Source organism: Actinoplanes sp. NPDC049668, assembly GCF_044465445.1.
In the GTDB taxonomy this organism is placed as follows: domain Bacteria; phylum Actinomycetota; class Actinomycetes; order Mycobacteriales; family Micromonosporaceae; genus Actinoplanes.
In genome coordinates, this window is record NZ_JBITLR010000001.1 from 1,391,248 (window position 1) to 1,448,918 (window position 57,671).

The following is a 57,671-nucleotide window of genomic DNA, read 5'->3' on the forward strand; positions in this document are numbered from 1 at the left end:
GGAACGCACCTGTACGGGTCAGCACCTCGTCCAGCCGCAGCTCGATCGCGCGATCGACGATGCGGGGATGCGCGCCGAGCAGCCCGCCGACGGTCGCGGTCAGCGCCGCCGCCGAGTCGTGCCGGGTCAGCGACGAGCCGGTCAGCTCAAGGGCGACGGCCTCGGCGAGGTCCTCAGCCGCACCGGCACCGGGCTGCGCGGCCAGGAACGCGGTCAGCCAGGCCGTCACGAGCTGCCGCCGCGCGGTGAGGTCGCCGGCCAGGGCACGCAGGTCGTCGGCGTAGTCGCGGGCGGCCGCCGCCGGTCCGCTGCCCAGAGCGCGGTGGAACCGCTCGACCAGCGCGCGGGCGCCGGTGCCGGTGACGAACCCGGCCGGCGTGCTCGCCAGCTCCTCCACCAGATACTCGCCGACCAGCGGATCCGCGCCCGCGGCCGCGCTGAGCTCCGCGCACAGCTCGGGCAGCGCGGAGCCGGCCGAGCCGAACATCTCCCGGGCCCGGACCAGCGACGACGCGCGCCGCGCCCAGGCCGTCTTGTCGCCCTCGCCGAAGGCCCAGAACAGCTGCGCCTCGGCGCGTACCGGGCCGGGATAGCGCAGCAGGCCGGCGGCGGCGCTCAGCCGGACCAGGGTCTCCAGGATCAGCGCGGCGTCGGCGTCGTGCACGCCGCGCTCGTACCCCTCGTCGTAGCGGGCCTCGGCGGCCCGGCGCACGACGTCGATCAGCGTGCCGCCGGCCGCGGCCGCCGCGACCCCGGCCGGATCGTCGGCGAGCAGCGCCGCGGCGAGGTGCTCGCCGCGATAGACCGACGGCGTCTCGGAGACGACGGTCTGGCTCCAGAACGGCCGGGTCGCCGCGAACGACTCGTCCCGCACCGGGGCGCGGTAGTCGGTGCCGGTGACGGCGAACGCCAGGTCGGGCCCGTCCGGCACCAGCGTCAGGTCGATGGCCTGGGTGTTCACCGCGAACGTGTGCCGACCCAGGCGGATCGTGGCGCCGCCCTCGCCGTACAGGTCGAGCCGGTCGCGCAGGGACCGGCCGGCCTCCTGCCGGGCCGCCTTGACGCGCCCGTCCAGCTCCTCGGCCCGGACGGTGTCGCCGAGGGTACGCAGCTCGCCCGCGACCGAGCGCAGCTTGCCGACCATCGGATCGGTGGCGAAGTAGGTGTTGACCTCGTCGAGGGTGGCCAGCCCGGCGACCCGGCGCTGCACGCTGGCGAGCGTGCGCTGTGCCGAGTCGACCAGCCGGTCGGCCCGCCGGGCCCGGTCGTCGAGCAGCGCCTGCCGGCGGGCCGCGAACGCCTCGTACACCTCGGAGCGCTTGGCGCTGAGCTGGTCGATGAAGTCGTCGAAGTCGCCGAACCGCGACTCCAGCGCCTCGACTTGGAGCATCAGTTTGGCGACCTGCTCGTCGCTGTGCTCCGGGGTGTCCGCGGCGGCGAGCCCGGCGGTGACGGACTGGCCGAGCAGGGCGAACTCCGCGGCGAACGCGGCCCGGCCCTCGACCGCGGCGAGTTCGCGGCGGCGGGAGTCCAGGGTGGCCCGGGCGCGGTTGACGCCGCCGAGCACCTCGCCGATCCGCTCCAGGATGGCGACCCGCACTGTCGCGTCCGCGATGTCGAGGCCGCCGACCACGTCGGTGACGATCTGCAGCCCGTCGGCCTGCTCGGTGAGCCGCTCCGCGACGGGCGCGGCCTCGGCGACGGTGGCGATACCGGCCGCGTCGGCGACCAGCTGCTCCACCGACTGCTGGTAGCTGGCGAAGGCGTCCTCGCGCTGCAGGAACTCGACGGCCCGCCGGGCGGTCGACTCGACCTCGGCGGCGAGGTCGCGCTCGAGGCCGTCGAGCCGGGCCAGGTCGACGTAGCGCAGCTCGCGCAGCGTCACGATCCGGCCCTGCGCCTGCCGCAGCGTGGCGAGCTGCCCGATCCAGGCGTCGGTCGTGGTCGGCACCTCGCCGCGGGCCCGGCGGATCAGCGACGCGGTCGCCGCGGCGGCCTCGTCGACCGCGGCGGTGGCCTGCCCGGTCAGCGCCTGCACGGACTCGTACTCGTCCAGCACCTGCTCGGCGGTCGCGCGCACCTCGGACAGCGGGGTGCGCAGGTCGCCGAGGTCACGCTCGCCGAGCCAGTGGTAGTGGTCGAAGAGCCGGGTGCAGGCGGCGATGATCGCCTCGAACACCGCGGCGGACGGGGTCATCTCGTCGACCATCCGGGCCACCGAGAGCGCGTCGGCGATGCCCCGGACCAGGTCCGCGTTGCCGACCCGGTCGAGCGGCCCGCTGCCGACGGGCTGCGCCGCCGCGTAGGTGTCCGACACGTACGGCGTCTGCCACACCTGCATCGGGTGCACCCGCGACGGCTCGTCCGTCAGGTGCCGGAAGGCGATCAGCGTGCCGTCGTCGAAGAGCGAGTACCCGTGGCAGGCGATCGGCGTGGCGACCTCCTTGCGGATCACGTTGTACGGCAGCAGCAGATACCGCCCGGCCGCCCGGGCGTGGAAGACGTAGAGCACGTCCTCGCCGTTGACCGAGCGCACGACCCGCTCGAACTCGAGATCGGCCACGTCCGCGTCGAACGTCTTGGCCACCCCGGTCGCCAGGTAGTAGCCGCCCGGGAAGATCACGCCCTGGTCCTCGGGCAGCCGCTGGCAGGCCTGCCCGATCCCGTCGAGACGCCGCACGTCCCTGGTCCGGGTGTTGAAGACCAGGTACCGCTGCCGGGTCTCCTTGTACGGCAGCACCCGCAGCAGGATCAGCGGGCCGACCCGGGCGTACGCGATCTCCGCGTCGGCGAGGCTCTGCAGCGGCTCGTCCACCGGCTCGGAGTAGACGCCCTCGCCGTCCTCGGTGTTGTTCTCCACCTTGACGGTGAGGTTTCCCCCCACCGTCTCCACGAAGACCTCGTCCTCGATGGTGACGTGCGGGTGCCGGCCCAGCACGTGGTGCTCCCGGGTGGTGAGCACCCACTCGAAGTCGTGCGACGGCGGGAAGACGTGGTCGCGTTCGCCGCGGCTGTCCACGTACGACACGCCGTCGGCGCCGACCTTCCAGCGCAGCACCTTCAGGTCATCGACGCGGGCACCGGTCTGGAAGACGGCCAGGACCATGCCCTCCAGCCGGCGCAGCTGCAGCAGGTGCGTCTCGCGGTAGTAGCGGTACAGCTCCGCGAAGTCGCGCTGGAAGGCCGGGTCGTCGAGCAGCCCGGGCAGCGTCGCGCCGGCGTCGAAGCGGAACGCGTCGCCGTCGCGGCCGAAGCCGTGCACGGCGAACACGTCCGAGACCGCCGTCTCGGTCTTCAGCCCGATGAAGACGTTGTAGCCGAACAGCATCGCGCCGCCGACCTGCACGATGTCGCGCGGGACGCAGTTGTTGTCGGTGCGGATGCGCTCGGCGCCGAGCAGCCGCATCTGCTGCCCGCCGAAGGTCTCCACCCGGCGGGCGTTCAGCTCCTCGGCCCGCTCGGCCAGCTCCTTGGCCTGGCTGCCGAGCCGGCCGCGCAGCACCTCATAGGTGCCGGCGTCCAGGGCGCCGGCGTCGAGGACGGCCGTCACCGCTGGGCCACCACCGTGCCGTTGGCCGGCCCGCCGGTCAGGGCCGCGAGCTCGGTGTCCGCGACGCCCAGCTTCTTGGCCGCCGCGAGCAGCTCACGCAGCTTGCCCGCGTCGTTGCCGCCGGCCTTGATCTGCTGGGTGAGGAACGCGGCCAGGGTCAGGTTCGCGACGTCGCCGGTCGACACCGAGCCGAGCAGCCGGCCCAGGTCGTCGGCGATGTTCGCCTCGCCGTTGAGGTAGCGCGCGCCGAGGCCCTGCGCGACGGTCGAGTGGTCGATGAAGCCGTCCAGGCTCTTGCCCATCGTGATCGAGCCGAGCAGCTTGTCGAAGAAGACCGAGTCACCGCCGACGATGTCGATGTTCGCCTTCTCCAGCCCGGCGGCGACGACCATGGCCTGCGACTCGGCGATCTCCTTGTGCACGTTGATGCCGGCCAGCCGGATCTCCTTCTCCATCTCGAGCCGGATCCGGTACTCCTCGTGCTCGCGGGTGACCTCGTCGAGCGCGCCCATCGCGGCGGCCTTCTCGGTGAGGCCCTCGGCCTCGCCCTTCAGTCGCTCGCGGATCGCCTCGGCGGCGACCAGGGCCTTCTCCCGCTCGACAGCGGCCTCGGCGCGCCCGGTCCGCTCGAGCACCTCGGCCTCGACGCGGCCGGTCTTCTCGAGCACGTCGGCGTTGCGCTCGCGGACCTGGACGTCGGCGAGGCCGGCGGCGGCCGCCTCGGCCTGCGTACCCTCGGCCAGCCGGATCTTGGCGCGGGCGTCGAGCTCGGCGGTCTGCTGGCGGGTCTCGGCCAGCAGCAGCTCCTCGCGGGCCTTGAACTTGGCCGCGGCCTCCGCGGCCTCGGCCGCCTTGATGTCCTTGACCAGGTGCTCCTGCGCCTCGGCCTCGGCCGCGATGATGACGGCCTGGCGGGTGCGCTCGGCCTCCTCGACGACCCGGAGGCGCTTGATGTTCTCCTCCTGCTCGGCGACGGTCTTCTCGACCGCGATGCGCTCGCGGATCACCTCGGCGATCGCCCGCTTCTCGCCCTCGACCTCCTTGTTCTTGGAGATCGTGGAGAGCTCGGTCTCCCGCTCGCGGCCGATGACCTCGAGCATCCGGTCCTTCTCGATGCGCTCGGTCTCGATCGCGATGACCCGCTCGCGGTTCTTCTCGGCGACCGCGATCTCCCGGTTCTTGTTCTCCTGCTGCACGCCGAGCTGCTGGGCGGTGCGCAGGTTCGCGCCCTCGGCGCGGAGCCGCTCCTCGGCCTGCGCGAGGACGATCTCCGCCTCCTCCCGGGCCCGGATGGTCTCGATCTCGCGGCGCTGCTTGATCTCCGCGTCCGCCTGCCGGCGCTCCAGCTCGAGGATCGCCTCGCGGGCGTCCACGTTCTGGCGGGTGATCTCCTTCTCCTCGTTGCGCCGGTAGTCGTTGGTGCGGACCGCCTCGATCGCGGTCAGCTCGGTGATCTTCCGGATGCCCTGCGCGTCCAGGATGTTCTTCGGGTCGAGCGAGATCATCGGCGTCTGCTCGAGGAAGTCGATGGCCGCGTCCTCGAGGCTGTAGCCGTTGAGGTCGGTGCCGATCACCTCGATGATCTGGTCCCGGAACTCGTGGCGCTTGGTGTAGAGATCCACGAAGTCGAGCTGCTTGCCGACCGTCTTGAGTGCCTCGGAGAACTTGGCGCTGAACAGCTCCTGCAGCGTCTGCTCGCTGCTGGCGCGGGTGGTGCCGATCGCCTGCGCGACCTTGATGACGTCCTCGGTGGTCTTGTTGACCCGGACGAAGAACGTGATCCGGATGTCGGCGCGGATGTTGTCGCGGCAGATCAGGCCCTCACGCCCGGTACGCGAGATCTCGATCGTCTTCACCGAGATGTCCATGAACTCGGCCTTGTGCAGGACCGGCAGCACGACGGCGCCGGTGAAGGTCACGTCAACGCGGCGGACCTTGGACACGATGAGTGCCCTGCCCTGTTCGACCTTGCGGAACATGCGGGCGAAGAAGAACGCGGCGCCAAGGACGACGAGGAGTACGACGGCGATGAGCACGCCGAAGCCGGTGGAGATCACGTCCATGTGTGAGTCCTTTGTTGTCGTTACTGGTCAGGGCTCGTGGCGATGTCGGCCGGGACAACCCAGAAGAACTCGCCGTCGGCATCGAAGTCGAAGATCAGGGCGACGGATCCCGCGCGCAGCTCGTCGTCGCCGGGCGTGCGGACCTGCACGATCGCGGACGAGCCGTCGGGCGAGTGCACCTCGGCCTGCCCGAACGTCGCGGTGACACGGCCGGTGCGTACCACACAGGTGAGGCCGACGAAGTCGGCGCGGGAGGGTTCGGCTCCGGCGGGCATGAACCGCCGCAGGAGCAGCACGGCCAGGCGAGCGAGCACCCAGGCGAGGACGAGCGAGCCGGCCAGGACGAGCGCGGCCGGCACCGCGCCGAGCAGTACGCCGCCGGCCAGGCTGGCGAACCAGGCGACGGCGATGAGCAGGGAGAGCACGATCGAGGCCGGCACACCGGCGAGGCCGAGGACACTGAGGAAGCCGGCGTCCCCGCCGTCACCCTCCGGGTCGGCGCCGCCGGCGATGACCACGATCCAGTACCCGATGACGACGATCAGAAGTGGGGTGAGGACGACTGCGGGAAAACTGAGCGCAGCATCCAGAAACCCGCCCATCAATCCGCCCCGTTTCCCCATGTCAACGCGACCGCAATCCGTCGCCTGAGCTGGCGACCTTATCCCTTGCGGTGACACCGATGATGACAGCACCTGTCAATGTCCACCGCACCCGCTGAGACGACAATCCGTCACCCTTTCGGCCGAATCCCGACTCGCGGGCACTCATTGTCACTCTGCGCAATGCGCCGTGATCCACTGTCACGAGGCGGTTTGCGCCAATTACGCCGCGCCTGAGATGTCTGACATGGTCCGAAAGGTCAATTCAGGGCAACGCTGCGTCCACCGACCTTGCATCACGCTGAGTAGCGACTAAGGTCCTGTACGTCCCGCCCGGAAGAAGGCCCCCCGATGTCGCCTCCCGAAGTGCACCTGGTCTGCGGCACCCGCCCGCAGGCCGTCCGGCTCGCGCCGGTCGCGGTGGCGATGCGCGAGGCCGGCCTGGTCACGCCCGTCGTGGTCGCCGGCGGCCGGTACCCGGCGATGGTCGGCCAGGCGTTCGCCGCCTTCGGCCTGGCCCCGGATGTCACGCTGCGCGTCGAGCGCGGCGCCGGCAGCCGTGCCGAGCTGCGCACCGAGATGATCCGCCGGCTCGACGCGCTGTGGACCGAACGGCCCCCGGCCGCCGCGCTCGTGCAGGGCGACACCACGACCAGCCTGGCCGGCGCGCTCGCCGCGTGCTGGCGGCGCATACCCGTCGTGCACCTCGAGGCCGGGCTGCGCTCGGACGATCTCGGCTCGTCGTTCCCCGAGGAGGCCGACCGCCGCCTGATCACCCAGGTCGCCGCCCTGCACCTCACGCCGACGCCGCACGCCGCGATGAACCTGCTCGACGAGGACGTGGCCACCGGCGACGTGCTGATCACCGGCAACACCGTCGTCGACGCGGCCCTCGCGATCGCCCGGCGCCGGCCGCCGTTCGAGAACCCCGAGATCGCCGCCGCGCGGGCAGCCGCGACGGGCCGCCGGCTGATCGTCGTGGCCGTGCACCGGCGCGAGTCGTGGGGCGCCCCGCTGGACCGCGTGCTGGCCGCGGTACGCCGGCTCGTCGAGCGGTACGCCGACCTCGACGTGATCCTGCCGGCACACCCCAACCCGGCCGTCCGCGCCCAGGTACACGCCGGGCTCGGCGGCGTGGACCGGGTCACGATCACCGGCCCGCTGCCGTACCCGGACCTGTCCCGGCTGCTCTCCGAGTCCTATCTCGTGCTCACCGACTCCGCCGACATCCAGCAGGAGGCGCCCTCGTTCGGCGTGCCGGCCCTGGTGCCGCGGGAGACCACCGAGCTGCTCGTCGAGCAGGCCTCCGCGCTGCTCGACAGCCGGGTCCGCCGGGACGCGATGACCGCGGGCGGAAACCCGTACGGCGACGGCCTCGCCGCCCGCCGCGCGGCGCAGGCCGTCGCGGCGCTGCTCGGCCTCGCCGACCACCCCGACCCGATGCCCGCCCTCGGGTCGCACGCCGCCGCGTACGGCGCGTTCTAAAGGAGCCCGCCGATGTCAGGTACGGCAGAGCTGGTCGCGTTCTACGCCCGGTCCTGGATCAACCGCGACCGGTCCGCCGCCCGCCGGATGATCGCCCCGGACGCGGAGATCGAGTGGAACCTCGACGCCGCGGTCGACGACGAGGAGCTGGTGCAGACGCTGCACCGGATCGCCGCGTTCGCCGACTCCGTCACGGTCGTCTCGACGACCTGCGCCGGCGACCGCGCCGCCCTGGTCTACGACTGCGCCGCACCCTTCGGGACGGTGCGGATGGCCGAGTTCGTCACGGTCGCCGGCGGCACCGTCAGCGAGATCCGCCAGGTGTACGACGTCGTGGCGCTGCGCCGCTACTTCCCCGGGCTGCTGGACGAGGACTGATCCCGGACGGGCAGCACCTCGTCGAGCAGCTCGAAGAGCTTCTCCCAGTGCCGGCTCTCCGCGGGGGCGTCGTAGGCGGCGGCGTCCGACATCGTGAAGCCGTGCGCGGCCCCGGCGTAGATCTCGGAGCGGAACCGCACGCCCGCGGCGTCCAGGGCGGCCTCGAGCCGGTCGATCTGCTCCTGCGGCATCGCGTGATCGTGGTCGGCGTGCGCGAAGTACACCTGGCCGGTGATCCGGCCGGCCCTCAGGTGCGGGCTGTCCGGCTCCTCGGTGGCCAGCTGCCCGCCGTGGAAGCCGGCCAGCCCCACGATCCGCTCCGGGTACGCCCCGATGGCCCGGAACGCGTTGGTGCCGCCCATGCAGTAGCCGACGACGGCTACCGGCCCGGCCGCGACGCCGTCCTGCTCGGCCAGGAAGTCCAGGTAGGCGCCGGTGTCCCGGGTGATCGCGGCGGTGTCCAGCTCCCGCATCAGCGGCATCATCGCGCCGATGATCTCGCGGCGCTGCCCGGGGTCACCGAGCCCGGCGAGATCGATGAGGGGCGCGCGGCCGCCGCGGTAGAGCAGATTGGGCGCCAGCACGGCGTAGCCCCGCTCGGCGATCCGCCCGGCCATCTCGAACAGCCGCGGGCGCAGGCCGAACGCGTCCATGTAGAACAGCACGCCCGGCCAGGGCCCGGCCCCGCCGGGTCGCACGAGGTACGCGTCGGCGACCCCGTCCTCGGTCCGCACGTCCACCATCGTCCCGCGCATGACTGCCTCCTTCTGCTTCAGGGAAACTTAAGAACTTTCCCCTCTTTCTTTAATGCACCCACCGTAAGGATCAACTCCGTCGGTTACCCCTTCGATCGGAGTCATCCATGAAACGCAGCCGCCTTCGTCTCTCCATATACCTGACCGCGGCGCTGCTCGCGGGGGGCGGGGGCGCCGTTGCCGCGGTCGCGGCGACGGCACCCGCCGCCCCGGCCGGCGGTGGGCTGACGGCCACGTTCAGTAAGGACTCCGAGTGGGACTCGGGCTACCAGGCCCGCTACACGATCAAGAACACCGGCGGCACCGCCGTGTCCGGCTGGCGGCTCACGTTCGCCCTCCCACCGGGCACGAAGCTGGGCAGCTTCTGGGACGCCGACATCACCACCTCGGGCACCGGCTCGGTCGCCGCGAACCGCGGCTACAACGCCACCATCGCGGCCGGGGCCAGCACCGAGTTCGGCTTCGTCGTCGCCGGGCGCGGCGCACCGACCGGCTGCACGATCAACGGCGTGAGCTGCGGCGGCGCCGCGCCGACCACCGCGCCGACCACCGCACCGACGACCAACCCTCCCACCACCGCGCCGACCACGAAACCGCCGGCCACGACGCCGACCACGACGCCGCCGACCGCACCGACGACGAGCGCCCCGCCGGCCTCGGGCGGCAACGTGCTCGTGGCCCCGTACGTGGACATGGGTCTGCTCTCCGGCTCCGGGACCACGCTGGCCCAGCTCGCCGCCGCCGGCAACGTGAAGTCCTACACGCTCGCGTTCGTCACCGGCGCCGGCTGCAAGGCCAGCTGGTTCGGCGCGTTCGACCCGCGCGGCGGGCAGTTCGGCGACCAGATCAAGGCCCTGCGGGCGGCCGGCGGCGACGTGAAGGTGTCGTTCGGCGGCGCGACCGGCGTCGAGCTGGCGACCGCGTGCACCGACGTGAAGGCACTGCAGGCCGAGTACCAGGCCGTCGTCTCCGCGTACGACCTGAAGTACATCGACCTCGATATCGAGGGCGCGGCCGTGGCCGACCCCGCCTCGATCGCCCGCCGCTCGACGGCGCTGGCCGCGCTGCAGAAGGCCAACCCCGGCCTGAAGATCTCGCTGACCCTGCCGGTGTTGCCGGAGGGCCTCACCGGCGACGGCCTCGCCGTGGTCCGGTCGGCCAAGAGCGCCGGCGTCGACCTCGACCTGGTCAACATCATGGCGATGGACTACGGCCGCGCCGGACAGGACTACGGCGACCTCGCGATCAGCGCGGTCAAGTCGACCAAGGACCAGCTCAAGTCGATCTACGGCAACAGCGACGCGGCGGCCTTCAAGATGGTCGGCGTCACGCCGATGCTCGGCAAGAACGACGACAACGGCACCTTCGGCCAGAGCGACGCCCGCGACCTGGTCGCCTTCGCCTCGGCCAACCACGTCGGCTTCGTCTCCTTCTGGGAGACCAACCGCGACCGCAACGCCTGCACCGGCGCGCTGTTCCAGTGCACGAACGTGGCGCAGTCCCCGTTCGAGTTCAGCAAGATCTTCGCCGCCTTCAAGGGCTGAGATCTTCCACCCGGCCGCGCGGCGCTGAGAGCCCCCACTCTCGGCGCCGCGCCCTGGTGAGCGGGGTCAGGCCGCGACCGCGGCCTCGGCGAGCTGGTCGGCGGTCGGCCGCAGTCGCGGCGCACCGAGGGCGATCGCGATGTTGACCGCCGCGAAGAGCGCCGCGATCAGCAGGCCGCGCTCGAAGCCGCCGACGAGCGCGTCCTGCGGAACGGTTCCGGCGGCCAGCAGGCCCTCCACGTGCGAGGTCGCCACCGTCGTGATCACCGCAAGGCCCAGCACGCCGCCGACCTGATACCCCGCGTTGACCACGCCCGACGCCGCGCCGGCCTGCTCGTGGTCGACGTCCGCCACCGCCGCGATCGACGCCGGCGTGCCCACCGCGATGATGCCGATCCCGAACAGGATCAGGCCGGGCATGATCGTCGCGGCGTACGAGCCGGTGGCGTCCGCGCCGGAGAGCAGCAGCAGGCCGACCACGCTGAGCGCCGCGCCGGCGAACTGCACCGGCCGGGTTCCGAAGCGGGTGACCGCCTGCGCCGACACCACCGCGCTCGCGATCGCCGCGATGCCCATCGGCAGGAACTGCAGGCCGGTCTCCAGCGCGGTCAGGCCGCGGACCTGCTGCAGGAAGATCGCGGTGAGGAAGAACATCGCGAGGAACGCCGCGCCGTTGAGCGCGAGCGCCAGCACCGACGTGGTCAGCCCCCGCGAGCGGAACAGGCTGAGCGGCACCAGCGGGGCCGCCGAGCGCGACTCGACGCCGACGAAGGCGGCCAACAGTGCCAGGCCCCCGGCGAGCAGCGCGACCACCTGGAACGACGTCCAGCCCTGCGACTCGGCCCGGATCACGCCGAGCACGATCGACAGCAGGCCGGCAGTGCTCAGCAGCGCGCCCGCCAGGTCGAAGGTGCGCGTACCCGTCGAGGTGGCCCGGGATTCGCGGACGAAGAGCGGGACGACCGCCGCCAGCGCGACCGCGATCGGGACGTTGACCAGGAAGATCCACCGCCAGCCGAGCGAGTCGACCAGCAGGCCGCCGGCGATCACGCCGAGCGTGCCGCCGAGGCCGGCGAGGCCGCCCCAGACGCCCATCGCGATGTTGCGCTCGCGGCCCTTCGCGTAGGTCACGGTGAGGATCGCGAACGCGGCCGGCGACAGCAGCGCGCCGCCGAGGCCCTGCACCGCGCGCAGCACGACCAGCTGCTCGGGGTTCTGCGCCAGGCCGGCGCTCAGCGAGGTCACCCCGAAGATCAGCAGGCCGACGACGAAGAGCCGGCGGCGCCCGAGCAGGTCGGCGGCCCGGCCGCCGAGGAGCAGAAAACCACCGAAGAGCAGCGTGTACGCGCTGACGACCCATGGCAGCCCGGACGCCGAGAAGCCGAGGTCCTGCTGGATGTCGGGCAGCGCCACGTTCACGATCGTCACGTCGAGCACGACCATGAACTGGGCCAGCGCCAGCACGGCCAGGGTCGACCAGGGATTGCGTTGCACCAGTCCCACCTCCCACACGCGCGCCGCCCTATGCGGCGTACATGTACACCGTAGATGTACGGCGTATAGGAGAGTCAAGCGGCCATCGTGCCGAAAGGTGTGACGAAGAACGCTTGGGCTCAGCGGCGAATGCCGCGGACGCCCTGAACCAGGAGATCGAGATTGAGCGCGAAGTACTCGTCGGTGTCGCGGCAGACCACCAGGTCCGGCCCGGCCGCGATGACGTTGGGGTAGCGCTCCGGCGACAGCGACTCCAACCGCGCCCGCTTGTCGCGGATCAGCTGGTCCCGGTCCTCGCCGGCCGGCCACGAGCCGGGCGTCGGGTCGGACGCGACGAGCGCGACGATCCCGCACATCAGGAACGTGCCGACCTCCGCCGCCTTGCCGGCCGCGAAGCCCGCCTGCCGCAACTGCTCCAGCACCCGCTCGGCGACCCGCAGGCCGGCCTCGGACGCGAGGATCCGGCGCAGGGCCAGGCCCGCGAACGCGGGGTGCGGGCGGATCGCCGCCAGGAACGCGCGCAGGACGTCGTGCAGGTGCTCGTCCCAGCCGCCGTCGCCCGGCTCGGGCAGCTCGACCGCCGCGATCAGGTAGTCGGCGAGGCCGTCGAGCAGGCTGTCCTTGTCGTTGAAGTGCCAGTACATGGCCATCGGCGTCACGCCGTGCTCCTGGGCCAGCCGGCGGATGGTCACGGCCTCGAGCCCCTCGGCGTCGGCAAGGGACACCGCGCTGACGACGATCGCGTCCCGGCTCAGGCGCGTCCGGGTCGCATCGCTCCGCTTGGCCATTGGACAACTGTACGACGTACATGAGCCGGGTCCGGCGGCGGCGCGAGGCGGATCACGTCCGCAACTCTGGGATCAGTGGTCACGCATCGCTACGCTTTGGAAACAGAGAGCTATTCAACATTTGGGCTCAAGTATGGGCGCCCTGTGTCGATGATCGCGGTGACAACGAGAGAGGGGTGTGCTGATGGAGCCACGCGTAATCGACGCCGACCAGCTGTCGGCCGCCCTCACCGAGCTCGAGGACCGCTACCTCTGGGACGCCGGCGCCTCGCTCGAGCTCTCGATCGCGTACGAGGAACAGGCACACGAGCTCGGCGACGAGCGGCTCGTGACCCGCGCCCGGCTCTGCCAGGCGAACATGCTGAACCGCAAGGGCGAGGTCGCCGCCGCGGCCCGCCAGATCTGGCAGATCCACAAGTGGGCCACCGAGCACGACGACACCGTCATGCAGGCGCGCACCCACCTGGTCTGGGCCAACATCCACCGGCACCTGGGCGACGCCGCCCAGTCTCTCGAGCACTCCGTGCTCGCCGTCGAGCTGCTCGACGACAACGCGACCCCGCACATGCAGGTGTGGCACCGCGCCAAGCTGGCCGACGCGCTCGGCCGCTCCGGCTCGATGGAGGCGGCCCGCCAGCGCTACGCGCAGGCCGAGGAGCTCACGATCGAGTTCGGCCTGCCCAACCTGCTCATGGGCATGCTCAACAACTACGCGTACACCGAGTACGCGTACGGCGAGAACGCCCGGGCCCAGGCGGTCGCGGAGCGGTTGCAGGAGGTCGCCGAGCGCCACGGCTTCGAGCTCGATCCCGCGACGCTGGACACCATCAGCGCCATCGAGATCGAGAACGGGGACTACCTGTCGGCCGAGCAGACGCTGCGCGAGGCGGTCCGGCGCCACGCCACCGGCGGCTACGAGGACGCCGACGCGCTAGCGGAGTACATGCTCTCGCTCGCGCGTGCGCAGCGCTTCCTGCGGGCGACCGACCGCGCGCAGGTCAGCCTCGACGCCTCGCGCGCCCTCTGCGTCGAGCGCGGTCTCGGCGACGTACTCGTCCGGGTGCATCAGGAGCAGTCCGAGCTGCACGCCGCGCGCGGCGAGTTCGCGGAGGCGTTCGCCGTACACAAGGACTTCTTCGCCGCGCACAACGCGCTGCACTCGTCGCAGCGGGAGGCACAGGCCCGCACCCGTCAGGCGATGTTCGAGACGACCGAGGCCCGGCAGGAGGCCGCGCGGTTCCGCGAGCAGGCCCGCCGCGACCCGCTGACCGGCCTGCGCAACCGGCGCTACCTCGACGAGCAGCTGCCGGACCTGATCGAGGCCGGCATCCCGCTGACCGTGGCGATCGTCGACCTGGACCACTTCAAGCGGATCAACGACCAGCTCTCGCACGACGTCGGCGACCAGGTGCTGGTGCTGGTGGCGAAGCTGCTGGAGACCGAGCTGGCGGCGGTGTGCGCGGACGGCTTCGTGGCCCGGATGGGCGGCGAGGAGTTCCTGGCGGTGCTGCCGGGCCTCGGCGCGGCGGACGCGACCGGGCAGCTCGACGGCGTCCGGCGGGCGGTCTCCGGGTACGACTGGGCCGAGCTGACCCAGGGCCTGCCCGTCACCGTGAGCATCGGCGTCGCGGACATCGGCGACGTGCTCATACCGAGCCAGGCCAACCTGCTGTCCTCAGCGGACCGGAACCTCTACGTGGCCAAGCACGCCGGCCGCGACCAGGTCGTCTCGGGACCGCAGCGCGACGCCTGCGATCGGTCCTATCGCGACAGTGTGTCCGCGGCCTGACACCCTGTGCGCTCAGCGATTTCGGTCGAGCCACAGGATCGATAATGATCATCTTCTGCCGCTAGGCTGGCCACCTGAAGACTCTTCACGGCCAGGGGTGGCCTAGATCAGGAGGCGGTCGTGACGCAGGACAGCGGTGCCAATTCGCCGGCCGAAGTGGCGCCGCCCGGCGTCAACATCAACGTGCCGCACTCGGCACGGATGTACGACTACTGGCTGGGCGGCAAGGACAACTTCGCGGTCGACCGGGCCGTCGCCGAGGCGATCATGCAGGCCATCCCGGGCATGCGCTACATGGCCGGCGAGAACCGCAAGTTCGTGCACCGCGCGGCCCGCGACCTGGTCGCCAAGGAGGGTGTCCGCCAGTTCCTCGACATCGGCACCGGCATCCCGACCCGGCCGAACCTGCACGAGATCGCCCAGGAGCTCGCCCCCGAGGCTCGGGTCGTCTACGTCGACAACGACCCGATCGTCCTGGTGCACGCCCGCGCCCTGATGATCAGCTCGGAGGAGGGCCGCAGCGAGTACATCTCGGCGGACCTGCGTGAGCCGCAGTCGATCCTGCGCGATCAGGTGCTGGCGGAGACGCTGGACCTGACCCAGCCGGTCGGCCTGACCATGATCGCGATCCTGATGCTGTTGTCGGACGCGGACGACCCCTGGGCGCTGGTGGCGCAGCTGCGCGACGCGATGCCGTCGGGCAGCCTGCTGGCGATCACCCACCCGACGGCCGACTTCAACCCGGCGGAGATGGACCAGGCCGTCGCGGCGGCGACCGGCGCGGGCATGACGCTGGTGGCCCGCACCCGCGCGGAGGTCCAGCGCTTCTTCGGCGACTGGGAGATGCTCGACCCGGGCCTGGTTCCGGTGTCGAGCTGGCGCCCCGACGAGCCGGTCGAGAACCCCGAGGCGGCCTACTACTGGGCGGGCGTGGCCCGCAAACCGTGAGCCACCGGCGACGCCGCCTCACCCGTTCGGGTTGGGGCGGCGTTTCTGTTTTCCCCGCCAATCGCCGGAAAGGACGCGCCGGCTGGGCGTCGACCATGGAGGGTCGCTCACCCTAACCGGCCGGGCGATCCGGCACGGGGGAACCGGACCGCCCGGCCGGAGTCGGGCGACGCGCGGTGCTGCGCGCGCGCTTGGAGCGACGCCGTCGACCGGCGTCGCTCCGGGTAAGGCCTCAGGGCCGCAGTCGCGGCCGCTTCCTCGATGGCGGATGGGGCAGCCGGCCGGCCCGGACCAGCACCTGCCGGCGGGCGCGCTCCCGGCCCGCCTGGTCGATCACCATGCCCTCGACCTCGAGCCAGGTGTCGCCCTCGTAAGGGATCGGCTTCGCCCATTCGACCCGGTCGACCCGCAACGTCAACGGCCCGATCCCGTAGCAGTAGTCCGCCTCGGCGAAGACGTGCACCGGCCAGCGGGGAACGGCCGGCTGGAGGCGTCCACTGCGGATGATCGGGGCGGCCGCCGACCAGGCCTTGCGGCCGGGCGCCGCCCCGGCGCGCCGCCGGCGGGCGCAGTGGACGTGCTCAGTGATTCGCGTCGGGATCACCGCCGTCGTTTGGGTCCCCGTCGACCGGGGAAATACTGTCCGATCGGGTCAATGCATAGCGGACCCCGCCGAAACGCTGGGTCACGGTGGTGGCGCGGGTCGAGGCGGCCTCCATGCCCGACGACGGGAGTTCGTCCCGGTAGGCGAGGTTTCCACGTTCGGCCGTCTCGGATTGGTGCGGGCCGGCGTTCGGGACCGTCATGCGTCTTCCTCCCGCTCGGGTACGGGTCGTATAGGCATTTCCGCCACCGACCCGTCACTCAAAGATGTCACCCTCCGTGACCCACTTTCAGTGGGGCTCGTGCGTTATCATGCTCACAATCATGTGAGAACGCAAGGCCGAATGCACGTGCATTTGCACAGCAGGTAGCCGGCGTGACACACATCGCCGGTCCCCGCGACCGGTCAACCGTTAGGGAGCCAAGTAATGACGCGCATTGTTAATGGCATGCCCGCCGGCAAGTTGGTGGGCGTGACCTGGCAGAAGAGCGGCCGGAGCAACCCCAGCGGCAACTGTGTCGAGTGCGCCGCACTCCCGGACGGCAGCATCGCCATGCGGAATTCGCGTGACCCGGAGGGCGCCGCGCTCATCTACACCGCCGCGGAGATCGAGGCCTTCCTCGGCGGCGTCCGCGATGGGGACTTCGACAACCTGCTTCGCTGAGTCACCCGGGCGGGTGACTCACTCAAAGTGATGAAGCAGCGACCGGATGGTCAGGCGAGCCTGCCCACCTCGTGAAGCAGCTTGCCCAGGATCTCCTGGGTGTGGTTCGGCGGCTCCGCGTCGATGCAGACGCGTTCCATGGCGATCGCGTAGTGGTCGACGTCGTCGCGCTTGTCCAGATAGATGGCGCTAGTGAGCTGCTCGACGTAGACCACGTCGGGCAGCTCCGGCTCCGGGAACCGCAGGATCGCGAACGGTCCGCCCGCCGCGGCGTGGCCGCCCGCGTTGAACGGAATGATCTGCAGCCGCACGTTCGGCTTCTTCGCCGCCTCGATGAGCGTCTCGATCTGGGCGCGCATGACGTCGGGGCCGCCGATGGGCCGGCGCAGCACCGCCTCGTCGATGACCGCCCACAGCTGCGGCGGCTCGAGCCGGTTCAGGATCTGCTGACGCTGCCGGCGGAGCTCGACCCGGCGATCGATCTCGTCGGCGTTCGCGCCCGCGTGGCCGAGCAGGATGACGGCCCTGGCGTACTCCGGCGTCTGCAGCAGGCCCGGCACGAACTGGATCTCGTACGTCCGGATCAGTGTCGCGGCGGCCTCGAGGCCCAGATAGGACTGGAACCAGGGCGGCAGGATGTCGCCGTAGTGGTGCCACCAGCCGGGGTTGTTGGCCTGCCGGGCCAGGCCCAGCAGCGCCTCGCGCTCGGCGAGGTCCCGCACGCCGTACATGCTCAGCAGGTCGGCGACGTCGCGCTCCTTGAAGCTGACGCGGCCCAGCTCCATCCGGCTGATCTTCGAACCCGATGCGCGGATCTCGTAACCCGCGTCCTCCCGGCTGATGCCCTTGCCCTCGCGCAGCCGCCTCAGCTGGGCACCGAGCAGGATGCGCAGCACGGTGGGGCCGCTGTTCGGCGACTCCTCCTGCGTACCGGCGCTCACCTTGCTCCTATCGGTCGGCCTCTGGGATGCAAGTTGCAGCCCCTTCGCCCCAGAGCATCCTAAGGGGGAGATCGTTCGCCGGGAAACCGATCGATCGGACACCCCCACCACCCGCACGTGCCGGATGCACGTGCAGACGGCCTTGCGGACGCACTGGATCCCGAGCATGATATCTGACAGGCGGTTGCCAGGGTGCTGACGGAGCGTGCTGAATCTTTGAACCATTCAGCAGCGCGCTCGGTTCGCGCGCCGGCAGTCGCCACGGCCCGTCCGACGACCCGAGTCCCAGGAACCAGGAGGCTCTCGATGTCGACCCCGTCCATCGCCCCGCTGCAACGTGATCCGGCCGACGTGGCGCCGGCCGACAGCTACCAGAAGGCCGACCCCGTCTGGGTCTACCGCGACGGCTGGCGCGCCGGCGTGATCGAGGCGGCCTCACCCCGCGCCGTCACGGTCACCTACCGGCCCGGCTCCCACCGCGGCACCGGGGTGGACACCTTCACGGCCTCCCACGTGACGTCCCGCGCCGACGAGGATCCCGCCCTCGACCGCGGCGACACCAACAAGCTGGCGATGCGCCGGCCGCGCATCGGCCACGACGGCGCGTTCGCCATGGGCGGTCCGACCCCGTGACAGGGGCCGTCGCCCTCGCCGCCCTGATCGGACTGGCCAGCCTGCTCGCGGGCGTGGCACTCGGCTGGTATCTGCGCCGCACCAACGACTGGTGCGCACACTGCGGAGACCAGTTGAGCTGCGAAAGCTGCGGCAGCAAGGCGGCCTGGCCCCGGCCGAGCGAGTCCGAGACGCTGGCAAGCTGACGGCTAGCGCCAGCGGTCTCCGGTGAGCCGCTCGTAGACCTCGACATACCGGTTTCGGGTCGCCTCGACGACCTCGTCCGGGATCTCCGGTCCGGGCGCGGTGCGATCCCATCCGGTCAATGAGGACGACCAGTCCCGCAGGAACTGCTTGTCTAGGTACCGCTGCGTCCCGCCGGGCTGCCACTCGTCGGCCGCCCAGAACCGCGACGAGTCCGGGGTCAGCAGCTCGTCGCCGAGCTTCAGGGCCCCGCCGGACACCCCGAGCTCGATCTTCGTGTCGGCGATGATGATCCCCTTGGCGGCGGCGATCTCGGAGCCCCGCCGGTACACCTCGAGGGTGATCCGCCGCAGCTCGGCCGCGACGTCCGGCCCGACCGACGCCTCGACGTCGCCGTAGGTGATGAACTCGTCGTGCCCCTCACCCGGTGCGACCTTCGTGGTCGGGGTGAACACGGGCTCGGCGAGCCGGGACCCCTCGATCAGTCCGGGCTCGAGCACCACGCCGGAAACGGCGCCGTCCTTCTCGTACTCCTTGAGCCCCGAGCCGGCCAGATAACCGCGGGCGATGCACTCCACCATGACCATCTCGAGGCGCTCGCAGCGGACCGCCCGCCCGGCCCACTCCGCGGGAACATCGGTGGCGGAGATCACGTGGTTCGGCACGACGTCGGAGAGCTGGTCGAACCACCACAGCGAGAGCTGGGTGAGGATCTTCCCCTTGTCGGGGATCGCGGTGGGCAGAACCACGTCGTAGATCGAGACCCGATCAGAGGCGACGAGCAGGATGTCGTCGCCGTCGGCGTAGACCTCCCGGACCTTCCCCGAGTGCAACAGCTCCACGAGTTCCCCTTAGCCGCGTGTGACTCCAACGCCGATCACGCTATCGGACGCCGAGTCCGACTCAGCGCGCGTACCCGAAGACGGCGTTTCCCCTGGTCAGATAGATCCAGCCGGCCGTGACGACGACATTGCCCCGCTCCAGGGTGCCGATCTGCTTGCCGGACGAGGCCACCGCTCCGTTCGCCGCGTTGACGATCCCCAGTGGCTTGCCCCCGCCGACGGCCGTGTAGAGCAGCCCACCGGCCCGGACCGGCTGCCCGGTGCCGGCCCCCAAGCGCGCCGCCCAGGCGTGCCTGCCGGTTCGGGCGTTCAATGCCTCGATCCCGTTGGTGTCCACTCGGTACACCCGCCGGCCGTCGGCCGCGACCTGGGTGCTCGCGCCCTTCGCCGCCGTCCACTGCACCGAGCCGTCGGCCGAGCTGACGCAGACCAGCGCGCCACCAGCGCCGGTGGCGTAGAAGCGGTCACCGGCCGGGTTCGCCGCCTCCGCGTTCCAGGCGGTCGGCCTGCTCCACAGTGTTCCGCCCGTCGTCGCCGACACCGCCCGGGTCTCCGTGCCCGAGGTGCTGCCGACCAGCACCCGTCCGCCCGCCGACACTCCCGACGACCGGAAGTCGTCCAGGCTCCAGCGTCTCGCGCCGTCGCTCGCCCGGACGCCGATCACCTGCGGGGTGTCGGACGCCGACGCGCCGGACACCACCGCGGTCCCCTTGTCGACGACCAGCGATGCCAGCGGAATGGTGGTGATCGTGCGCCAGGCCTGCCGGCCGGTGACCAGGTTCAGTGCCATGATCGCGCCGTTCGGGTCGCTCTGCGACTGGCAGCCGTGGTTCGCCGCGAGCAGCAGCCCGCCGGCCACGGCGAGGCGCGGCGTGCTCTCGTCCTCCGGGTTCGCCCAGGTGTGTCGCCAGGACAGCCTGCCCGTCGCGGCCTGGTACGCGGCGATGCCCTTGCCGTCCGTCACGAATACCCGGCCACCGGAGACCAGCGGTTCCGACGGACCCGAGCACGACCACTGCTCCGAGGTCGCCAACGCCGACGTCCAGCGGAGCCCGACGGAGTTGACGCTGCCGACGTTGATCACCGACTCGCCCGGGTTGTAGTACGTGTTCCCGGCGCCGTAGCCGGGCTGCGCCCAGTCCTGGACGGCGGCGGCCGCGGCGGGGGTGGAAAGCGTCGCGGCGGCTAGCAGCGTGGCGGCACAGAGTCGGACATACACGGATCCTCCACAGGGGCTTTCGCGGCATTTATGGATCTAAAGTAGGCTGCCGCCGCCGAGCGCAGGGCGACAACGTGAAACGGCAAGGCTCATGGGCGACCGCCGCCACTCTTACCGGTTACGCCCTTTCGCAACTTGCATGGAGCGCGTCGCCCGGAGCAGCGCCCGTTCGACGTCGGCGTCGTCGAGTTGGCCGAAGTCGTCGTACCACTGCCCGACGGCGGAGAAGTGTTCCGGCGCGTGCAGGCAGACCACCGCGTCGGCGTCGCCGGCGAGCAGGTCGCGAGCCTCCCGGGAGCACACCGGCACGGCCAGCACCAGCCGGTACGGGTGCCGCCCGCGCAGCCAGCCGATCGCGGCCCGCGCGGTGACGCCGGTGGCCAGGCCGTCGTCGACCACCACGACGCTGCGGCCCGTCACGTCCGGCGCCGCCCGGCCGGCCCGGTAGCGGTCGGTGCGCCGGGCCAGCTCGGCGCGCTCGGCGGCGACGGTGTCGGCCAGGTCGTCCTCGGTCAGGCCGAGGTACCCCAGGATGGACCGGTCGAAGATCGGCGGGCCGTCCTCGGCGATCGCGCCGACGCCGTACTCGCTATGGCCGGGAGCGCCGATCTTGCGGGCGATCACCAGGTCCAGGTCGGCGCCGAGCCGCTCGGCGACCGGCACGGCGACCGGAACACCGCCCCGCGGCAGCGCCAGCACCACCGGCGGGCCGGCGTCGGCCGGCACCTGCCGCGCGACCTCCTCGGCGAGCGCCCGGCCCGCCGCGTCCCGATTCGCGAAGATCATCGCTGCGCCCCCGTCGCCGGCGTCCGGCGGTCGCGGAGCAGGTAGTCGCCGAACCAGCGCCCGGCCTGCTCGGCGACCTGCTCCAACGCGCCCGGCTCCTCGAACAGGTGCGTGGCGGTCGGGATGATCCGCAGTTCGGTCGGCGCCCGCAGGTAGTTGCGGGCCCGCTCGTTGAGATCGCGGACCTCCGCGTCGCGCTCACCGACGATCAGCAGCGTCGGCGCCTCGACCTCGGCCAGGGCCGGGCCGGCGAGGTCGGGACGGCCGCCGCGGGACACCACCGCACGGATCGCGTCGGGCCGCGCGGCGGCGGCGACCAGCGCCGCGGCCGCCCCCGTGCTCGCACCGAACAGGCCGACCGGCAGCGCCGCGGTACCGGGCCGGGTCCGCAGCCAGTCGACGATCCCGACCAGGCGGTCGGCGAGCAGCCCGATATCGAAGCGCAACCGCCGGGTACGCGCGTCGTCCTCCTCCTCCGCGCCGGTGAGCAGGTCGACCAGCAGCGTCGCGAGGCCCCTGTCGTTCAGCGCCTCGGCGACGGCCCGGTTGCGCGGACTGTGCCGCGAACTGCCGCTCCCGTGCGCGAACAGCACCAGCCCGCCGGCACCGTCGGGCAGCCGCAGATCTCCGTCGAGCTCCACGCCCGCCGCCGCGATCCGGCCGGCCGTCGTCCACGTGGTCATCCGCCTCTCCCTTGCCTCGTCGGACTCCGGAGGGATGAGAGCTGACCTAGGTTTTGTGCCCGCTTAGTCCGATTTTAAACCGCCTTAGCTGACCTTGCGACCCAGGTAGGCGGCCAGCCGGTCCAGGGCGGGCGCGTCGTCGTCGACCGGCTGCGGCGGCGCGAACGGGCTGCGGTCCGACCGCACCGCCCGCATCGCGGCCAGGCTGAACGCGAGGGTCTGCTCCACCACGTCCTCGGGGAAGTCGGCGTGCCGGCCGGTGGCGCGGGCGAGGTCCCAGCCGTGCACCATCACGTCGGCGATCCGCAGGTTCAGCGCGACCGCGCCGGGCACCCGGCCGAACGGTATCTCGACGACCCGCTCCAGCGCGCCCGGCGCTCGGAACGCGGCGAGCAGTCGCTCGGCGCTGTCCGCGTAGTCGTCCGGCTGCCCACCCTGCCCCGACAAGGCCGCCGCGAACAGCGCATTGCCGCGGACGAGGTGATCGACCAGGGCGCGGACGTCCCACTCCGCGCAGGGCGTCGGATCGGTCCATTGATCCGGGGTGATGCCGGAGATCAGGCGGCCGGTCCGCTCGACGACATCGGCAAGCTGGTCAACGGTTGCCTCGCTCATGTTTCCCCCCCATGTGGACGCCCTCGGAGCATACGGTCACCGGGTGCGAAATCACTCCAGCCGACGACCCGCCACCGGCCCGGACCGGCACCGCAGCATCGTCGACCTGCACCTCGTCGTCCACCGCGGCGACCCGCGCCGGATCCTGCTGCTGCGGCGGGCCAACACCGGCTACGGCGACGGCCTGCTCCACCTGCCGTCCGGCCACCTCGAGCCCGGCGAATCGATCATCGACGGTGTGATCCGGGAGGCCCGCGAGGAGACCGGCATCGACGTCGCCCCCGGCGACCTGCGGTTCCTGCACGTGATGCACCACGCGGGCGAGGTCGGCACCGATCGGATCGGCTTCTTCTTCGCCGCGTCCGCCTGGACCGGCGAGCCGCACAACGCAGAACCCGGCAAGTGCTCCGAGCTCGTCTGGGCCGACCCGCACGACCTGCCGGCCGACACGATCCCGTACCCCGCCGCCGGGATTCACCGGGGCGGACGCGGGGTCGCCTGCTCGACCTACGGGTTCGGCCCGGACATCGAGATGTGAGAGGGGGCCGGCACACCGCCGGCCCCCTCTTCTCGCTAGCGCACCAGCGCCCGCTCCCCGACCTCGAACCGGATCGTCTCCAGCGGAGACAGCGACCCGTCGATGAACTCACGCTGGACGTAGAGCGTGTTGGCGCCGGCCCGGTCCGGGGTGTACGAGACGGTGGTCTCCCACGCCGCCGAGTCGCGGGCCGACTCCTGCACCGGACCGTCGTTGACGTGCCACAGGTACTTGGTGGTCTCGTCGTTGAGGTCGTACGCGGAGAATCCGAACTGACCGGGCACCCCGACGCCGCCCTGCGGATCGCCGGAGTCCGCCGGCCACGGGTTGGTGACCTCGACGCGCGGGTTCCGCAGGTTGAGCGACACGGACTTGGTGTCGGATTCGGTGCCGTCGGCGGTCAGGCTGGTCGCGATGATCAAGACGTCGGCCCAGTCGCCGCCCCGGCCCTCGGGCACGTCGTAGGAGATGGTCGCCGTGCCGTCCGCACCGACCGGGACGGTCCGCACCGGGTCTTCCTCGCCGTCGTACTGGTTGCCGACCGAGTACCGGAGCGTGGTCGCGCCTTCCTGCGTCGCGGTGAGGGTGATCGTCACCGGCCGCCCCATCACCGCGTCTTCACCGAACGGGCCCCGCGAGGTGATCCGCGGAGCGGAGTTGACGTGGACGACGGACGTGGTCGGCGGGGTGAGCGTCCCGTCGTCCAGCCTCGCCCACACCTTGATCGTGTTGTCCCCGGCGCGGGTCGGCACCACCTCGAAGTCCACCCACGGCGCGTCGAGAGTCTGCTCCGGGCCGCCGTCGAAGCTGTAGACGATGGCCACCGCGTTCGGCAGATCCGACCAGGCGCTCACGCTGACCGGGTCGCCGACCTGCGGGTCGGAGGTGTGCACGTAGACGCGGGGATGCGTGTCTACGACGGAGAACGACACCTGGGTCGGCCGCGACTGGTTGCCCCGCCCGTCCACCGAGTACACGGTGATCGTGTAGTAGCCGCCCGCCTCCGGCGTCCACGGCAGCACGGCGCTTCCGTCCGGACCGGCGTCGATCTCCTTCTGGTCGCCGTCGCCGAAGTCGTAGCGGTAGGACTGCACGTCGGTGGTCCGCGGGGCGAACGTGAACGAGCCGGGGTGGCCGGCGACCGGCGAGTTCGGCCAGGCGAACTCGGCGGAACTGACCTTCGGCGCGTCGCTGACCCCGATCTGCACGGTGTCCGAGCCGATCATCTTCCGGCCCGCGTACGCGCGCGACACCACCGCCTTGCTGCCGACGCTGTCGAACACCAGATCACCCTCGCCCCGGCCGTCGACCGCCGGCACCCGGGTCTCCGGGCCGCCGTCGATCGCGTACCCGAACTCGGTGACCTCGGCCGCCCGCGAGTAGAGCTTGATGTGGCTGGTCAGGCCCACCCCGTTCATCTCGATCTCGGCGGACGGCGCGGTGTTGCGAACCATGTACTGGTATTCGGTCCACTCACCTCGGTTGCCGGCGGCGTCCACCGCGGCGACCTTGAGCGAGCCCGGACCCCAGTAGCGCGGGGTGATGGTGACCTTCGCCCTGCCACCGCGGTGGTTGGCGACCACGCGCTCACCCAGGCGGCCGTCGTTCTGATTCCATTCGAAGCCGGTGATCTCGGTGTCGCCGGCCGCGTCGAACACGAAGGTGCCGGGCACGCCCGGACCGCCGGTACCCGGGTAGTCAACGCTGGGGTACTTCTTGGAGAACACGATCGGCTTGGTCTTGGGCGCCGTGGTGTCGACGGTGAAATAGCAGGTCCTGCCCCACGGCCCGGCGTCGTCGTTGTCGCGGCCCTGCGCCGTCCAGGCGACGACGGTGCCGTCCGCGATCCCACCGCCCAGGCTCGGGCCCTGGGTCTCCGTGCGCTGATCCGGGCGGTCGACCGGCCAGTACGCGTACCAGACTTGGGGGCGGTCCTGCGGGTCGGCGTCCGTGACGGTGGCCTGGGCCTGCATCCGCAGACCGGCCGACGGGTGCTTGTCGATCGTCCCGCAGCCCGCGTCCGGGTACTTCAGCTTCAGCCCGCTGACCTTGGGCGCGTGGTTGGCGGCGTAGCTCATCCGCGCCTGACTCATCGTCCGGCCGATCCTGGCGTCGCCCTCGCTGCCGGCTTTGACGCGTACCTCGACCGTGACGGTCTTCTCGCCGCGGCCGAGCGCCGCCTGCACCGCGGGGATCATGTCGATCTGCACGTACGCGCCCGGGCAGATCACGCCGTTGCCGTGGGACCGCTCACCCAGCAACTCGAGTTCCTTCGGCGGGTGCTGCCACGTGGTGGCGGTGGTGACCGGCCTGGTCCGCCACACCTCGATCGGCGCGACCTGCGAGCAGTCGTTGACCGTACGCTCGTAGGTGAAGAAGGTCACCCGGTGCAGGACCTGGCCCTTCAACGGCGTCAGGTCGAAAGTGAAGTACGCACGACCGGTGTGCGTGAGGCCCGACGGGTCCTCCTTGCTACCGATGAGGTAGTCACCGGACGGGTTCGTGTCCGGTGTGGAGGGCTGCGCCTTGTCGGTGTATGCCCACGCGGTCGGCGAAAGGGTGTCGTAGTTCTCGGCCAGAGCTGGGCTGGCGGTCAAGCCGACGAGAGCCGTGCTGGCGCTCAACGCGGCAGCGGCCGCGGACAGCAGCGTCCGGAGGGTGCGGTGCATGATGTGTACTCCCCGTGTCCCCCGGATCCCCATGCCCCTGGGAAGGGAGGCAGCTATCGGGGGCGAGGGAGCCTAACATCGATGACCATGCCATGCCATCCGTGCTATTCGAGGAAGTTCGACCAGCCGATGTGTGGCGCGTCGAGCTTGAGCAACTCGGCTCGCAGGTCCACGCCGGAGTAGGCCTTGACGTAGGACCACGCGTCGTCGCCGACATACGCCTCGCCGCGGGCGCGAAACTCGGCGATGATGCGCTGCTGAATCCGAAGAGCCTGCGCCCGGACCGGCAGGTAATACATGATCCGAACCGGCACGTATCCCGCACCGACGATCGCCAGGATCTTGTTGTGCTCTTTCCTGATGTGGTCGCCATCGGTCGTGGCGTCACGCCATTTGATCTCGTGCGCCTTGTTGTCGACCTTGGTGTAGCAGTCGATCTCGAACTGTGCCGGGCTGCTGGAGACCGTGTTCGGTAGCAGCAGCCGGGACCCGTCGCCGACCTCCGACAGGCAGATCTGCGTCGCCGCCTCCAGGAGCGCACCCGCGTACTTGTACACGAATCGGCCGACGTTCTGGTACAGGTCGATCTTCGCGCACTCGGCGGCCGGCACCCCGAGAATTCGATACAGCTCCTGATGGCTGGTGTCGTCGCCGTTCAGTTCCAGGCGCCGGGCCTCCACCTGACGAGCCAGCGCATCGCGAGTGCGAACCGCGAGCTCCCGCAACCTCGCCTCGATCGTCACCGCGTAATCAACCACCGGCCGAGCTCGGTCGCCGCGTTCTCCCGCCGATGTCGCGAATGGCGGCCTCGATACGCAGCCCCACCCCGACGAACACGAGCAGACCGGCGACGGCCAGATACCCGACGTGCGGCCTGCTCGCGGCCACGAGACCGACCAGCAGTCCGGCCACGATGAACCACACGCCCGCCACCTGCACGGCGGCGCCCACCTCTTTGCTCCGCTCACCCACGGCAGCGACGATAGGCCATCGACACCCGGCCGGCGCCCCAAGCTGCAGTTGACCCACGCGCCGGGCCGCCCGCGAGTGGATGGCCCGGCGGTGTGCCCTGCGATCAGCGGGTTCCGGTGACGACCAGCATTTCGCAGGGGCCGGTGAATCCGGTTGGTCCCTCGAACTGGCCGAGTGCCTGCTCGATCTCGGCCCAGGCGGCCTCCCGCTCCGCGACCTCCAGGCCGCCGAGCATCTGGTGCAGTGCGCCGAACGAATCGCGTTCGAAGCGTACGCACTCGGCGGCGCTCGCCATCGTCACCGGCGACGGCACCGCCTCGACCGTGACGTCCCGGAACCCGGCCGCGCCGAACGCCTGCTCGGCCGCGCCCGGCGCGCCCAGGCTGAACGGGCCGGGCTGGCCCGGAAGAGGCGGCGGCAGCTGTGCCCGGCGGCGGATGATGCCGACCGGGATGGCGAAGAAGCCGTTGCGGTCGGCGGTGGAGTAGACGACCGAGGAGAACTTGCCGCCGGGCCGCAGCGCCGCGCGGATGCCGGACAGGGCCGCCTGCTGGTCCGGGAAGTAGATGAGCCCGACGCGGGAGACGGCCGCGTCGAAGTCGGCGCCGTCGAGGCCGAGCCGTTCGCCGTCGCGTTCGGCGGTGGTGACGTTGCCGAGGCCGGCGTCGGTCGCGGCCTTGGCGGCGTACTCCAGGATCGCCGGGGCGATGTCGGTGGCCAGCACCTCGCCGTCGGGGCCGGCCCGGTGTGCGGCGGCGAGGGTCTGCCCGCCAGCGCCCGCGGCGATGTCCAGCACCCGGCTGCCCTTGGTCACGCCGGCGGCGTCGAGCATCCGCTCGGTGGCCGGGCCGAGCCAGCGTTCGATGGTCGGCCCCCAGCGGTGCCAGGCCTCGGCCGCGTCCTGCCACTGGGCGCGGGTGGTCTCCTTGTACTGCCGCGGGTCGAACGTGGTGGCCATGGGTACCTCCGGTGTTGTCGGTGGGATGACACCCGTACCGCGCCAGAACGGGCCTGGCGAGCCGCCAGAAACCGGCTGGCAGGGTGACAATCCCCGGGTGGTTCTCTTCGTCGGCCGGACCGAGCCGCTGGCCCGGCTCAGCGCGGTCCACCAGGCGGCTGCGGCATCGGCCGGCCCGGCCGGGCGCCGGCCCGGCCTGGTCCTGGTCACCGGCCAGGCGGGGATCGGGAAGACCGCGCTGCTGACCCGGTACGCCGCGGACGCGACGGCCCGCGGCGCGACGGTGGTGTGGGGCACGTGCTGGGACGGCGATCAGGCACCCGCCTGGTGGCCGTGGACGCAGGCGCTGCGCACGTTGCTGGACCGGCACGACGGCCTGCGCACCGACCTGGATCCGGCGCTGGCCGCGATCCTGCCGGCGCCGGCCGCCGCGTCGCCGGTCGAGGCCGCGGCCGATGCCGGGCAGTTCCAGATCTTCGACGCGGTCGGTCGCCTGCTCGGCCTGGCCGGCGCCGCCGAGCCGGTGGTCGTCCTCCTCGATGACCTGCAGTGGGCCGACCGGTCGACGGTCGACCTGCTGCGGTTCCTGGCGCACCAGCCGCGTACCGGTGGGGTGGTTCTGGTCGGCGCGTACCGGCCGGGTGAGGCGCGCGACGTCGTCGCGGCGGCACTGGCCGAGCTCTCCAACGCCGCCGAGCTGGTGCCGCTCGGCGGGCTGCCGCCCGCGGACGTCACCGACCTGGTCCGCACGATCGCCGGGGACTCGGCGGCGGCGGACTGGGCCGGACCGGTGTACGAGCGCAGCGGCGGGCACCCTTTCTTCGCCGGGGAGTTGTGCCGGCTGCTCGCCGCCGGCGGCGACGACGCCTGGCGCGCCGCGGTGCCGGTCGCGGTCCGCGAGGCGATCGGCAGCCGGCTGGCCCGTCTGCCGGCGGCGTGCGCGGAGCTGCTGGACGCGGCGGCGGTCGGCGGCTCGGTGCTGCTGCCCGACGTGCTCGCCGAGGTGACCGGGTCACCGCCGACCACGGTGTTCGAGCTGATCGACCGCGCGGCCGCCGCCGGCGTGCTGATGTCGGCGGGCCCCAAGTTCGCACACGACCTGTACCGCGAGACGATCCTCGCCGCCCTGCCGCCGGCCCGCCGGTTGGAGCTGCACCACCGGACGGCGGTCGCGCTGGCGCACCGGTACGAGCGGGGCAGCCAGGTGTTCCCGGCGGACCTGGCCCGGCACTTCGCCGCGGCCGTACCGCTGGCCGGCGCCGGACCGGCGCTGAGCTGGGCGCGGGCCGCCGCCGACGCCGACCGGGCCGGGTACGCGTTCACCGACGCCGCCGGGCAGCTGGCCCGGGCGCGGGCGGCCGTCACCGACGCCGGCGACCGCCTCACCGCCGCCGAGCTGGTCCTGCTGCTCACCGAGGAGGCCGACCTGCGGCTGCGCGGCGGTGACGCCGGTACGGCGCGGGCGCTGCTGGACACCGCCTGGGCGCGGGCGACGCCGACCGGTGACGCCGCCCTGCTCGGCGCGGTCGCCCTTGGCCTGGACCGGATCGGCGCACGGTTCGCGATGCCGCGGACCGACCTGATCGCCGTGCTGGAGACCGCCCGGTCCGCGCTGGCCGGCGCGGGCAGCTCGACCGAGGCGCAGGTGACCGCGGCGATCGCCCGGCAGCTGCAGCATTCCGTCTCGATGGATCGTCGGCAGGCGGGTCCGCTGGCCGAGCGGGCGGTGGCGATCGCCCGCGGCCTGGACGACCCGGCCACCCTCGCCAACTGCCTGCTCGCGCAGCACGACACGCTCTGGACCGCCGGGACGGCCGGCCCGCGGCAGGCGATCGCGACGGAGATCGCGGAGCTGGCCCGGCGCACCGGCGACCAGGAGCGGCACGCGCAGGCGCTGCTGCTCACGGCGACCGCGCAGCTGGAGTCGGGTTCGGCGGCGTTCCGGGCGACGCTGAGCCAGTACCGCTACATCACCGAGCAACTGCGCCAGCCGCGCCAGACCTACAACCTGCGGATCCGCGACGCGGCGCTGGCCCTGCTCGACGGCGACATCGACCGCGGCGAGCGGCTCGCGGACGAGGCCGCCGCACTGGGCGAGGCGGTAGGCGACGGCGACACCGGAAACGTGCGGATGTCGCAGCGGCTGGAGATCACCCGGTGCCGGGCCGACCCGGCCGAGCTACGGGCGACCGCCGCGGCCGCCGTCGACTGGTGGATCGGCGCACCGGCGCACGCGCACGCCGTCGCCGCCGGCTTCTTCGCCCGGGCCGGTGACCTCGGCGCCGCCCGCCGCGAGGTGGACACCGTGCTGGCCCTGGAGGACTGGCGGACCGACCGCTCGTACCTCTGGTCGGTGTTCGTCGGCGAGCTGGCGACCGCCGCGATCGCCCTGGCCGACCGGCCGCTCTGCGCGCGGCTGCTGGACGACCTGCTCCCGCACGCGGAGACCTGCGCGGTCAACGCCGCCCTGGTCTGTTTCATGGGCGCACACGCACACCGGGTCGGGCTGCTGTATGCGGCGCTCGGCGACCAGCCGGCGGCCGACCGGTGGCTGCGCCGGGCGCTGGAGGTGCACCGGCAGCTCGGCGCGCAGGCTTGGGAGGCCGAGACCCGGGCGGCGCTGGCCGGGCTGCCGCTCGCGGACGGGCCGGTCACGCTGCGCCGCTCCGGCGATCTCTGGACGGCCGGCTTCCGGGGGCACACCGCCTATCTCCGCGACGCCAAGGGCCTGCACGACCTGGCGACCCTGCTCGACCGGCCCGGTGCGGCCGTGCCCGCGGTGCAGCTGGCCAACCGGGCGTACCCGGCGGAATCGAGCGGCCAGGACCCGGTGCTCGACCGGCGGGCGCTGCAGGAGTACCGGCAGCGGCTGGCCGAGCTCGCCGAGGAGCTGGACACCGCGCAGGCCCTGAGCGACGAGGCCCGCCGCCGGCGCGCCACCGACGAACGGGAACAGCTGCTCGCGGAGCTGCGCCGGGCCACCCGGCCCGGCGGGGCCTCCCGGCCGCTGGGGCCGAGCGCCGCCGAGCGCGCCCGCAAGGCCGTCACGGCCCGACTGCGCGACGCCATCCGCCGCATCGCCGAGGTCCATCCCGACCTCGGCGACCACCTGGACCGCACCGTCCACACCGGCTCCACCTGCCGGTACGACCCGCAGGGCGAAGGTCAACGCCGATAGGTACGGGTGGAGCTGTACTTGACGTTGCCGGCCTTGTCGTACGCCCGCACCCGCACGGTGAACTTCTTGCCGTACTTCTTCGGGTTCACCGTGAACGAGTAACCGGCCTTGGTGTCGGTCGCCACGACCTTGCCGTTGACCAGCAACTGCACCTTGGCGATCCCGTACGTGTCGCTCGCCTTGGCGGTGACCGTGAACTTCTTCTTGACCTTCGCCTTGTTCTTCGGCGCCTTGGCGATCGACACCGTCGGCACCTTGTTGTCCACGATGAGGGGCCGCCGCACGACCCGCTCGTTGCCGGCCGCGTCGATGGCGCGCCAGCCGAGCGTGTACTTCCCGTCCGGCACGTCCCGGCTGTCGATGGTGACCGTGCGGGAGTTCGAGCCGTAGATCCGCTGTTGCAGCGGGCTGTCCAGCAGGGCCTCGAAGGCGACGAACGGGCTGGCGTCCTTGAAGCCGGTCAGGGAGACCTTGAAGCTGCCCCGGACCGCGCCGCCCGCGGTGGTGCTGCCGGTGATCACCGGCCGGTCGTTGTCGACGGTGACCGTCCTGGTCAGCGCCGTCACGTTGCCCACCTTGTCCCGTACCCGGACCGTCATGTCGGTCTTGCCGTTCGGGAGCTTGGCGTTCCAGCCCAGATCGAGGTTGCCGCCGCCGGTGAGGTCCTTCGACGAGACCACCACGCCGCCGACGATCAGCTCGGAGCCGAGGACGAAGACGTCGTCGTCCGCGTCGACGGCGAGTTCGCCGCCCTGGCCGATGTAGCCGTCCTTGCGCGGGAAGCGGACGGTCAGCCCGGTCGGCGCGTTGTTGTCGACGTGGACCGTCATGCCGTCGGTGGTCGACGAGCCGGTGGCCGTGGTGGCCCGGGTACTCAGGTCAACCAGTCCGTCGAGGCCCCTGGTGTCCCAGTCGATGCCCCAGGGCGCGGCGGTGTCGGTGCCGACCTCCGTGCCGTCGGCGAACAGCGTCAGGCTGGTGACGGCGGACAGGTCCTGGCCCTGCCCCGGAAGGAAGGTCACCGGCGTGACGCCGCCGACCCAGAACTCCTCGGTTTCCGCGAAGACCTTCGGCACCGAGCCCGCGGCGAGCGCGGGTGGGGCGGCGATCAGCGAGGCGGCGAGTGCGGCCGCGGTGACCAGTCCGGTGTGCCGGAGTTTGAGGTACACAGCATTCCTCTCAGCGGCGGTAGGTTCGCTTGGTCGAGTACTTGACGTTCCCGGCCTTGTCGTAGGCGCGGAGTTGCACGGTGAATTTCTTGCCGTACTTCTTCGGGTTCAGCTTGAAGGCGTAGGCCGCCCTGGTGTCGGTGGCGACCACCTTGCCGTTGACCAGCAGCTGCACCTTGGCGATGCCGTTGCGGTCGCTCGACTTGGCGGTCAGCGAGACGGTCTTGCCGAGCTTCGCCTTGTTCTTCGGCGCGCTCTTGAACGACACGGCGGGCGCCGTGTTGTCGACGGTCACGGTCCGCTTGACGTACGCGGAGTTGCCGAGCTGGTCGATGACCTGCCAGGTCACCGTCCGCGCGCCGTCCTTGCCGGACTTGAGCCGCACGCTCGTCCGCTGGCCGGCGAGGTGGTCCGCACCGGCGATGCCGGTGAAGGCGACCCCGTTGCGGTCCGCTGCCTTGATCGAGGTGACGAACGTGGTGCCGCGGACGAGCGACTTCTCGGCCGGGGACACGGTCGCCGCCGGCGCCGCCTTGTCGATGTTGACCGGGAAGGACTTCGACCCGACGTTGCCGAGGGCGTCCCAGACGCGGAGCTCCAGGTTCGCGGTGGGCGCCGCGATCGCCCGGGTGTCCCACTGGAGCTGCGGCGAGGTCGCGGCGAGGGAGCCGTTCACCCACCATTCGGTACGCACGATCGGCGACTGGTCGGTGACGGTGGCCTCCACCCGGCTGTTCGCGCCGACCCAGCCGCCGCCGTTGTCCAGCCGGCTCGACGAGTAGTCGCTGGCGGAGCGCACCTCCGCGATGATCGGCTTCGCGTCGTCGACCACGTATTCCGTGCACCCGCTCCACAGGTTGCCGGCCCGGTCCGCGGCCTGGAAACACGGCGGCGTGGCCCCTACCGTGGCGTTCCAGGTCCAGGACCAGGGCGCCTCGGTGAGCGTGGCCAGGACGGCGCCGCCGGTGCCTTCGCTCACCTTGACGGTCACCACGTCGCCGGGCACGCCGGTCAGCTCGATCGCGACCGGGCCCGGTCGGATCGGCGTCCGGGTCGCCGAGGCGAAGCCGAACCTGGGCGGCAGGTTGTCAACGTGCACCGTAGTGGTGACCGGATCGCTGGCGTTACCGGCCGCGTCGAACGCGCGCAGGGTGATCTCGGCGTCGAACTCGTTCCAGGGGCGGGATGTGGTGTTCGCCTTGCAGTACCAAAGCGATGACTTCGGATCTGGTCTGCAGGTGGCCCAGGTGTTGGACTCGCCCGGCGTAACTACGGTCGCATCCAGCCGGGTTGCCCGGACGTTGTCGGTCACGGTCGGAAAGAACTCGATGAGCGCCCGTGCCGGCCGGTCCGCCGCGATGCCGGTGCTCACGATCACCGGCGCGGTCGTGTCCACGCTCGCGGCCACCGACAGCGGCGAATTGTTGTTCGACCTGTCCAGGTCGTTGAGGAAACGCTCGCACCGGCAGTCCGGGTTCACCTCGACCGACCCGGCGCCGTCGGCGACGACGCTGTCGATCCGCAGGGAGAACGTCCAGGTCTTGGTCGCGCCGACCTTGAATCGGATCGCGGTCTCGCACTGGTACCGCTTCGAGCCCACGGGCCAGTTGGTGCAGCCGGGCGCGCTGACCACCGAGGTCCCGGCCGGAACGACGACGGCGACGTAGCCGGGGGACAGGCCGGAGAGGGACCCGTCCAGCGTCGCCGGGCCGTTGTTGTGCACGCCGACCTCGGCCTCCACAACCTGACCGACCGTTCCGCTGACCGCGTCGCCGACGGCGACCAGGTCCGCGCCGTTGTCTCCGGTGATGGTGACCTCGAGGTACTGCCAGGGGTCGGCCGGCGAGTTCTCGCCGAGCTTGTCGCCCTCCTGCAGTCGCAGCTCGGCGCCGCCGCCGGCGGTGCCGGCCGGCTGCTGATACTCGGCCAACGTCTGCCACTTGAACTGGCCGAGCATGAAGCCGGGCGCGTACGCGTCCGCGCCGGACCGGAGGGGCATGACCACCCGGTACGACTTACCCGGTTCCAGCGTCTGGTCGAAGGTGCAGCCCAGCGTCCGCCCGGAGTCGTAGACGCAGTTGGCGAACTGCTCGGTGGCCTCGAAGCCGTTGGCGCGCGCGAAGTGGATGGCGACGCCGTCGACGGCCGTGTCACCGGCGTTGGTGACCGACAGGGTCGCGGCGAAACCCTCGCCGACCGCGGCGCTGAATTCCTGCGTCGCGCCGGCGACCAGGGACGGTTCGTCGGCGGCGTACGCCGGCATCGCCAGGCCCGCGACCAAAACCGCCGAGGCGGTCAGCGCGGTGAGAACCCGGCGGGAAAAGGCTCGATACAACGGTTCCCCCATGGAACATCAGTTGTCGTGGATATTAGTGATCCGCCGAGCCGCGCGCAGTCCCTTATGGAGCACGCGCCGTACGTCGTATCGACAGACGTAACCGACGCGCGCAGCCTATATCGATCCACACGAAAGAATGATCATCCGAACGGACGATCCACACCCGTCCCGTCGAAACGCCTACGACCCCACGCCAGCCCGATCGAGGCCAGGAAAGGGCGATGGCCCCCCACTGCCGTGGGAGGCCATATCCGGTGGTGCGCCCGAAGGGACTCGAACCCCGACCTTCTGCCGGCTGGGCTATCGGGTCAGCTTCTGCTTCTTGACCTTGGACTCCGACTGGTTGCCGTTCTTGTCGACGGCGGCGTAGAAGACGTACAGCGTGCCCTTCTTGAGGCCCTTGATCTTGATCTGCCAGGTGTTCTTCGCGGTCGGTCGCACCTCGATCGTCCGCGTCTTGTTCAGGGCCTGGTTGAGCGACTTCGCCTTGGTCCACTTCTTGCCGGTGTAGTAGTACCACTTGCCGCCCCGCTGCTGGATGAAGGCGGCGCCCACCGCGGCCGTCCCCCGGCCCCGGTCACTGACCTTGCCCTTCACGGTGCGCCAGGACGACACGTACGTCGGCTTCTTGGGCTTGGTCACCGAGACCTGCGGGGCGATCTCGTCGAACGCGGCGTAGATGCTGCCGATCTCCCGGCCGTAGGCCTCACCCGCCGCATTGGTCAGCAGGACGGTTACATACCAGCTCGTCGAGCTGGTGTAGTAGTGCTTGACCTGCTTGGTCGTCCGGCTGACCGTGGTGTCCTTACCATCGCCCCACCACACCCGGACCTTGGTGACATCGCTGGGGATGTCGGCCAGGGTGACGATCGCGGGGTCGCCGATGTACACCTCCTTTTTGACGATCTTGTACGTGCCGGGCATCTTCACCACGGTGACCGTGGCCGTGCCCACGAACACCCCGGACGACGAGTTGCCCGCCCGGTCGGTGACCCGGACGGTCACGGTGTACGACCCGGGATTGAAGAACCGGTGCGGCTCCGGCTTCTCGTCGCCGTCGACGTACGTGAAGCCCCCGTCCCCCCAGTCGATGTACTGGCGGATGTCCTGCTGGGCCGAGACGTCGTCGGAGACCTCCAGCGGGGTCAGGGTGGCGCTCTGACCGTCCCAGAGTTTGGTGAAGTCGAGCTGGTAGCGCCCGACCGGCGCGGTGACGTCCGGGTCGTCGGCCATCGCGGGCGTGCCGGCGGCCAGCCCCGCGACGGCACCCAGGGCCACGGTGATCAGCGCGGACACCGCGCGGTGTTTCAGAAGTCGCATGTGGTTCTCCCGAGAGACGTCACGAAGGGAATGCCGTGCGAACCTGACGGCCTCACGGGTCAGCGGAGCCCGCCCGGCACCGGGCCGGGCCAGTACTGCTCGGAGTACTCGCAGCTCGCCGTGGTGTCGGCCTCGCTCGCGTAGCAGTTGTCCCCCTTCTCGGTGGCGTTGTCGCCGCCGTCCAGGTGGTCCGTCTCCGTGCTGAGGCCGCCGCCGGTGTCCAGCCAGTCGTCGCCGGCCTCGCCCCACAGCGTGTCGTTGCCGTCATCGCCGGAGAGCAGGTCGTCGCCGGCGCCGCCGCGGAGCACGTCGTTGCCGGTCTCGCCGAACAGCCGGTTGGCGGAAGCGTTGCCGGTCAGGTGGTCCGAGCCCTGGCCACCGACGACCATCTCGACGTCCGAGCCGACCGTGTCGTGCTCACCGGCCTGGCCGTCGTCCCGGGACGCGCCGTCCAGGTCGACGGTGATCGGCCGGGCGTAGCCGAAGTAGTCGACGGTGTCCTGGCCGGCTCCGCCGAGCAGGACGTCCGCGACGGCGCTCGCCGAGTCGTAGTCGCCCACCAGCGCGTCATTGCCGTCGCCGCCCTCGATCCGGTCCTGGCCGTCCCCGCCGACGAGGTAGTCGTTGCCGCCCAGGCCGCGCAGGGTGTCGTTGCCGAGGCCGCCGGTCAAACTGTCATACCCGCCGTGGCCGGTCAGCCGGTCGTTGCCGTCGCCGCCCTCGATCCCCTCGAGATCGGCCAGCAGCGTGTCGTGCTCGCCCGTCTGACCGTCGTCACCCTTGGCACCGTCGAGATCCGCGGTGATCGCCCGGGTCCGGCCCTGGTACGAGACGAAGTCGACGCCACTACCCCCGCTGACCAGGTCGGAGCCGCTGGTGGCGTACGGGATCGGGTTTTGGTAGAGCCGGTCCTCGCCGGCCCCGCCGTACTCGCGGTCGTTCCCCGGCCCGCCGTCGATCGCATCGCGGCCGGCCTCGCCGTACAGGCGGTCGTTGCCTTCGTAGCCGTCGAGAGAGTCGTCGCCGGCCCCGCCGTGCAGCCGATCGGCACCGAGCTCGCCGTAGAGATGATCGTTACCCGCGCCGGCCCAGATCTGATCGTTGCCGTCGCCGCCGGTCAGCGAGTCGGCACGCGGACCGCCGTAAAGCTTGTCGTTGCCGTCACCACCTCGCGCGGAGAGCGGCAGGTCGGACTTGTTGACCACGGAGTCGTTCTTGGCGCCCAGCGAGACACTGACCCGGGTCGGTGTCTTGCCGGTGGTGCAGCGAACCTTCGACGTGTTGACCTTCTTGCAACCCTTGCCAGGCTTGACGGCCACCACATCGTCGATCGTGACGGTTCGCCCGGAGCGGGTGATCACGACCTTGTTCGTCTTGTTGGACCCTGCGGTGAAGACCACCTTGGTGCCCTTGACCGATGCGACGCCGGTGGCGGCCGCTTGCGCCGGCGCGGCGAGAACGCCAACCGCGGCAGTGGAGGTGAGCAGGGCCAGGCCGGCCCTGGACAGCCAGAGTGAGCGGGACATCGACAAACTCCCCCGTGTCAGAAACTGATCAGGATCATAGATGTCTTTCAAGGTTTGGACGATCCCGTTTCGTCGTTCCCGCAACTCGACTTCCGTGACGAACCTTTCAGATGATCAAGATCGGTCCGGATCTCTCGTATTCTGCGCTGGCCCGCAAGGGAATCGATCGATACGGGGTAACTCCATGCGTCTTGTCCGGACCGCCCTCGCGGCCACCGTCCTCGCCGGCTCCACTGCCGTGGCCTTCGGCATCTCGGTCGGCACGGCAGCGGCCGACACCGATGAGAAACTGCCCATCACCTCGTTCGGCGACATCGCCGTCGACGCCGTCCACAAGCGGGTCTTCATCAGCGATCCCGACTCCGGGAAGGTCGTGGCCACCACTTATCAGGGCCACAAGCTCGGGGAGCTGAGCGGTCTCGCCGGCGTCACCGGCCTGGCGCTCTCCGCCGACTCGAACCTGCTCTACGCCGCGGCGCAGGCGGATCACGCGGTCGTGGCGCTCACCACCGAAACCGTGACCGAGGCGGCCCGCTATCCCGTTCCGGCCACCGTGGCGCTCTCCGACCTCGCCGCGCCGGTCAACGGCAAGATCTGGTTCTCGGCCAAGGTCGGCTTCGACGGCACCTTCGGGTCGGTGGACACGGCCACGGACAAGGTCGACCTGTACGACGCCGACGTCATCGGCCTCAGCGAGCCTCCGGCGCTTTCGAGCGGATCCTCCGCTCCGGGCCTGCTGGTCGTCGGAAAGGTCAGCGGCTCGGGCGGAAACGCCCTAGTGTACGACGTCTCGTCCGGTGCCGCCGAACTGAAGCTCACGACCAGCGTGTTCGGCGAGTACGGCAAGGACGTGGCGATCGCCGGGGACGGCGCACACCTGATCCATCTGGTGTCTGGCAAAGTCTTCCGGACCGCCATCGCCGACGGCTCCCAGGCCAGAGTCTGGCCCGGTCTCAGTTCCCTCAGCGGTGTCGACGTCGCTCAGGACGGCCGGGTCGCGATTTCGTCCATGAACGCCACTCCGGAAACCGACGTCTACATCTACCGGGACGGTGCCGACACGCCCGAGTCGTCGTTCGCCCTGCCCGCACCGGCCAGCCGCAGCGATCACTCGGTGCTGAACCGAAGCATCACCTGGGAACCGGGCGGGTCACGTCTCTTCGCCGTCACCGGCGACCACGCCGACGAGTACTGGCTCTACACCCTGAACGACCCCGACCCGGTCGTCCCCGACCCGACCGTCCCGCCGATCCCGGACCCGGTGTACCCGCGGATCCAGCTTCAGATTCCAGCCAGCGGCCGGCCGAACATGCCGGTCACCCTGACCGGCACCATCAGCGTGAACGGCTCGCCGCTGCCGACGGGCACCGAGTTGACCGTGAGCCGGGACTACAACGTGGCGCCGGGGAAGACCCGACTGGGCACCGTCAGGACGAATGCCGCGGGCGCCTTCAGCTTCACCGACACTCCGACCGTTGAGGGCTTCGCGGCGTACCTAGTCGAGTACGCCGGTGACGACACATACGCGGCGGTCGTTGAGATCACCACCATCGACATCAGGCGGCTCGAGCCGAAACTTGCCCTCACCCGCAGCCCCAGCAGCAACGTCCACTCCTACGGAACCACGGTGAACCTCACCGCCACGCTCGGTACCACGCACAAGAACCGGGTGGTGGAATTCTGGATCGACCCGTCCGGCACCGACCAGCCGAAGCGACTGATCAAGCGGGTGGCCGTCAACGCGGCGGGTAAGGCCAGCGCGTCCGTCAAGCTCACCCGCAACAGCAGGGTGTTCGCCGCCTTCACCGGTGATGACCACTACTACGCCAAGTCGGTGCCGGTCCAGCTGTATACGGGTGTCAGCGCCAGCACCAAACTGAGCCGGCACTACAAGACGGCGAAGATCGGGAAGACGAAGTATCAGTACTTCAGGAAGTCGAAGGATCCACTGATCACGCACACCGTGACCGCCTACCCGGGCCGCAAGGTGCGCACCATCATCCAGGTGCGGTCGGGCGGATCGTGGCAGTTGTGGTCGAGCCGGGACACGAAGCTCAGCAGTACCGGCAAGGCGTCCTTCACGTTCGTCACCGGTGCCCGGGTCGGCAAGCGGTTCCGGGTGCGGGTCGAGTACCTGAACGGAAAATCCGGGGACAGCCTCAACCACACCACCGCGGGTGCCTGGAAGTACTTCACCTACACCAAGTGACGGGTGCGGCCCGAACCGCGTTAAAGAGAAAACCCGGGCTTGGGTACGGGCGGAGCACCCGTACCCAAGCCTCCCGTCATTCCCCGGTCTGCTCGCAGCCGACCAGCTCGCCCGTGCCGCGATATCCGGGCACACAGCGGTCGTAGTCCGCCCCGCCGTCGAGCAGGTAGCGGCTGTACGTCTCGTAGCCGTCACCGTGCAGCACGTCGTCGCCGGCCTCGCCGTAGAGCTTGTCGACGCCCGTACGCGAACCGTCGTCGCTGTGCAGCTCGTCGTTGCCGCCACCGCCGTTGATCACGTCGGCGCCCGCGCCACCACGGATCAGGTTCGGCCCGGAGGTGCCGATGAGCAGGTCGTCGCCCCAGCCACCGGCGAGGTCCTCGACGTCGGTGCGGATGGTGTCCCGCTCGCCCGCCGAACCGTCGTCGCCGACCACACCGTCCGCGTCCAGCACGACCCGCACCAGCCGGTAGTAGTAGGCCGCCAGGTCCTTGCCACTGCCGCCGGCCATCAGGTCGCTGCCGTAGTCACCGCTCAGCTCGTCGTCACCGGCGTCGCCGTAGAGCTTGTCGTTGCCGTCGCCGCCGGTCAGCTGGTCGTTTCCGGCTCGGCCGACGAGCGTGTCGTTGCCCTCGCCGCCGTTGATCGAGTTGGCGAGGGCGTTGCCGGCGAGCCAGTCGTTGCCGCTGCCGCCTTCGAGCGCCTCCACGTCCGTACCGATCGAGTCCTTCTCGCCGGCCTCGCCGTCGTCGCCCTTGGCACCGTCGGCGTCCGCCACGATCCGCTTGGTGCGGTAGTAGGCGACCGAGTCCGAGTCGGCGCCGCCGCGGATCGTGTCCGAGCCCCGACCGTAGGACTTGTTCTGGACGAACGAGTCGCCGCCGCCGTCGCCGTAGAGCGTGTCCTTGCCAGCGCCCTCGTCGAACAGATCGCTGTCCGCGCCGCCGCGCGCCACGTCGTTGCCACCGCCCGGGCTGAGCCGGTCCTGGCCGGCGTCGCCGTAGAGGTAGTCGGTGTTCTCGCCACCCCTGAGGTCGTCGTCGCCGGCCCCGCCGTGGATCTCGTTACGTCCGAACCCGGCGTAGACGTAGTCGTTGCCGCCACCGGCGAAGACGACGTCGTTGCCGTCATCGGCGTAGAGATTGTCGCCGCGCGGCCCGCCGGTGATCCGGTTGTTGCCGGAGCCGGCCCGGACCGTGATGCCGAGGTCGGTCTTGTTGACGATCGTGTCGTTCTTGTCCTTGGTGCGGACGCTCAGCCAGGTCGGCTTCTTCTTCGGGGTGCACCGGACCTTGGTCTTGTCACCCTTGACCGCCTTGCAGCCCTTGCCGGCCTTGATCGCCACCCGGTCGTCGATCGTGATCGTGTTCCCGGAGCGCGTCAGCACCACGCGGTTCGTCTGCTTGGCGGCGGCGACGAACTGCACCCGGGTCGTGTCCTCGACCGTGGCGACGCCGGTCTTCGCGGCGGCGCCGGCGGGCGTGCCCACCATCGTCACGGCCGCGACCGAGGCCACCGCGACGCCGATCCGTACGACGTTCCTCACCGGGCGATCTCCCATCCGTAGTGCGCGCCGAGGACGCCGAGGAACCGGCCGTTCGTGACGTTTCCGGAGCCCAGGCCCTTGGCGCCGCCGTAGAGCCGGGTCACCGATCCGGAGCCGTAGCCCTTCGTGTCGCCGGTGACCTGCTCGTCCGGACTACTGACGGCCGCGTCGAACCCGCCGGTGCCGTTGAGGTTGAGCAGAGCCACGGACGATCCGAAGTGGTCGCCGCTTTCCACGCTGTCCGGCACACCCGCCGAGTTCTGGGTGATCGTCTGCGAACCGACGCCGGTCAGACCCTTCTTGGAGCCCTTGAGCAGCACCACCGAGCCGGCGTCCTTCTTCGAGCCGATGCCCTCGTTCGGCACACCGACCAGCACGTCCGCGCGCTTGTCACCGGTCACGTCGCCGACCGCGATCGACGAGCCGAACCGGTCGTCGCTCTCCGCGGCGCCCTCGACACCCTTGCTGTTCTGGGAGATCACGATGACGCCCTTGGCGGAGAGCCCGGTCTTGCGGCCGGCCAGGCTGACCACGAGACCCGGGTTGATGTGACCGCCGACCTGCGCGCTCGAGTTGCCGTCGATCACCTCGCCGTACCCGTCACCGGTCGTGTCACCGATCGCGAGGTTCTCGCCGAGGTACCAGGCGTAGGTGTCGCGCAGCTTCGCGGTGAGGCTCACCTGCCGGCCGTTCACGGTCGTGACCTTCTTGAACGAGACGCCCGAGGCGGAACCCCAGAACTGGGTGATCACACCGCTGCCCTCGTACGAGGTGCCGTCGTCCTCCTGCGGAGCGCCGATCACGAGCTCCGCGTACTTGTTCTTGTCGATCTTCCCGATCGCGAGACTCCTGCCGAAGTGGTCCCGCGTCTCCGGGCCGCCCGGCACACCGCCGGTGGCCTGGCTGATCCAGGTGGCGCCGGAGGTGACGATGCCGGAGGCGCTGCCCTTGAGCACCACGACCGCGCCGGACTCCTTCTTGCCGCCGGCCTTCTTGAGCGGGATGCCGATCGCGAGCTCGTCACGGCCGTCGCCGGTGATGTCGCCGGCGGCCAGGGCGGCGCCGAACTGGTCGCCCTCCGCGGCGGTGCCCGGCACGCCTGCGGAGCTCTGGTTGATGTGCTTGACGGCATTCGGCTGAAGACCGCCCGGGCCACCCGGGAAGATCCAGACCGAGCCGGACCGGTATCCCATCAGGCGCAGGTCAGCCTCGTAGGAGTCGGCCACCGCGAGGTCGTCGTACCGGTCGCCGTTGAAGTTGCCGGTAACCATCTCGGTGCCGAAGTTGCCGCTGCCGGGCGGGTCCTCGGTGTTGAGCTGATCCCGGTGCGGTGCGGAGGAATAGGAGACGGACACGCCGTTCCAGTGGTGCACCGCCAGGTCGTCGCGGCCGTCGCCGTCGAAGTCGGAGCGGGTCACGCCCTTGCCGGTGACCGGCGTGGTTTTGACGGGGGTGCGCTCGTGGAAGAGAACGGCGCCGTCTCGGATGATTTCAGAAGCGGTGTTCGCAGCCTCGGCCGGGGACGCTGTCAGGAAAGTGGTGACCATCCCCGCGACGAGCACACCATATGCGTACTTCACTGGTGCTCCTCTGGTCAGGAGCACGAGAGTACGGGCGTGACCGTGAATGATCAACAGACTTTGATGGGGATACGGGCGATTAGCCCGTACCTCCATGATTGTTCTTTTATGCGCGCGGCCCGGACAACAAGAAGGGCCTGACCCGCGTTTCCGCGATTCAGACCCATCTCAAACTGGTGCGCCCGAAGGGACTCGAACCCCTGACCTTCTGATCCGTAAATTTGAGTCGCCGCGTCTCGATGGTCCAGATCGGTTCGGATCATGGCCGCCACCACCCGGCAGGCATTCAATCTCGTACGCGTCCGTAGCTGATCGCCTCGGTGGCTCTCGGCGGTGGCTCCCAACTGCGGGGGTCGCTTCAGGTCAGTCGTCGTCTCGGACTCGGGACCGCGCCTGCTGGACCAACTCCTCGTTGTGCCTGAAATCGGAAGGTCGGCGGTTCGCCCCCGCCCCTGGCCACCAAGCCTCTCGCCGGGCTTTGAGCACCGCCCACCTGCGGAAACGCACGGTGGTCGTTCTGCTGTCCGGGGCTGACAAACCGCGGTGTTGTTGTCCCGTGGATACCGCAGATTTCCCATGATCACCGTTATGAGTCGCACGCTCGCTGCACGCCACCGCTCCGCCTTGAGCCATCCCGTCCGCCCGAGGCTCCCGCTGGGGGCATTAGTCGGTATCGCGTTCGTAGCGACACACCCCGTGCAACCAGTAGTCGAAATAACTCTCTACGGCTTCGTGGTCGTGGGGGTCGAGTGCCAGCCATGCCTGGGCGGCGCGGACCATCTCCGCCTTGGCGGCAGGTTCCTCGTCGGGTTTGCGCTCGGCCCAGTCGGTGAGTGCGCCCCAGAGCGCACACATGTTTCCTGACAGCGTGCCCGCCTCCAGGGTGCCGAGGGAAACGCTCCAGAGTTCCACGCCGACCTGGTACGGGTCGTCCGCGGTGATGAGCTGCGCGGTCAGCGCTTCGATGCGCCGCAGGTACATGGCCACAGTGTCATCGGGTGCGGAGCTGCTCATGCGGGAAGGATCGCAGATCCTACGAGCCAAGGATCAACGTCGTCGGTGGTGCGGCCCGCGCTTGCGCGGCGCCTTGATTCAGAAGAGATCAATTCGGCAGTGCTCCACGCGAAGGTGGATGTCCTCCGTCGGGCATCGGCGAGGACACGGGGAAGCGCCTGCAGGACCGCGTGCGGGCCGCCTTGCTCACGACCGAGGACGAACAACGGACCGAGGTCCTTGAGCCGCTACTCAAGATGTTCGTGTAATCCCCGCGACCGGGAGGGGTTCAGGCGTCGGCCATCAACTTCCTGAACCTAGACCTGTCGCACATCAGTTGTCGGGTCACATCACGAAGGTGGATTGTCCCGTGACGGCTGATGCTTGACACCTGCCGTGCGACGCTAGCGCTGCTTCGTTACTCGGTGATCAGGGCGCGTTCCACCGGGACCGGTTGACCCTCTCGCACTTCCAGGACTACCCGTCGGCCCAGTGGCCGCGCCAGGTTCACCTTGGCGGTGCGTTTGTAGCCCTCAAGCGTGCACATCTCGTTGGCAGCGTGAGGCTGCGCGATCACGATGACTACGACGGCTCTGGCAGATTCGACGGCCTCCGCGTGGTAGTCGGCACCACAGGGTTCGGTCGCCGGGCCGCCCGCGCCGGTGAAGGTGACGCTCAGCTGGGTGCCAGCCGGTGCTCCCCTCGCCGCTTCGATGGAAAGGCCCGGCGGTGGGCTGTCGGCATCCCACGGTGGCGGGCTGACCTCAACAGATGCCGACGGACCGGCTGCAACAGCTGCCTTGTCGTAACGATCAAGAGCCTGGCCGGCCTGTTGCCGGAGTTCGCCGAGGCTTTCCCCCTTGGCCAGCGGGACCTCATCGTCACTGATGTCGTCAGCGTTGCAACCGCTGAGCAGCGCTGCGACTAGGGACGCTGCCGCAGCACATAACTTCCACCGCCGCTGAGCCATCCGGCTCACCTCCCTGGCTACCCGGACTGTCTCGCCACCGGACGCGACGGCACGCTGGCCGAGCTTGCGAGCCCAGGAGACCCGAAATCACGTCATGACGGTCACCCAGTGTAAAGATCGAGATCCAAAGGCCTAGGCCAACCGTCAACCATCACCTGGGACTAGGCATCCACGAAGGTGGATGTACTCCGTCGACTGATGTGCAACACGGATCCGCCACGTGATACACGACAGCTAAACGCGCCCTGCCGGCGGCAGAACGCTTGCAGTCGATGACTTCCAGAATCCCGGTGGCTCCCAGCGTGGCTCCCGCGGAGCTCAGTGAGCAGAAGCGTGAGTATGAGAAAAGCCCTTCACCGCGCCGTTGTGGCCGGTGAAGGGCCTTGTCTTGCTGGTGCGCCCGAAGGGACTCGAACCCCTAACCTTCTGATCCGTAGGTGGTCCAACGCAGAGATCCCCGAGGATACGAGAGGCTACGCAAGCCCTCTGACCTGCATGAGTGTCCTTCCATGCCCTCGTGTGACCGCGCAGATACCCCGGGATTTCGCAACGGATCATGCAACGGAGCTTCGCCCCGCAGGCCTGCAACTTGAGCCCGCCGACAACGGTCCGCGCGGCGACAAGAAAACGCGGGCGAGCCCAGCCCCCGCCCGCACCCTCAACCCATCCCGTTTCCAGCTCCACTACGCAACAGGTCCGCGTCCCTGGCCGGCTGCCCCCGAGTTGCCGTCCATCCAACCGCGGAGATACACGACGTTCTCATCGGCGGCAAGCCTATGGAGAGCTGCAACCTCACGCTGGGTTGCTTCGATCGCCTCCGTGAACTCCGACCGCGTGGCGGACAACGCCGCGTGGGCCGCCACGGTTCGCCGATACAGGCAGATGGCCACCGCGCCAACTCCTGCCAATTTCAGACCGAGCACGGCCCATGACTCGATTCGACTCACCTTGTCGGTCATCACTCCATCTACACCCCCGTGTACCTCGACGCCCGAAATATCGAACGAGCCAGATCGTACAAGCGAAGTCCCACTTCAACGGCACTACTTAGAACACATGTACGAACCAACCCTAGCGCGCGGACAAAACCGCCGAGAACTCCAGAACCTGATCAAAGTCGGGCAGAATTCGCCAGCCGTCGGGCAAATTGCGAGTGATGTTCTGACAGTCCACACCCGACAGAGGGTCGCGGAGGCAAGCGGCAACCTTCACCCGCCCAACAAGGCCGCCTCACGGACCAGACCTGCCATCCGCGCTGCGCCCGAGTCGTCGTACTGCTGAAGGGTCGAACGGTGTCGGATTGACGGCGGTAGCCACAGAGCTGGCGCGCAGACGGACATTGATCCGCGCTGCACAGCAGGGGCGCCCACGCTCTGTGGGCACCCCTGTTGTGACACCGCGAACCTCGACTGGAGGGCACCCCGGGGGTGAGCCGCTATTAGCGCACGGCAAGCGCGACCACACTGAGACCAACTGCTGCGACTCCGAGGACGGCGGCGACTATCGGTAGCGACACCTTTCGGCTGTGTGGAGCGCGACCCACAAATAGGCGAACTGGTTGTTCTCGGTCTATTCGGGTCCATATTAGGCCAGCAGCGTCTGTAAACTTGATCTCCACCTTGGAGTCAGCCCTTGCATCCTTTTCGCCGATCCCGATGGGCGATCCTAGATCAAAACCACCGCGAACGTCCTCACTTCGCATGACATCTGCAACTCGATCGATCAACCCATCAGGTAGCCAATCCCCGAAAATCCTGATGGACACATCCATGATCAAAGAATCGCTGTGGTTTTCGACACTCCAGCCAATCCCCCTGAAGGGGCCTGAATCTGGCTCGGAAATGTCGTCTTTCGTGGCTCGGGAGAGATTGATGATCCTGCCGACGACAAGCCGAGCTTGAGCCCCGGCCTGGTCCTCCTGATCCTCGCGGCGTACGCGGATCTCGTGGCGGAGTAGCCAGCCGGTGAAGACCAGCGCGCCGGTGGACACCACGAGGCTGAGGATGTTTCCCCATCCCTGCATCCAGTCGGTTACCGAGGGAGTGTCAGCCGCAAGCACAGCGTCAGGGTATCGGCTGATGGCCACGCCTACAGCCGGCCTCGGCGATGCCGCTCTAGTTGCCTCAGGAACCCGATCGCTTGTGTCTCGTCCTGGTGGGTTCCGATCGTGTGCTCAATGGACGCTTCGGGAAGCCATGATTGCCACCACCCGTTCGGGTGGTTGGGGATCGGTGCGACGTAGCCGATCAACGGTTCGTACTCGCCTGTGACGGGCCTCCGCTGCGTCGTTTCTGCCGTGCTTGGTGCCACCTTTTGACCTCTCCGGGCGCGAGCGAAGGTAGGAGGTTAAAGCCCGGCTCGGCGGGAATCACGGGGGGAAGTCCCCGCCGAGCCGGGCGGTCCGCATGAATCAGACGTAGTCCGGTTCAAGCTCGCTCTTGGCCACGCCAAGTAGCTCGGAGGCCAGTCCCTTTGCGTCGGTCTCGCTGAGCCAAGCGATCAGGTTGTCGCGCGCCGTTTCGACCTCTTCTGTGAGGGCGTCCTCGTCGACGATGCGGCCCGGTGCGATTACCTGCCGCAGCGGAAGTGACTCGATCGCGGCCTGAGTCAACTTCTCGCTGATCCAGAAGCCGGTGCGCTCGCGTACCACGAACGTTAGGTGGACGCTCTCCTCGGGCAGGTCGAACGCATGCGGATTGTGTGCCCACCCGCGCGGCAGGACTAGGACTTGGCCGGGTTTCAGCACGATTTCCTCGTCAGGCCCCTTGGTCTTCCACCGCTCGATCTGGTCGCCGATCGGTGTCCGGTTGGACGCCTTGTAAGCGCGGTGCGGTTCCTCCACCACGGGGTGCCAGATCTGCCATGTTTTCCGGCCCGATGCCTGGTAGACGATGGCCATGTTCTGATCCCAGTGGTAGTCAAGCCCTTGGGTGCCTCCCGGAGTCAGGAACGCGGAGACGTAGCAGCCAAACCCGGTTTCCTGCTGGATCGTCCGGCACATGGCGTGCAGCGGCGGATACCAGCGATCGAGGTTGCGCAATTGGAAGCTGAACCCGCGCCCCCGCCACATCGTGACCTTGGACGGGTCCAGCTTGCCGGCCGTCGTGTACCCCCGTGGGTGGCGCGCGGCGCCGTCCTTGATGACGTTGACCTCGTCACCCGGTGCGCAGCCGGTGTCGATGTACGTGTTGAGGAGCTTTGCGTTGACGATGTTCGGAAGGACACTGTCGGGCGGAACCTGGTAGACCGTCGGCTTAGTCGGCCAGGTCGTCATCATTTCCTCGACCGTGGCGTCGTCGAACAGCATTCTGAGGGACATTCCAACCTCCGGATACAGGGATAGTCAGGTCCGCGGCGGCAATGGGCATGGGATCTCGGGAAAGTGTGTGTTCGGACAACAGATGGCGCTGTAAGAGACGAAGGCGCCACCGGTGCTGGTCCAATAACCCCAACTGGCATCCACGCCATTGATCAGCGCATCGCGGGAGGTCTTTCGCCGAGCCTCCACGCCCACATCACTGGCGACGGGTACCCAACCTGCAACAGCGGGAAAGCCTCCGTCACCGGTCAGGGGTGGGTGCTGTAGGTAGGTGCTCGCCATCCACCCGATCGCCTCGTCGGGATCGGTCCAGGTGCGATCTTGAGTCGTAGCAGTTCGGCGCAGAAGGTAATGGCCGAGATGCAACGGCGGCAGCGCGGACCGCATGAATTCCTGGCGATCAGGAGTGCCGAGCGCACCGGGCCGGCGAAGGAATTCGTTCCTCAGATCCTTACCCGGCCCTGTCCAGATGTACCCGTGCCAGTGCCGCTGCGCTGCGGTCATGCGGTCTATCTGCCTCTCGTTAGGTGGGCGGGCCGCCCTTCGGCGGCCCACCCGATGAACTGGCCTTGCGGGTCAGGCGTTGTCGCCCTCGCCGGTGATGGCGGCGATGAAGTCCTTCATCTCCGCGGCGCTGAACCGCAGCTCCGGGCCGGCCGCCCCGAGCTTGGTGTCGCGGATGGCGTAGGCGCCCGGCTGCTGGGGGATGTCCGCGTACGAGACGCAGCCCTCCAAGGTGAGGCCGTTGCCGCCGCAGCGCGTCTGGAACGCGTCGTCGGGGATCTCGACCGAGTACAGGTCGTTCTTGGGCATGGCATGCTCTCCTTACGTGTGCTTCCGCGGGGTCCGTCCTCGCGGGTGGTGCACTGGCCCCGGTTCGGCCGTCGATCGTTTCCAGGGAGGCGGCCGGGCCGGGCGTCTTGTTTGAACGGATTGGTACCTACCGGAGTTGGGCGGCGAGCCCAGGCTCGTCGGTCCAGCCGATGAACCGCCCGTACAGGTCAGGCGGCAGTCCGCCCGTGCCCGCGGCGCAATCGTCGATCGCCTCGATCAGGCACGAGCCGAGATAGACGGCGAGACCAGTGGGGAATTTCTGGTACTGCTCGGCAAGCTCGACCTTGGCGACGGCGCACGGCCACGACTCGCCGCACACCTTGCAATCCCAGCCCGGCCGTATGCCTTGGTGCTCCGTGCGGGGGACCAGCATCAGGCGCTCCCTCTCGACCGAAGTTCCTGCGCCGGAGTGAGCGTGCCCGCCCGGCCGACCTGGAACAGCGGTTTCGTGTTCGCGTTCCAAGCCGGAGTACACGACGGAGGGTCACTGACCGATGTGCGCGTTCGGTACTCCTCGCGCTGCCGGACCGCTGCCATCCACGCCTCGATGCAAGGCCAAGGCAGGCCACATGTGCAGCGTGGCCGGTGGAAGAGCCGCCACCAGTTGCGCTTCCTCTTGCGATGCTGCATTGCGCCTCCTACGGTTGCCAGCCGGTAGGGCCGCGATCACCATTGGTCACGAACAGCATTGTTCGCCGGTAACTCAGCGGTCTATGACGTGGCAATGACGTCAGACGGACGCGTAGGCACCGAACAGACTTCTCCGTGTCGCTCACGTTGCAAAGTGGGCACTCGGGTATAGGAGACCTACCGTTGGGCAGGCAGAAGCCGTGACGGACGGGCGGGGTGGTGAAGATGGCCAGCAGGAAGCCGCGCAAGACGTTCTTGGCCATGATCGTCGATGGCGACACCCGTTCGCATGACGAGATCGTCAAGGCATGGAGCGGTCACGCGTCCGTCTTGCGTGAGGACGCAACGCTGACGGTGCGTCAGTTTGCGCGATGGCTCCGCGGCGACCTCATCGAGTTGCCACACCCTGCGGCCCGCCGCGTGTCAGAGAGTTTCTGGGGCAAGCCCATTGCTGTACTCCTCGGCCCCCCGCCAGCAGCCCCCGTCCCTACCGCTACGGCGCCAATTGAGCCACCGGCAGACGCCGGCTCAGATCTTAGGACGCTATTAATGAACGCCGCTCACGAGTCAGGCGACCACGCCGCCACCGCTGGTGTTTACGCCGACGACGCATCGATTGAAACCTTGCGTGACCGAGTCATTGCAGCCGCTCATGACTATGCGACCGTGCCGCCTCTGGAACTGCACGGGAAGCTCATTCGCATCCGGAATACGGTTTACCAACTGCTCGACCGCACAAGCCAGCCCGCCCAAGAGACAGACCTCTACCAGGTCGCAAGCTTGGCATGTTCCCTGCTGGGCGGAATCAGCCTTGACCTGGGCGTTCCGGAGGCCGCGGCGGAGCAAGCCCGCTCCGGGGCGACTTACGGCCGTCTGATCGGCAATCGCATGGCTGAGGCGTTCGCGTACTCCGTACAATGCACCGCGGCCATCTGGACCGGACAGCCTGCTCGTGGTGCCATGCACGCAAGCCGGGGCCTTGATCTGGTTGGTCAGGGTCCGCTTGCCGCTCGTCTTCACGCTGTCCATGCCCGCTGCCTTGGTATGCAGGGGCTCGCCACAGAAGCCGGCGATGAACTCGACCGCGCTCTCGATGCCTACGCCGAGCCCGGTGACGAGATTGTCGGAGGTGAATTCGGTTTCGACCGAGCCCGGTTGGCATTCAGTGCCGGGTCGACCTATATCGCTCTGGACGACGGCGACAACGCCGCTATCCATTCGAGTCAGGCGGTCGAGCTGTACAAACAGGCGTCAGCCGAAAACCGCTGGTCCGGCGGCATCAATGGTGCTCGGGCCGACCTGGTCACCGCCCACGTGCTTGCGCGCGACCTGGCGCAGGCCCGAGCGGCTCTACAGCCAATCCTTGCGCTTGACCAGGGCCTCCGTACCTATCCGATCATGCAACGACTTCTCCGAGTTCGGCCTGAGCTGACCGCAAGTCACTTCCGTGGCAGCCCCGATGCACGTGACCTTTCAGGAGCAATTGAGCACTTCATCGGCGGTGGACGATCTTACGCCTTGCCTGCGGGCTCGGACTGAGCCGGAAACGTCTCGCGATCGTCAACCGCGCCAGCCTTTTGGGCTGCGTCGAGCAACGCAGCTTCCTTGCGAGGCTCTATCCCGTGTTCAGCGTCGCGCTCGTGCTCGACCGCCCGGCCTCCCGACGATAGCCACGCCCAGGTGTCGTGCACGGTTTCGGCAAGGGGCCGGCACGCCAGGCCCGCCGCCGTGGCACGTTGGGTGTCCACCGCCCACGTGCCCGGCGGCACTCGCCACAAGGGCAGCTCCGTCCACTGCTGCACATTCTGAGCGGCGAGCCACTGATCATTGGTCCAAAGGAGTTCGCCGCTACCGCCCGTGGCGGCCAAGCAGGCGATCAGCAGGTCACGGTATGTCCGATCGGTTGGAGCGGCGGCGTTGTAGGTGCCGGCGCCGCCGCCGGCGATCTGGTCCAACACGAAGGTCGCCAGGTCACGAACGTCGATCGGCTGGATCACTCGGTCCGCCCTGCCCGGAGCGAGGATCTGGCCACCTCGGAGTGCTCTGCCGAGCCACCACTTGAGGCGTCCCACGTATTCGTGCGGCCCGAGCACCACGCCGGGCCGCAAGATCAAGCTCTGGTCGGCGCCGAACTCACGACGGATTGCAGCTTCGCACCCGACCTTCATCGGTCCGTAGGCGTGGGACGGCCCGTCTCCTGAGCCCATGTCTGGATCGCCTTCATGGAGCGGCGAGGACTCGGTTACCGGCTCGGCCGGCCATCCTGCGTACGCGCTAACGCTGGAAACGAATACATATTTGCGTGTGGCCCGTTGCAGTGCGCGCGCGGCGTCGCGGACCATCGTGGGCACGCTGCCCGCCACATCAATCGCTGCGTCCCAGGGTCCCTCACTTGCCAGACGCGCTAGATCCTCGCCGTTCTCACGATCCCCATGAATGGTCCGAACGCCGTCCGGTGGTGTGGACGATCGACCTCGGTTAAACACGGTGACGTTCCAGTCTCTTGCCACGGCATCTTCTGCGATGACGCGCCCGACGAACCAAGAGCCACCCAGGATCAGAAGGTTCACGCTCTGATCCTGCATGATCTGCCGGGCGAGGGCTAGCTGTTCTGACCACGGACGTTGGTGACGGGGAGATCTTGAAATAGGTGAGGGCCTTCGGGTTCGGTGTGGATTGCGACGTCCTACCCCGAACCTGCGGAGGCCCTCATGCCCCACCGTAATGCACCCTTGTCCGAGACCGGCAGACTGCGCCTGGCCCGCTGTGTGGTCGACGACAGATGGCCACTGCGCCGGGCCGCGGAACGCTTCCAGGTATCAGCGACCACGGCGAAACGCTGGGCCGACCGTTACCGCAGCGACGGCCCCACAGCAATGGCCGACCACTCGTCACGCCCGCACCACAGCCCGGCCCGGACCCCGACACGCACCGAACGGCGGATCATCAAGATCCGCGTCCTCCGCCGCTGGGGCCCCGCCCGCATCGCCTATCTGCTGGGCCTGAACCCGGCCACCGTGCACCGCATCCTGACCCGCTACCACCTCGCCCGGCTCACCCACCTCGACCGGGCCACCGGCCAGCCGATCCGCCGCTACGAACACGAACAGCCCGGCGACCTCATCCACGTCGACATCAAGAAACTCGGCAACATCCCCGACGGCGGCGGCCACAAGATCCACGGCCGGGCCGGCGGCACACGCCACAGCCGCGCCCACCGCGATCCCCACCGGCCCCGGAAACTGACCAACCGGCCGAACCTGGGCTACCAATACCTGCACAACGCCGTCGACGACCATTCCCGGCTCGCCTACACCGAGATCCTGCCCGACGAGACCCGCGAGAGCGCTACAGCGTTCTGGCAACGCGCCCACGCCTTCTTCACCACCGCCGGCATCACCGTCAGGCGGGTACTGACCGACAACGGCGCCTGCTACCGCTCACACCTCTGGCGAGACACCCTCACCACGTCTGGGATCACGCACAAACGAACCCGGCCCTACCGGCCACAAACCAACGGCAAGGTCGAACGCTACAACCGCACCATGCTCGACGAATGGGCCTACGCCCGCCCATACACCAGCGAGACCGAACGCCGTCAAGCATTACCCGACTGGATCCACACCTACAATCACCACCGCGGACACACCGCACTCAACGGCCTGCCACCAGCCAGCCGCGTCCCCAACCTCACGGGTCAGTACAGCTAGCGGGCCTGGAACGCAAGAATGCGGCCGACCCCTGACGGGGCCGGCCGCTTTCGTGAGTGTGTTCAACGCTGGTAGGTGGGCTGTCCGGTGGGTGCGCCGAGCGAGAGCAGGGATCGGCCGGTCGCCTTGCCCGAAGCGGGCGGGGCCGCCGTCGCCGGGGACGTGTTCCTTGCGGGCGATGGGCACCATGCAGTGCATGAGGTTCTGGGAGCGGCTACATTCCGCCAGCTACGCCGTCGCGTTCGTCATCTACGCCGGCGCGACCTTGCTCCTTTGTGCTGTCGGCGCGGCGTGTACGTGGCGGGTCTTCTAAGTGCCGCCTGGCGGGTGGTACAACCCCCGGGTGAACGCAGAATGGCGGCCGGCCCCTTCCGGGGCCGGCCGCCTTCGTGTGGTCGTGGTCAGTGCTTGTAGGAGGGCTGCCCGGTGGGCACGCCGAGGGAGAGCAGGTAGCGGCCGATGTTCCGGGCGATCCGGGCCGGGCGGCCAGGTCCGGGTCGGGCTTCGAGCCAGCGGCCGGCTTCGTAGACGAGTGCGCCGGCGAGCAGGCCGCCGGCGAGTGTCATGGTGGCCGAGGTGGGCCGGTAGCCGGTGGTCTGCTCGACGATGTCGAGTACGGGGCCGGCGTGCACGATGACGGCGGCGATCAGGTGGCCGACGAACATGGGCCACAGGGTGCGTAGCCGCGCGGCGAGCTTGTCGGTGAGTACTGCGGTCGGGGTGGGGTTTGGCAACGGTGGTCCCTTCCGGGGGTTAGGGCGTGCCGGGTGGGCAGGCCCGGCATGGTGTGGCGCGCAGTTCGGCGAGTTCGTCGGTGCGCGCTTGGAGCTGGGTGCGGAGTTCGGCGAGCTCGGCGAGGGCCCGGTCGCGTTCGCTGGTGACGCGGTCGAGTTCGGCGGTGCGGTGGCGCAGCGCCTCATCCAGCGCGGCGACTCGCTGTTCGAGTGATCCGACTTGTGCGGTCAGCCGGGCGACTTCGGTTTCGAGCCGTTCGACGATCCGGCCGTAGATCCGTTCGGTGATCTCGTCGGCTTGGGCCTCGCTCAGGTCGGCGGTCGCCCGGCGTTGCCGGCGGCCGACCAGCACGCCGGCGAGCGTGCCGAGCAGGGCCAGGGCCGCGACGGCGAGTTCGGTCACCGCACGTCGAGCAGCTCGGACCAGGTGACGGGGCCGATGACCCGGTCGACGGTGATGCGCGCCCGACGCTGGGCGGCGGCGACCGCGGCCGCGGTGTTGTCGCCGTAGTCGCCGTCTTCCTTCAGGCGGTAGCCCATGACGTTGAGCAGGGCCTGTGCGCGCTTGACGCCGGCGCCGGCGGACCCGTGGCGCAGGGTGGGCAGAGCCTTCACGATCTTCTCCGTTGTGGTCGGCGCCGGCGTTGTCGGCGGGGTGGGGGTGTTCGGGCGGCCGAGCTTGGCGAGGCCGTCGTTGACGGCCTTGAACAGGCGGTCCCACGGGAAGTGCGGCCCGGGGTCGGTGTGGGTGGTGTGGCCCCATGCCCGGCGTGCGTCGTCGTGGGCGTAGAACGCCTTGACCTTGGGGTTGCGCCGCATCTCGGCGACGCTGGCCCGGCGCACTTGGAAGCCGGCGAGGTCGGGGTCGTTGCGGATGATCCATGCCAGTGCCAGGCCGAGGCGATCCCACGCGACGTTGGCGAGCCACCATGTACGCGGCTTGCCGTTGGCGCCGACGATCTCGACCGCGTAGGCGTTCTCGTTGCCCTGGCGTGATCCGACGTGGCCGGCCTTGTCGGTGAGTTCGAGCGACTGGGTGACGCTGTCGGCATCGGCGTACAGGTGGGAGCTCACGCCGTCGGTGCGCCGGCGCGCGTAGTTCGCCTCGGCGGTGTCGGACGCGTTGTTGGACGTGTTGTGGATGCAGATGCCGTACTTGCGGCCGTCGGTGTCGTGGTAGTCGTTGCGGCCTTCGACGAACTGAATGCCGGGGATGCGCGCGGGCGTGCTGGCCACAGGTGGCCTCCTTGAAGGGATGCGGGCATGACAAAGGCCCGCCACGAGCAGTTCGGGCGGGCGGGTGGTTGCGGTGCGATGTTCAGGCGAGTCGGTACGCCTTGATCAGCGATCCGGGCTGGACGAACGTGGGATTCGCGGCGTCCGCGGTGCTCTGCGCCCAGCGCAGGGCGATGTTCCCGGCGGAGGTGCCGACCGCGACGAGGGCGGTTTCGAGCATCTGCGAGGAGAAGTTGCCGGCGTTGCGGGGCAGGCCGAACGTGATGGCGGTGCCGAAGCTGTGGACACCCCAGCGTGAGGTGGTGTTGTCCGCGTCGGCTTGCGTCGCGGCGCTGCTGCCGGGGCCGTGCACCCGGCGGCCCCCGGCGGTGCCGGCCGGGACGGTCCAGTCGGTCCGGATCTTCGCGGTGTTGGTGCCGGACACGATGAGGTGCATTTCGATCCACCAGCGGGAGTTCGCCGGGACGGGGAGGACCAGGTCGACGTCTGCGACGAGCGCGGTGTTGTTGCGTCCGACGGTGTCGGTCTTCTCGATGAAGGTCGGCAATGCTGCTTGGAGCATCGTTTCGGTGATCTCTTCCCCGGCGGGGGTGTCCGGGTAGCGGTAGGTGGTCAACGGTCGGGCCTCCCTACAGGGCTACGCGGGCGGGCCGCCACATCCGCACCGGTGTACCGGCGGGCTGCGGTTTGACGACCCGGTTTCTCGATCGGCGCACGGTGATCGGTTGCGGGCTGGTGGTCTCGACCGTGCTGGTGTCGACGGCGATCGGGTGGTCGATCGTGAAGACGTTCGACGCGGGCGGGGTGCCGCCGATCCGCACCCGGATGCGGCCGGTTGCCGTGTTCGCCGGCGAGGTGATCGGCTTCGCCAGGTGGGTCCAGACGCCGGCGTCGAGGGTGAACGGCGCGTCGCCCATGCCTCCGGTGGTGATGTAGACGCCGGAGGAGTCGAAGAACTCGACCGTGACGCGCACGTCGGACCAGCCGGCCGACGAGTGCACCCACGCCGCGACCAGGTAGGCCGTGTTCGGTGCGTAGGCGACGCCGACCCGGTTGGAGATGTTGCGGGCGGTCACCGTGGCCACGTCACCCGGCGGGGTGAGCACGAGTGCGCCGGTGCCGCGCTTGGCGAACCCGGGCGACCACGCGACGCTGCCGCCGTCCGGTGCGCCCCATCCCTCGACGTTGTCGTCGAAGGTGTACCCCTCATCGACGAATCCCGGGCCGAGAGCTTGCACCCGCTCACCGCCGACGTTGAGGTCGAGCGGGTACGAGGCCACATTCGTCGTCCAGGTGCCGGCGGTGTTGGCGAGCTCCAGGACAGCGCCGAGCGCGTCGACGGGGTCGGCGAGCGTGGTGGTGGCCGAGCCGATCCGGGCGGTACCAATGGTACCGACTTGCCAGGGCCGCGCCGGGGAGCAGTTGAGCGTGACGACGAACTCGAACACGCTCAGGGCCATGGTGTAGCCCTCGACGATGAGGTCGACCTCGTCGCCGAGCACCTCGTCGGGCGGGTTGACGATGGTGACCCGCGACCCGACCCGCAATGACAGGATCTTGGCGAACAGTTCGGGCCGGGCGGCGACGTCGAGCACGATCCGCGGCCAGCGCATCTCATCGTTGACGCCGAGGGAGAGCCGCCAGTTGGCGTGCGCGACGAGCCGGGTGTCGTCGGGCAGGTTCAGCGTGGCCGAGTCGTCGTAGCGGCCGTTCGCGTCGATGTGGGCCTGGTCGATGGCGCGGGCCGAGCTGCCGCCGTCGCGGCTGATCGTCCAGTCGTTGCGCACGAGCGCGTCGTCGTCGGTGGGCTCCGGCGGTTCACCGACATCCCCCTCACCGCCACCGCCACCGCCACCGCCACCGCCACCGCCACCGCCACCGCCACCGCCACCGCCACCGTCGCTGTCGTCGCCGGTGGTGACCATGTCGAAGTCGAGCCCCAGGTCGACGCCGGCGTTGAACTTGGCGCCGCGCGGCTTGTACGCCAGACCGGCGCCGAGCTCGCGCAGCGTGCCCATGTCGGCTTTCTCGGCCTCGCGGACCAGTTCGATGAACGCCGCGGGTCGCTGCCGGCCGAGGGGTTCGGAGTCGCCGGGCTCGATGAAGACCGGTACGCCCTCCTCGCCGCACAGCCGACGGATCCGGTCGGCTGCCCGCTCGCGCAAATACCCCCACGCCGCGGTGATGAAGTCGTAGGAGACGAACTCAAGGTCGGGATGCGCGGCGTAGATCATGTGCCCGACGAGTCCGTTGATCCAGCCGGTAGCGCCGGTCAGCTTGGCCTGTGACACCGTGCCCGGCGTGCCCGGGTAGGTGGCGGTACCGACGTTGACGCCGAGGCCGTAGAACGTCACGACCGCCGGGTCGACCAGGGGGTAAAGCCAGCACTCAAACGACGTGTTCGCGCCGCTGCGGGTGAGCTTGACCTGGTAGGCCATCCACCGGCGGGGGTCGATATTCGCCGGGGTGATCACGGCCGCCGAGCCGAGCACGACCGTCCCGTCGGCGTTCAGGCCGCGGCAGGTGAAGGTGTCGACGGAGATCAGGAACTCCCACGCCTTGACGGTGCCGCCCGGCGTTTCCAGCCGAAAAAGCTGGAACTCGACCGGGGGCAGCGCGGACAGCTTGACGAAGATGACGAACGCCCACCCGTCAGGTGCGGTGTGCGGCGGCGCC

General features: G+C 69.7%; 51 protein-coding genes (2 of these 51 only partly in view). 13 read left to right on the plus strand and 38 right to left on the minus strand.

Features of this window, described 5'->3' with window-relative positions; translation table 11 throughout:
* The 3 genes in view from ACIBSW_RS06520 to ACIBSW_RS06530 are tightly spaced (at most 20 nt apart) and all read right to left on the minus strand, a layout consistent with a single transcriptional unit that may run on beyond the window.
* Positions 1-3,550 carry the 5' portion of a DNA repair ATPase gene (locus ACIBSW_RS06520; RefSeq protein ID WP_354718505.1) on the minus strand. 1,319 nt of this gene lie to the left of the window's left edge, so the window shows 3,550 of its 4,869 coding nt (coding positions 1-3,550); the start codon lies at positions 3,548-3,550; its stop codon lies off the left edge, out of view.
* Positions 3,547-5,613: a flotillin family protein gene (locus tag ACIBSW_RS06525; protein ID WP_354718507.1), complete on the minus strand. Its 2,067-nt coding sequence runs from the start codon at positions 5,611-5,613 to the stop codon at positions 3,547-3,549. Before ACIBSW_RS06525 ends, ACIBSW_RS06520 begins: the two co-directional genes overlap by 4 nt.
* A 20-nt stretch (positions 5,614-5,633) precedes the next feature.
* On the minus strand, positions 5,634-6,215 hold the full coding sequence (locus ACIBSW_RS06530; RefSeq protein ID WP_354718509.1) for a hypothetical protein: 582 nt from the start codon (positions 6,213-6,215) through the stop codon (positions 5,634-5,636).
* A 351-nt stretch (positions 6,216-6,566) separates the two neighbouring features.
* Between ACIBSW_RS06530 and wecB the strand changes: the two genes are divergently transcribed.
* Together wecB and ACIBSW_RS06540 are read left to right on the plus strand one after the other, a co-directional pair.
* Complete coding sequence (gene wecB, locus ACIBSW_RS06535; protein WP_354718511.1) at positions 6,567-7,700, plus strand: non-hydrolyzing UDP-N-acetylglucosamine 2-epimerase; 1,134 nt, start codon at positions 6,567-6,569, stop codon at positions 7,698-7,700.
* A 12-nt stretch (positions 7,701-7,712) separates the two neighbouring features.
* Positions 7,713-8,078 (plus strand): hypothetical protein, encoded by a 366-nt coding sequence (locus ACIBSW_RS06540; RefSeq protein WP_354718512.1) that lies wholly within the window; start codon positions 7,713-7,715, stop codon positions 8,076-8,078.
* On the opposite strand, the gene ACIBSW_RS06545 is transcribed toward ACIBSW_RS06540, so the two are convergent.
* Positions 8,048-8,833 carry a dienelactone hydrolase family protein gene (locus ACIBSW_RS06545; protein WP_354718513.1) on the minus strand — a complete coding sequence of 262 codons (786 nt, stop codon included), beginning with the start codon at positions 8,831-8,833 and terminating at the stop codon, positions 8,048-8,050. The two genes, ACIBSW_RS06540 and ACIBSW_RS06545, sit on opposite strands and share 31 nt — an antisense overlap.
* A gap of 107 nt (positions 8,834-8,940) precedes the next feature.
* On the opposite strand from ACIBSW_RS06545, the gene ACIBSW_RS06550 reads away from it, so the two are divergent.
* Positions 8,941-10,377: a cellulose binding domain-containing protein gene (locus tag ACIBSW_RS06550; protein WP_354718515.1), complete on the plus strand. Its 1,437-nt coding sequence runs from the start codon at positions 8,941-8,943 to the stop codon at positions 10,375-10,377.
* 66 nt (positions 10,378-10,443) lie between these two features.
* Here the strand turns inward: ACIBSW_RS06550 and ACIBSW_RS06555 are convergent, their stop codons facing one another.
* Entirely contained in the window at positions 10,444-11,871 is a 1,428-nt protein-coding gene (locus ACIBSW_RS06555; protein ID WP_354718517.1) for a DHA2 family efflux MFS transporter permease subunit, read from the minus strand.
* A 119-nt stretch (positions 11,872-11,990) separates the two neighbouring features.
* Positions 11,991-12,659, minus strand: a complete 669-nt coding sequence (locus ACIBSW_RS06560) for a TetR/AcrR family transcriptional regulator (RefSeq protein ID WP_354718519.1) — start codon at positions 12,657-12,659, stop codon at positions 11,991-11,993.
* 184 nt (positions 12,660-12,843) lie between these two features.
* On the opposite strand from ACIBSW_RS06560, the gene ACIBSW_RS06565 reads away from it, so the two are divergent.
* Positions 12,844-14,448, plus strand: a complete 1,605-nt coding sequence (locus tag ACIBSW_RS06565; RefSeq protein WP_354718521.1) for a GGDEF domain-containing protein — start codon at positions 12,844-12,846, stop codon at positions 14,446-14,448.
* A 156-nt stretch (positions 14,449-14,604) separates the two neighbouring features.
* Positions 14,605-15,396, plus strand: coding sequence for an SAM-dependent methyltransferase (locus ACIBSW_RS06570; protein WP_354718702.1), 792 nt, complete (start codon positions 14,605-14,607; stop codon positions 15,394-15,396).
* Positions 15,397-15,628: 232 nt separating this feature from the next.
* On the opposite strand, the gene ACIBSW_RS06575 is transcribed toward ACIBSW_RS06570, so the two are convergent.
* Positions 15,629-16,000: a hypothetical protein gene (locus ACIBSW_RS06575; RefSeq protein ID WP_354718522.1), complete on the minus strand. Its 372-nt coding sequence runs from the start codon at positions 15,998-16,000 to the stop codon at positions 15,629-15,631.
* The gene (locus ACIBSW_RS06580; RefSeq protein WP_354718523.1) at positions 15,978-16,202 is read right to left on the minus strand and encodes a hypothetical protein; all 225 of its coding nucleotides are present in this window, start codon (positions 16,200-16,202) and stop codon (positions 15,978-15,980) included. Before ACIBSW_RS06580 ends, ACIBSW_RS06575 begins: the two co-directional genes overlap by 23 nt.
* A gap of 225 nt (positions 16,203-16,427) precedes the next feature.
* Here ACIBSW_RS06580 and ACIBSW_RS06585 point away from each other — a divergent pair, with 225 nt between their 5' ends.
* Positions 16,428-16,664, plus strand: coding sequence for a DUF397 domain-containing protein (locus ACIBSW_RS06585; protein ID WP_354718525.1), 237 nt, complete (start codon positions 16,428-16,430; stop codon positions 16,662-16,664).
* Positions 16,665-16,714: 50 nt separating this feature from the next.
* On the opposite strand, the gene ACIBSW_RS06590 is transcribed toward ACIBSW_RS06585, so the two are convergent.
* Positions 16,715-17,605: a helix-turn-helix transcriptional regulator gene (locus tag ACIBSW_RS06590; protein WP_354718527.1), complete on the minus strand. Its 891-nt coding sequence runs from the start codon at positions 17,603-17,605 to the stop codon at positions 16,715-16,717.
* A 306-nt stretch (positions 17,606-17,911) separates the two neighbouring features.
* Between ACIBSW_RS06590 and ACIBSW_RS06595 the strand changes: the two genes are divergently transcribed.
* Entirely contained in the window at positions 17,912-18,238 is a 327-nt protein-coding gene (locus ACIBSW_RS06595) for a hypothetical protein (protein WP_354718529.1), read from the plus strand.
* Positions 18,235-18,423, plus strand: coding sequence for a hypothetical protein (locus tag ACIBSW_RS06600; protein WP_184998459.1), 189 nt, complete (start codon positions 18,235-18,237; stop codon positions 18,421-18,423). The genes ACIBSW_RS06595 and ACIBSW_RS06600 overlap by 4 nt, the downstream gene beginning before the upstream one ends.
* A gap of 3 nt (positions 18,424-18,426) precedes the next feature.
* On the opposite strand, the gene ACIBSW_RS06605 is transcribed toward ACIBSW_RS06600, so the two are convergent.
* From ACIBSW_RS06605 to ACIBSW_RS06625, 5 genes are all read right to left on the minus strand, one after another.
* Positions 18,427-19,263, minus strand: coding sequence for a phosphoribosylaminoimidazolesuccinocarboxamide synthase (locus ACIBSW_RS06605; protein ID WP_354718531.1), 837 nt, complete (start codon positions 19,261-19,263; stop codon positions 18,427-18,429).
* A 61-nt stretch (positions 19,264-19,324) separates the two neighbouring features.
* A complete protein-coding gene (locus tag ACIBSW_RS06610; RefSeq protein ID WP_354718533.1) occupies positions 19,325-20,482 on the minus strand; it encodes a PQQ-binding-like beta-propeller repeat protein in 1,158 nt (385 codons plus the stop codon).
* Positions 20,483-20,593: 111 nt separating this feature from the next.
* A complete protein-coding gene (locus ACIBSW_RS06615) occupies positions 20,594-21,268 on the minus strand; it encodes a phosphoribosyltransferase family protein (RefSeq protein ID WP_354718535.1) in 675 nt (224 codons plus the stop codon).
* Complete coding sequence (locus ACIBSW_RS06620; RefSeq protein WP_354718536.1) at positions 21,265-21,951, minus strand: alpha/beta family hydrolase; 687 nt, start codon at positions 21,949-21,951, stop codon at positions 21,265-21,267. Before ACIBSW_RS06620 ends, ACIBSW_RS06615 begins: the two co-directional genes overlap by 4 nt.
* Positions 21,952-22,035: 84 nt before the next feature.
* Positions 22,036-22,566 (minus strand): TIGR03086 family metal-binding protein, encoded by a 531-nt coding sequence (locus ACIBSW_RS06625; RefSeq protein ID WP_354718538.1) that lies wholly within the window; start codon positions 22,564-22,566, stop codon positions 22,036-22,038.
* Between the two features lie 43 nt (positions 22,567-22,609).
* Here ACIBSW_RS06625 and ACIBSW_RS06630 point away from each other — a divergent pair, with 43 nt between their 5' ends.
* Entirely contained in the window at positions 22,610-23,104 is a 495-nt protein-coding gene (locus tag ACIBSW_RS06630) for an NUDIX domain-containing protein (RefSeq protein WP_354718540.1), read from the plus strand.
* 35 nt (positions 23,105-23,139) lie between these two features.
* Here ACIBSW_RS06630 and ACIBSW_RS06635 read toward each other — a convergent pair whose 3' ends face one another.
* The 4 genes from ACIBSW_RS06635 to ACIBSW_RS06650 form a co-directional block, all read right to left on the minus strand.
* Positions 23,140-25,773, minus strand: a complete 2,634-nt coding sequence (locus ACIBSW_RS06635; RefSeq protein ID WP_354718542.1) for a hypothetical protein — start codon at positions 25,771-25,773, stop codon at positions 23,140-23,142.
* A 104-nt stretch (positions 25,774-25,877) separates the two neighbouring features.
* Positions 25,878-26,531 (minus strand): ApaLI family restriction endonuclease, encoded by a 654-nt coding sequence (locus tag ACIBSW_RS06640; RefSeq protein ID WP_354718544.1) that lies wholly within the window; start codon positions 26,529-26,531, stop codon positions 25,878-25,880.
* Positions 26,524-26,745 (minus strand): hypothetical protein, encoded by a 222-nt coding sequence (locus ACIBSW_RS06645; protein ID WP_354718546.1) that lies wholly within the window; start codon positions 26,743-26,745, stop codon positions 26,524-26,526. The genes ACIBSW_RS06640 and ACIBSW_RS06645 overlap by 8 nt, the downstream gene beginning before the upstream one ends.
* A gap of 103 nt (positions 26,746-26,848) precedes the next feature.
* Positions 26,849-27,703 (minus strand): class I SAM-dependent methyltransferase, encoded by an 855-nt coding sequence (locus tag ACIBSW_RS06650; protein ID WP_354718548.1) that lies wholly within the window; start codon positions 27,701-27,703, stop codon positions 26,849-26,851.
* A 97-nt stretch (positions 27,704-27,800) separates the two neighbouring features.
* On the opposite strand from ACIBSW_RS06650, the gene ACIBSW_RS06655 reads away from it, so the two are divergent.
* A complete protein-coding gene (locus tag ACIBSW_RS06655) occupies positions 27,801-30,881 on the plus strand; it encodes an AAA family ATPase (protein WP_354718550.1) in 3,081 nt (1,026 codons plus the stop codon).
* Here the strand turns inward: ACIBSW_RS06655 and ACIBSW_RS06660 are convergent.
* From ACIBSW_RS06660 to ACIBSW_RS06675, 4 genes are all read right to left on the minus strand, one after another.
* Positions 30,869-32,050 carry an Ig-like domain-containing protein gene (locus ACIBSW_RS06660; protein WP_354718552.1) on the minus strand — a complete coding sequence of 394 codons (1,182 nt, stop codon included), beginning with the start codon at positions 32,048-32,050 and terminating at the stop codon, positions 30,869-30,871. The genes ACIBSW_RS06655 and ACIBSW_RS06660 overlap by 13 nt on opposite strands.
* Positions 32,051-32,060: 10 nt before the next feature.
* Positions 32,061-34,397 carry an Ig-like domain-containing protein gene (locus ACIBSW_RS06665; RefSeq protein WP_404799235.1) on the minus strand — a complete coding sequence of 779 codons (2,337 nt, stop codon included), beginning with the start codon at positions 34,395-34,397 and terminating at the stop codon, positions 32,061-32,063.
* Positions 34,398-34,688: 291 nt separating this feature from the next.
* Positions 34,689-35,708, minus strand: coding sequence for a hypothetical protein (locus ACIBSW_RS06670; RefSeq protein WP_354718555.1), 1,020 nt, complete (start codon positions 35,706-35,708; stop codon positions 34,689-34,691).
* A gap of 59 nt (positions 35,709-35,767) precedes the next feature.
* On the minus strand, positions 35,768-37,234 hold the full coding sequence (locus ACIBSW_RS06675; protein WP_354718557.1) for a calcium-binding protein: 1,467 nt from the start codon (positions 37,232-37,234) through the stop codon (positions 35,768-35,770).
* A gap of 184 nt (positions 37,235-37,418) precedes the next feature.
* Between ACIBSW_RS06675 and ACIBSW_RS06680 the strand changes: the two genes are divergently transcribed.
* Positions 37,419-39,443 carry a hypothetical protein gene (locus tag ACIBSW_RS06680; RefSeq protein WP_354718559.1) on the plus strand — a complete coding sequence of 675 codons (2,025 nt, stop codon included), beginning with the start codon at positions 37,419-37,421 and terminating at the stop codon, positions 39,441-39,443.
* A 76-nt stretch (positions 39,444-39,519) separates the two neighbouring features.
* Here the strand turns inward: ACIBSW_RS06680 and ACIBSW_RS06685 are convergent, their stop codons facing one another.
* From ACIBSW_RS06685 to ACIBSW_RS06730, 10 genes are all read right to left on the minus strand, one after another.
* Positions 39,520-40,989, minus strand: coding sequence for a calcium-binding protein (locus ACIBSW_RS06685; protein WP_354718561.1), 1,470 nt, complete (start codon positions 40,987-40,989; stop codon positions 39,520-39,522).
* On the minus strand, positions 40,986-42,569 hold the full coding sequence (locus ACIBSW_RS06690; protein ID WP_354718563.1) for an FG-GAP and VCBS repeat-containing protein: 1,584 nt from the start codon (positions 42,567-42,569) through the stop codon (positions 40,986-40,988). The genes ACIBSW_RS06685 and ACIBSW_RS06690 overlap by 4 nt, the downstream gene beginning before the upstream one ends.
* A gap of 663 nt (positions 42,570-43,232) precedes the next feature.
* The gene (locus ACIBSW_RS06695; RefSeq protein WP_354718565.1) at positions 43,233-43,583 is read right to left on the minus strand and encodes a hypothetical protein; all 351 of its coding nucleotides are present in this window, start codon (positions 43,581-43,583) and stop codon (positions 43,233-43,235) included.
* A 397-nt stretch (positions 43,584-43,980) separates the two neighbouring features.
* Complete coding sequence (locus ACIBSW_RS06700) at positions 43,981-44,532, minus strand: hypothetical protein (RefSeq protein ID WP_354718566.1); 552 nt, start codon at positions 44,530-44,532, stop codon at positions 43,981-43,983.
* A 683-nt stretch (positions 44,533-45,215) separates the two neighbouring features.
* Positions 45,216-45,491 (minus strand): hypothetical protein, encoded by a 276-nt coding sequence (locus ACIBSW_RS06705; RefSeq protein WP_354718568.1) that lies wholly within the window; start codon positions 45,489-45,491, stop codon positions 45,216-45,218.
* A gap of 479 nt (positions 45,492-45,970) precedes the next feature.
* Positions 45,971-46,591 (minus strand): hypothetical protein, encoded by a 621-nt coding sequence (locus tag ACIBSW_RS06710; protein WP_354718570.1) that lies wholly within the window; start codon positions 46,589-46,591, stop codon positions 45,971-45,973.
* Positions 46,592-46,942: 351 nt separating this feature from the next.
* Positions 46,943-47,839, minus strand: a complete 897-nt coding sequence (locus tag ACIBSW_RS06715) for a JmjC domain-containing protein (protein ID WP_354718572.1) — start codon at positions 47,837-47,839, stop codon at positions 46,943-46,945.
* A gap of 36 nt (positions 47,840-47,875) precedes the next feature.
* Entirely contained in the window at positions 47,876-48,355 is a 480-nt protein-coding gene (locus ACIBSW_RS06720) for a hypothetical protein (protein WP_354718573.1), read from the minus strand.
* A 72-nt stretch (positions 48,356-48,427) separates the two neighbouring features.
* Positions 48,428-48,664 (minus strand): DUF397 domain-containing protein, encoded by a 237-nt coding sequence (locus tag ACIBSW_RS06725; protein WP_354718575.1) that lies wholly within the window; start codon positions 48,662-48,664, stop codon positions 48,428-48,430.
* A 127-nt stretch (positions 48,665-48,791) separates the two neighbouring features.
* A complete protein-coding gene (locus tag ACIBSW_RS06730; protein ID WP_354718577.1) occupies positions 48,792-49,058 on the minus strand; it encodes a hypothetical protein in 267 nt (88 codons plus the stop codon).
* Positions 49,059-49,540: 482 nt separating this feature from the next.
* Here ACIBSW_RS06730 and ACIBSW_RS06735 point away from each other — a divergent pair, with 482 nt between their 5' ends.
* Positions 49,541-50,854 carry a hypothetical protein gene (locus tag ACIBSW_RS06735; RefSeq protein WP_354718579.1) on the plus strand — a complete coding sequence of 438 codons (1,314 nt, stop codon included), beginning with the start codon at positions 49,541-49,543 and terminating at the stop codon, positions 50,852-50,854.
* Here the strand turns inward: ACIBSW_RS06735 and ACIBSW_RS06740 are convergent.
* On the minus strand, positions 50,827-51,900 hold the full coding sequence (locus tag ACIBSW_RS06740) for an NAD-dependent epimerase/dehydratase family protein (RefSeq protein WP_404799236.1): 1,074 nt from the start codon (positions 51,898-51,900) through the stop codon (positions 50,827-50,829). The genes ACIBSW_RS06735 and ACIBSW_RS06740 overlap by 28 nt on opposite strands.
* 126 nt (positions 51,901-52,026) lie before the next feature.
* Between ACIBSW_RS06740 and ACIBSW_RS06745 the strand changes: the two genes are divergently transcribed.
* The gene (locus ACIBSW_RS06745) at positions 52,027-53,025 is read left to right on the plus strand and encodes an IS481 family transposase (protein WP_354718583.1); all 999 of its coding nucleotides are present in this window, start codon (positions 52,027-52,029) and stop codon (positions 53,023-53,025) included.
* A 401-nt stretch (positions 53,026-53,426) separates the two neighbouring features.
* Here ACIBSW_RS06745 and ACIBSW_RS06750 read toward each other — a convergent pair whose 3' ends face one another.
* The 5 genes from ACIBSW_RS06750 to ACIBSW_RS06770 all read right to left on the minus strand — a co-directional run.
* Entirely contained in the window at positions 53,427-53,759 is a 333-nt protein-coding gene (locus tag ACIBSW_RS06750) for a hypothetical protein (protein ID WP_354718584.1), read from the minus strand.
* Positions 53,760-53,778: 19 nt separating this feature from the next.
* Positions 53,779-54,162 (minus strand): hypothetical protein, encoded by a 384-nt coding sequence (locus tag ACIBSW_RS06755; protein ID WP_354718586.1) that lies wholly within the window; start codon positions 54,160-54,162, stop codon positions 53,779-53,781.
* The gene (locus ACIBSW_RS06760; RefSeq protein ID WP_354718588.1) at positions 54,159-54,995 is read right to left on the minus strand and encodes a peptidoglycan-binding protein; all 837 of its coding nucleotides are present in this window, start codon (positions 54,993-54,995) and stop codon (positions 54,159-54,161) included. Before ACIBSW_RS06760 ends, ACIBSW_RS06755 begins: the two co-directional genes overlap by 4 nt.
* Positions 54,996-55,077: 82 nt before the next feature.
* Complete coding sequence (locus tag ACIBSW_RS06765; protein ID WP_354718589.1) at positions 55,078-55,611, minus strand: hypothetical protein; 534 nt, start codon at positions 55,609-55,611, stop codon at positions 55,078-55,080.
* Positions 55,612-55,624: 13 nt separating this feature from the next.
* A protein-coding gene (locus ACIBSW_RS06770; RefSeq protein WP_354718591.1) for a hypothetical protein crosses the window boundary here: on the minus strand, positions 55,625-57,671 show its 3' portion. Its footprint extends 1,250 nt past the window's final position; the window shows 2,047 of its 3,297 coding nt (coding positions 1,251-3,297); its start codon lies beyond the right edge, outside the window — the gene reads right to left on this strand; it ends in the stop codon at positions 55,625-55,627.

Coding starts and splice junctions, on each gene's coding strand:
- ACIBSW_RS06525 (WP_354718507.1), bottom strand. CDS start 5,613: ATGGACGTGATCTCCACCGGCTTCGGCGTGCTCATCGCCGTCGTACTC.
- ACIBSW_RS06530 (WP_354718509.1), bottom strand. CDS start 6,215: ATGGGCGGGTTTCTGGATGCTGCGCTCAGTTTTCCCGCAGTCGTCCTC.
- wecB (WP_354718511.1), top strand. CDS start 6,567: ATGTCGCCTCCCGAAGTGCACCTGGTCTGCGGCACCCGCCCGCAGGCC.
- ACIBSW_RS06540 (WP_354718512.1), top strand. CDS start 7,713: ATGTCAGGTACGGCAGAGCTGGTCGCGTTCTACGCCCGGTCCTGGATC.
- ACIBSW_RS06545 (WP_354718513.1), bottom strand. CDS start 8,833: ATGCGCGGGACGATGGTGGACGTGCGGACCGAGGACGGGGTCGCCGAC.
- ACIBSW_RS06550 (WP_354718515.1), top strand. CDS start 8,941: ATGAAACGCAGCCGCCTTCGTCTCTCCATATACCTGACCGCGGCGCTG.
- ACIBSW_RS06560 (WP_354718519.1), bottom strand. CDS start 12,659: ATGGCCAAGCGGAGCGATGCGACCCGGACGCGCCTGAGCCGGGACGCG.
- ACIBSW_RS06565 (WP_354718521.1), top strand. CDS start 12,844: ATGGAGCCACGCGTAATCGACGCCGACCAGCTGTCGGCCGCCCTCACC.
- ACIBSW_RS06580 (WP_354718523.1), bottom strand. CDS start 16,202: ATGACGGTCCCGAACGCCGGCCCGCACCAATCCGAGACGGCCGAACGT.
- ACIBSW_RS06585 (WP_354718525.1), top strand. CDS start 16,428: ATGACGCGCATTGTTAATGGCATGCCCGCCGGCAAGTTGGTGGGCGTG.
- ACIBSW_RS06595 (WP_354718529.1), top strand. CDS start 17,912: ATGTCGACCCCGTCCATCGCCCCGCTGCAACGTGATCCGGCCGACGTG.
- ACIBSW_RS06615 (WP_354718535.1), bottom strand. CDS start 21,268: ATGATCTTCGCGAATCGGGACGCGGCGGGCCGGGCGCTCGCCGAGGAG.
- ACIBSW_RS06620 (WP_354718536.1), bottom strand. CDS start 21,951: ATGACCACGTGGACGACGGCCGGCCGGATCGCGGCGGCGGGCGTGGAG.
- ACIBSW_RS06625 (WP_354718538.1), bottom strand. CDS start 22,566: ATGAGCGAGGCAACCGTTGACCAGCTTGCCGATGTCGTCGAGCGGACC.
- ACIBSW_RS06635 (WP_354718542.1), bottom strand. CDS start 25,773: ATGCACCGCACCCTCCGGACGCTGCTGTCCGCGGCCGCTGCCGCGTTG.
- ACIBSW_RS06650 (WP_354718548.1), bottom strand. CDS start 27,703: ATGGCCACCACGTTCGACCCGCGGCAGTACAAGGAGACCACCCGCGCC.
- ACIBSW_RS06665 (WP_404799235.1), bottom strand. CDS start 34,397: ATGGGGGAACCGTTGTATCGAGCCTTTTCCCGCCGGGTTCTCACCGCG.
- ACIBSW_RS06670 (WP_354718555.1), bottom strand. CDS start 35,708: ATGCGACTTCTGAAACACCGCGCGGTGTCCGCGCTGATCACCGTGGCC.
- ACIBSW_RS06675 (WP_354718557.1), bottom strand. CDS start 37,234: ATGTCCCGCTCACTCTGGCTGTCCAGGGCCGGCCTGGCCCTGCTCACC.
- ACIBSW_RS06680 (WP_354718559.1), top strand. CDS start 37,419: ATGCGTCTTGTCCGGACCGCCCTCGCGGCCACCGTCCTCGCCGGCTCC.
- ACIBSW_RS06695 (WP_354718565.1), bottom strand. CDS start 43,583: ATGAGCAGCTCCGCACCCGATGACACTGTGGCCATGTACCTGCGGCGC.
- ACIBSW_RS06700 (WP_354718566.1), bottom strand. CDS start 44,532: ATGGCTCAGCGGCGGTGGAAGTTATGTGCTGCGGCAGCGTCCCTAGTC.
- ACIBSW_RS06705 (WP_354718568.1), bottom strand. CDS start 45,491: ATGACCGACAAGGTGAGTCGAATCGAGTCATGGGCCGTGCTCGGTCTG.
- ACIBSW_RS06715 (WP_354718572.1), bottom strand. CDS start 47,839: ATGCTGTTCGACGACGCCACGGTCGAGGAAATGATGACGACCTGGCCG.
- ACIBSW_RS06720 (WP_354718573.1), bottom strand. CDS start 48,355: ATGACCGCAGCGCAGCGGCACTGGCACGGGTACATCTGGACAGGGCCG.
- ACIBSW_RS06725 (WP_354718575.1), bottom strand. CDS start 48,664: ATGCCCAAGAACGACCTGTACTCGGTCGAGATCCCCGACGACGCGTTC.
- ACIBSW_RS06730 (WP_354718577.1), bottom strand. CDS start 49,058: ATGCTGGTCCCCCGCACGGAGCACCAAGGCATACGGCCGGGCTGGGAT.
- ACIBSW_RS06735 (WP_354718579.1), top strand. CDS start 49,541: ATGGCCAGCAGGAAGCCGCGCAAGACGTTCTTGGCCATGATCGTCGAT.
- ACIBSW_RS06740 (WP_404799236.1), bottom strand. CDS start 51,900: ATGCAGGATCAGAGCGTGAACCTTCTGATCCTGGGTGGCTCTTGGTTC.
- ACIBSW_RS06745 (WP_354718583.1), top strand. CDS start 52,027: ATGCCCCACCGTAATGCACCCTTGTCCGAGACCGGCAGACTGCGCCTG.